Genomic DNA, 54,950 nt, shown 5'->3' with positions numbered 1-54,950 from the left:
CGCCATGCTCCACACGGCCAGGGCGCGGTTGCGCTCGGGCCCGGCCGCATACAAGGTGTTGATCAGCGACAGCGTGGCCGGAAACAGCAGCGCCCCGGCCACGCCCTGCCCTGCGCGGCCCAGCACCAGCTGCCAGGGCTGCGAGGCAAAGCCGCCGATCAGGGAGGCCAGGCCGAACAGCGCCATGCCCGCCACATACATGCGCCGCTTGCCCAGCAGGTCCGCGCAGCGCCCGCCCAGCAGCAGGCAGCCGCCAAAGGCCACGCTGTAGGCACTGACCACCCATTGCAGATGGCGCGCGTCCATCTGCAACTGCTGACCCATGGCGTCGAGCGCAACGAAGACGATGGTGGCATCCAGCGCAATCAGCAGCTGGGACAGGGACAGCAGCGCCAGGGCGGCGCGCGGGTGGCGCAGGGCGCCGGGGGAATCGGTCATTGGCATGGCGCCGATCCTAATTAATGCACTTGTGAAGATAAACAGCAGATTTTCATTTTTCTTATGCAAAACTGCATTAATCGAATCTGGAGACATGCCATGGATCTCAACGCCGTGCACCTGCTCATCAAGGTGGCAGAAAGCCGCAGCTTCACCCAGGCAGCCACGCTGCTGGGCACCAGCCAGCCCCGCATCTCGCGCGCCGTGGCGCAGTTGGAGAAAGACCTGGGCACGCGGCTGCTGCATCGCAATACGCGCAGCGTCTCGCTCACGCCTGATGGCTGCGCGCTGGTAGACCGCTGCGCCCCGCTGATTGCCGGGCTGGAAGAGGCGCGCCAGCTGGTCAGCGACCGGCGCTGCGCGCCCAGCGGCGTGCTGCGCATGACGGCGCCGTCCATGCTGGGCCGCATCGTGCTGGTGCCGCTGCTGGGGCAGTTGCTGCGCGAGCATCCGCAGCTGCAGATCGACACCAGCTTCACCGACCGCATGGTGGACATGGTGGAGGAAGGCTTTGACGCGGCCGTGCGCATAGGCCCGCTGGCAGACAGCCGCATGATTGCCCGCGCCCTGCCGCCGCTGCGCTGGGTGACCGTGGCCTCGCCCGCCTATCTGGCGGCGCGCGGCACGCCGCAGACGCTGCAGGAGCTGGCGCAGCACAGCTGCATGGCCGTCTACAACCACTACCTGGGCCGGCGCGTGCCCTGGCAGTTCCTGGCCGGCAATGGCGAGATGCTGGACTGGCCAGCGCCGCAGACCGTGACCTTCGACAGCGGCGATCCGCTGGTGGAAGGCTCGCTGGGCGGCCTGGGCGTGGCCCAGGTCATGGAGTTCGCGGTGCGCGAGCACCTGCAGGCGGGCCGGCTGGTGCGGCTGCTGCCCCAGCACGAAGGCCGCGCCCGCGAACTGTCCCTGGTCTACCCGCGCACGCGCCAGGCCTCGCCGCGCATCAAGGCACTGGCCCAGCTGCTGCTGGCGCAGACACAGTGGTAGGCAGGCAGGCGGGCCGCAGACGGCGTGGCGCCATGCACACAGTGGGTTCGGATTCAGTTCCGCTTATGTGGGTGAAGGGGGATTAAACTCCTGCCTTTCCACGATGGCAGCGTTCTCGGACAATCACGCCTTTTCGTGGTGCATGCACCTTGATGGGGCCGCGACACAGCGGCTCTTTTGTTTTTCCTGTTTTGCATTCCTGCCCCCGCGCCGGCCAGCGGCCGCGCGGGATCTGATCCACCAATCGACACATCCATGGCAGCAGACAACTCCAAGAATGCCGCTCCCACCGCGCTCAGGCGCGAACTCAAGGCGCGGCATCTGTCCATGATCGCCATCGGCGGCTCCATCGGCACCGGCCTCTTCGTTGCCTCGGGCGCCACCATCTCGCAGGCTGGCCCTGGCGGCGCCCTGCTGGCCTACATGATCGTGGGCCTGATGGTCTACTTCCTCATGACCAGCCTCGGTGAAATGGCCGCCAACCTTCCCGTCTCGGGCTCGTTCGCCACCTACGGCGCGCGCTATGTGGACGAAGGCTTCGGCTTCGCGCTGGGCTGGAACTACTGGTACAACTGGGCCGTCACCATTGCCGTGGACCTGGTGGCCGCCCAGCTGGTCATGGCCTACTGGTTCCCCGACGGCAACGGCATGCTGTGGAGCGCCCTGTTCCTGGCCATCATGTTCGGCCTCAACGCCATCTCGGTCAAAGGCTTCGGCGAGGCCGAGTACTGGTTCGCCGCCATCAAGGTGACCACCGTCATCCTCTTCATCGGCGTGGGCGTGCTCATGATCCTGGGCATCGTGCGGGGTGGCGCGCCTGAAGGCGTCTGGGGCAACTTTGCCCTGTGGAGCCAAGGCGACGCGCCCTTTGCGGGCGGTTTCTCGGCGCTGATCGGCGTGGCCATGATCGTGGGCTTTTCCTTCCAGGGCACGGAGCTCATCGGCATTGCCGCCGGCGAATCCGAGAACCCCGCCAAGAACGTGCCCCGCGCCGTGCGCCAGGTGTTCTGGCGCATTTTGCTGTTCTACGTCTTCGCCATTCTGGTCATCAGCCTGCTGATCCCCTACACCGATCCGCACCTGCTCAAGAATGATCTGGGCGACATCAGCGTGAGCCCCTTCACCCTGGTCTTCGAGCGCGCGGGCCTGCTGTCGGCCGCAGCCGTGATGAACGCCGTGGTGCTGACCTCGGTGCTGTCGGCCGGCAATTCGGGCATGTACGCCTCCACGCGCATGCTCTACACGCTGGCATGCCAGCGCATGGCGCCGCGCATGTTCTCGTACGTCAACAAGCGCGGCGTGCCCACGATGGCCCTGCTGGCCACCACCGTGGTGGCGGCGCTGTGCTTTCTGACCAACATCTTCAGCCCGCAGCTGGTCTACATCTGGCTGCTGAATCTGTCGGGCATGACGGGCTTCATCGCCTGGCTGGGCATTGCCATCAGCCACTACCGCTTTCGCAAGGGCTTCGAGGCCCAGGGCCTGGACCTGAACCAGCTGCCCTACCGCGCATCCTGGTTCCCGTTCGGCCCCATCTTCGCCTTCGTGCTGTGCATGGTGATCACGCTGGGCCAGAACTACGAGGCCTTCATGGCCGACCGCATCGACTGGACCGGCGTGGTCGCCACCTACATCGGCCTGCCGCTGTTCCTGCTGATCTGGGGCGGCTACCGCCTGGTCAAGGGCACGCACATCGTGAAGTACAAGGACATGCAGCTGGGTTCCAACGTCGACTGACGCCCGGCCCAGTCCCCATGAAAAACAGCCCGCAGATGCGGGCTGTTGGCTTTCAGGCCTCTGCCGACCACACGGCCAGCTCGTAGCCGTCCGGATCGGTGAAGTGGAACCTGCGGCCACCCGGGAACGCGAACACCGCGCGGCTGATCACGGCCCCGGCCCCGGCTGCTTCCACGCGGCGCTGCGCTTCGGCCAGATCGTCGGCGTAGAGGATGACCAGCGGGCCGCCGGGCCGCACCTCCTCGCCGGTGGTGAAGCCGCCCGTCAGCCGGCCGTCGCTGAACTCGGTGTAGCTCGGCCCGTAGTCGGTGAAGGTCCAGCCGAAGGCCTCGCCGTAGAACGCCTTGCTGCGCGCAATATCGGCCACGTTGAACTCGATGTTGTCGATCTGGTGGTTGTTGCCCCTGATGCCCATGTGATGCTCCATTGAATGTCGGTAGGCCGCCATCATCGGCCACGCCGTGGCAGCGGTCTTGAACAAAACGGCCAGACGGGCCGCTCAATCCAGCAGTTGCTGCAGGGCAGCGCTGGGCGTGACGCCGCACAGCGCCCTCACCTCGCGCGACAGATGCGCCTGGTCCGCATAGCCGGCGTCCGCCGCCAGCGCCGCAAGACCTGCCTGCCGGTCAGACCGTGCCAGGGCCAGCAGGCGCTGAAAGCGCAGCACGCGCTCCAGCGTCTTGGGGCCGTAGCCAAACTGTGCGTGGCACAAGCGGCGCAGGCTGCGCTCGGGCATGTCCAGCTGCGCGCGCATGGCGGCCAGCACACCGGATTCATCCCGCCCGGCTGCAGCCGCCACATTGAACAGCTCCATGGCCTGCCGGTCCGGCGCCGGGGCGTCGCGGCCCATTTGCACCAGTCCATGGATGAACACGGCCTGCCCTGCGCCCGGCTGCGCATCGTTGATGCGATGCACCCACTCCCGCGCGCGCGGCCCCAGCAGATCGCCCAGTTCCACCGCCTGCCCCACGATCTCGTCCATGGGCAAGCCCAGCCAGGCGCTGGCCGCACCGGGGCCGAAGCGCGCCCCCCATACCTCGGACCCCGGCACCAGCGTGGGCCGCGCAGCCACCCTGTCAGGCCCCACGGCCAGCAGTTGCCCGCCTTTGCAGACGATGTCCACGCAGCCATCGGGCACCACGAGAAAGCCACCGGCATAGTCCGGGGCCACGGTGCTGCTCCACAGGCACTGGAAGTGCGGCTGCAGGGCAGGCGGCGGGGAGTGTTCGCGGTAGGGGGCGGGCAGCGGCGCCTGGCCAGAGGGCATGGACTTCAGACCCCCAGCGGCAGGTCGGCCTTCTTCAGCGTGCGCAGCACAAAGCTGGACTGGCTGTGGCGTATGCCCTTGATCTTGTAGAGCTTCTCGCGCAGCAGGCGCTCGTAGTCGCGCGTGTCCTTGACGACGACGCGCAGCAGGTAGTCATACTCGCCCGAGACCAGATGCGCCTCCACCACCTCGGGAATGGTCGCCAGCATCTCGCCGAATTTCTCCAGCGTGTTGTCCGAATGGCTGTCCAGCGTGACCTGCACCAGCACCGTATCGCCCAGGCCCAGCGCCAGCGGGTTCAGGCGCACGGTATAGCCCTCGATCACCCCCGCCTCTTCCAGCTTCTTGATGCGTGCCCAGCAGGGCGAAGCGCTCAGGCCCACGGCGGCGCCGATTTCCTGCAGGCTGGCGCGCGCGTTGGCCTGCAGGGCGGAAAGAATCTTTCTGTCGAGGATGTCCATGGCCGGCAATCTACTGCAAAACAGGCAGGCGCAGAATAATTTTCTGTAGCAACGCCTGTTTTGAAGAAATAAAGCAGCATTTTCTGAGACCAGACGCGCACACTTGTCTGCATGGGAGCACGCTTACCGGCGCAGCAAAACCATTCACCCAGCCCCGCCGACTACCGCCAGCGCCCGGATGCGTGATCCAGACCAGGAGCCCGTTACAGGCCGCCCCGCTTATCCGCAGCGGGGCGGCCTGTTGCATTGGGGCACCTGGCAGACGACAGACAGCGCTTTCCCGCAATGGCCGCCGGTGCACAATGGCCCCCCCCCCGCAAGCCTTCACGGCGGACATATATGGGCGCTCGCCACATCAACCAATCGGACCCTTGATCCACACCCAAGACAATCCCACCGAAGGCCGCCGGAGGCACTGGCCAACGGGTGCTGCAGCGCAATGGCTGATGCAGGTCCTGGTGCAAGCCCTGGCAGCCGCAGCGCTTCTGGCACTGCTCACCCGCTTGCTGCCCAACCCCCAGGCAGCCCAGGGCATTGCGGTCTTTCCCGGCAGGAGCATGGCGCCGGCCGCCATGCTGCTGTACGCGTACATGGGCTCGGCCCTGGCCATCACGCTGATGAGCCTGATCCTGTGGTGCTGGCTCAGGGAAAGGCTCTACATTCTTTGCGCCGCGCTCCTGGCAGCCGGCTTTGCCTACGCCGCCTTCCGGTACCGGCCCCAAGGACTGTGGCTGCCCGGCGCCGACCAGCCCCAGCATGCGCTGTCCATCGCCTACTGCAGCTTCTGTGTGGTGGCGACGGTGTTTTTCAGCCAATTGTTCGAGTTCCGCCGCCATTGGATCTGGGCTGCGCACCTCTTCAGCGTGGTAGCCTGGCTGAATGCCATCGCACTGGGCATGACACTGTTGGGTGGCTATCCGCAGATCTCGCGTGCCGTGGTGCTCACGGCCCTGGTGTCCACATCGTTCGGTGCGGTCTTCGTGCTGTACCTGCTGGTGGTCCGAAGGCAGTGGCAATACCTGCCGGGCGCGCTGGCGTTTGCGGTGCCTTCCGCCCTGGGCATCCTGAACCTGCTGAGAACCCAGGGCCTGCTGCCGGATGTTGCGCTGCCATCGGCCCAGATGCTGTGGTTTGCCGGGCGTGTTTCCGAGGCCATCCTGCTGGGAATGGCGGTGACCAACCGCACGCGTGTGGCGGAGCGCGCCCTGCGCAGTGAGCGGATGCAGGCCCTGTCACGCGCCCAGGCTGCCGAACGCGAGCTGGAGTCCAAGGTCCTGCAGCGCACCGCACAACTGCAAACGGCCCAGCAGGCCCTGCAGACCGCCTTGCACAGCGAGCGGGAGATGCGGCTGGAACAGCGCCAGTTCTTCAACATGATCAACCACGAGTTCCGCACCCCGCTCACCATCGTGGACGGCGCCGCGACCGAGCTGCAGACGTTCCCGACGACGGACGCGGACTCCCTCATCGAGCAGGCGTCGCAGATACGCAGGGCTTCGCGCCGGCTGATGACCCTGGTGGACACCTGCCTGATCAGCGACCGGCTGGACGCGGGCGCGTTCCGGCTGCAACTGGAGCAGACGCCATTGGATGAACTCCTGGAGGAGTCTGCAGAGCTCGTCGGCTGGTCCCGGCGGCATCGCCTGAAACTGGATCTGGAACACGGCCCGCAGCAATGGCAATGCGACCCTGTCCTGGTGCGCATCGCCATCTCCAACCTTGTCGGCAACGCCATCAAATATGCCAAGGCGGGCGACATCACCCTGGCCGCCCGCTGCGATGCGTCCGGTGACCTGCTGATTTCCGTCAGCGACCAGGGACCGGGCCTTGCGCCCGAAGCGGCAGGACAGGTTTTCGAGCCCTATGAACGCGCAAGCGCCACCCGGCACGTCAACGGGCATGGCCTGGGCCTGTCCGTGGTGAGGCGCATCGCCAGGCTGCACGCAGGCGACGCGTTCTTCCAGCCGGCTGCCGGAGGCGGGGCCTGCTTTGTCATCCGACTGGGCCGGTTCCTGCCCGGCACGGCAGATGTCCGCCAGGAACGTCCACCAGCGGCAAGGCCGGCCGCCGTGCCGCCGGGCATGCCCGCCTGACGCGGGCAAGGCCGGGGCCTTTGCCCCTGAAGCAGGGCGTGCTCGCGGCGCTCATGGGGCCGCCGCTGCACGGGCCGTCCCGCCCTGCACCACCAGCAGCACGCCACCCAGGATCAAGGCCACCCCTGCCAGCCGCGACCAATTGACCGGCCTGGCGCCCAGGCCCATCAGGCCGAAATGGTCCACCAGCACCGAAACCACGATCTGCCCCGCCACCACGCAGACCAGAAAACCGCCCGCGCCCAGCTTGGGTGTCACGGCCGCCGCACTGGCCACATAGATGGCACCCAGCACGCCACCTATCCATAGCCACCACGGCCCCGCGACTGCCTGCGCCACCGCGGGGGTGGGCGCGCGCATGGCCCAGAGCGCGGGCACGACGACCATCACGCTCACGGCCAGCGAAGTCAGCGCGCCCCACAGCGGATGGCCCAGCACCCGCCCGACCATGGCGTTGCTCGCCGCCTGGAACGGCAGGATGGCGCCAGCCAGCAGTGCCATGCCCACGGGGGCCATGGCCAAAATCGTGTTCCGTCCTGTCATGCAAAGCATCCTTTTCCTGTTCGTGAATCCATGCCTGAATGCTCTCGCATCCGCTGGATGAATGGAAATCGTTTGTGTGCACGTTCTATATTCATGGCATGGATGAACTGCGCCGGATCGACCTCAACCTGCTGCTGGCCCTGCACGCCCTGCTGGCCGAAAAACATGTGACGCGTGCGGCCCTGCGTCTGCACAAGAGCCAGCCGGCCATGAGCCATTCGCTGGCGCAGCTGCGCGAGCATCTGGGCGACCCGTTGCTGGTGCGGCGCGGTGGCCGCATGGCGCTGACGGCACGCGCGCAAGGCCTGGTGCAACCGCTGGCGGATGCGCTGGGCAGCCTCAACGGCTTGCTGGCACAGGCGGAGTTCGACCCGGCCCACGCACGCGGACGGCTGCGGCTGGCGCTGTCGGACTACGCATCGCGCATCGTGCTGCCGCCGCTGATGCGGCATCTGCGCCAGCACGCACCCGGGCTGGACCTGGCCATCAGCCAGTCCACGCGCGAGGTGATGCTGGCCCAGCTGGCCGATGGCGAACTGGACCTGGCCCTGGGGCCCTTCCCCGACGCACCCGACCTGCCCGAAGGCATCGAGGTGCAGGATCTGTTCCAGGAACAGTTCGTGAGCGTGGCCGACCAGGCCGTGCTGCCGGCACGCGGAGGGCTGTCACTGCAGGACTGGCTGCAGCGCCCGCACGTCATGCTGGCCATGCGGCCCGACGCCAGCGAGGAAATCGAACGGGCGCTGGCCGCCCAAGGCCTGAGCCGCCGCGTGGTGCTGGCCCTGCCCCACTGGAGCGCGGCGCTGGAGGTGCTGGCAGGCACCGACCTCGTGCTGACCGTGGGCAGCCGCGCCATCGGTGACCTGCGCCGCCACAAAACGCTGCGCCGTTTCGCTCCGCCGCTGGAGCTGCCCCGGTTTGCCTACCAGCAGGCCTGGCATGTGCGCAAGCAGGGGGATGCCATGCACCGGTGGCTGCGGCAGGCGGTGGCCAGGAGTTGTCGTACCGTACAGTAGTCGCTGATGTCTGAGCCGGCTTCTACCGGCACCGAACCAGCCATGAAAAATGCCAGCCTGCATGGGAACAGGCTGGCATTAGGGCGAAAGCTTGAAGGCAGCCCCGTGGCCTCGAACAGCCGCGGCCGGCTTAACGCAGCTTTTCGTTCTTGCGAATTTCACTGCTCAATTGCTGAGCTACTTGCGTGGCTGCACGCTTGGCTGCCAGGCCGAAGTCATCCAGAAACTCGCTGAACTCCGCTTCGCCCCGCGCAGAAGCCTTCACTCTTCCAATTTCGTTGCCGTTGGCATCAGTGACCACACACGCGATCTCTGTAACGAAGTAGGTCGGGGGCCACGTAAGCACCGATGACGATCCCGAATCGGTTTTGATCTCGGGGATGAAAATCAAGGCCGCACGGGCCGCCTCTACGGCCTGCGTATCGCTTGGCGCTGCAATCAGCGTCACATCCTGGTAAACAGAGCGCAATGCATCCCGAATTGTTTTTTCGAGGTCGCGATAAGGGAAGTATCTGACACTGTCCCCCCCTCCCGCAGGTGAAACAAAGGCGGTATTTCGCTGAGTCTCGCTGATGGCGTAGGCAACCTTCTTCTGGATCAACTCCGACTCGATACGCTCAGGTCGTGTATCGCCACCGATGTTGATGGGATGGGCACATCCCACCAACGTTGCCAAAGTGACGGATGCCAGAACCGCTCGAATGATTGCGGAAAAAAAGCGCATGATTTTATCCTCGGCGACTCACTGTGAAGCCGTCAGGGAGCCAACGCGGCAAGGAATTGAGGATCGGCGTACACCTTGCGCAGCAATTCCCGAACAAGCTGAGGATAGGCAGCCTGTCCTGCAGGAATGGCTACAGCGCCCATGAAGCTGGACTCGAAGCTGGTCTCTGCCTTGTAGGTCTTCTTGAGCCGCTGCTCTCCGCTGCGCAAGACCCGAAGCTCAATCTCCATCACACCCGAGCCCGTGCTGAAACCGCGAATATCGATATCGTTGGCAAGAATCTTCGCGTCAATCTGGGTGTGCGACTGGGGATCGTAGGCGGAGATCTCCTTCAGGTCCTGAACCAGCGCCTCTTCCAGATACTTGGAAAAGGTGCCGCTCGCCGAATTAAGAGGCGTTCCACGCAAGGAGAGGTTGTTGACCGGAGCAGCAGGATCTGTCGGCTCCACCTTCAGAACATTGGCGGATCCCGGCTTGGCCGCCTTCAATTGCTCCAGCGCTGCGTAGTCCGCCCCGTAAGGCGGAGCTTTCAGTTGGGCACATCCCGTAGCCAGAACCGTCACCGCGCAGATTGCCAAGGCGCGAACGTAAGACGCGATCATTTCTCTCTCTCCCCGAAGATTATTTGAAGGAAGCAAATGTAATGCAAAGTAACCGCTTCAATTCAAAATTTCCTAAGGAAAGGCTGCTTTCGGATGGGTCCTATGAAAGGGTAAGGCCGGACCGCGCATCGTCATGCAGTCAGCATGCTGGATCGAAGCCTTCTCAGTCCACCACCCGCAGCAACTGCTTCTGTATCTTCCCGCTGGCCGTCTTGGGCAGGGCCTGGCGGAAGTGGTAGCGGCGCGGGCGCTTGTAGGCGGCCAGGCGGTCGCCGTGGACCAGGAAGGCGTCCAGCGCCTCGGCCGTGGGCGTGGCGCCAGGCTTGGCGACCACGTGGGCGGCGACGATCTGGCCCCAGCGCTCGTCGGCCTCGCCGATGACGGCGACCTCGAGCACATCGGCATGCTCGACCAGCGCGTCTTCCACTTCGCGGGGATAGACGTTCTCGGCACCCGAATTAATCATGTAGTCGATGCGGTCACGGATCCAGAGGTAGCCGTCGTCGTCGATGTGGCCCAGGTCGCCCGTGTGGTACCAGCCGTGCGCCAGCGCGCGGGTGTTGGCGTCGGGGCGGTTGAGGTAGCCGGCCATCATGCAGGGGCCGCGCACCAGGATCTCGCCCACCTCGCCGGGCAGGCAGGCCTCGGCCGGATCGGTGGGGGCGTTGTCTTCGCGCAGGCGCGCCACGATGAGGTCATGGCCCATGGAGGGCAGCCCCGCCGAGCCCGCGTGCGAGAGTTGCTCGCGCGGCAGGAGGATGGACATGCAGGGCCCCATCTCGGTGGTGCCGTAGACCTGGACCAGGTCGCTGCCGACCTTGCGTGTCCATTCGCGGATCAGGTGCGGCGCCATGGAGGCGCCGCCGTACTCCACCAGCCGCAGCGCGGGCGCCTGCTCAGGCGAGGCAATGGGGTCGGCCAGCAGCATGGTGACCATGGTGGGCGCCGCGAAGAAGAAGCTCACGCGCTCTTCGCGGATCAGGCGCCAGGCCTCGGTCACGTCGAAGCGGCGCAGCAGCACCTGGGTGGCACCGGCCTGCAGGCGCGGCAAAAAGCTGGTGTGCAGCTCGGCCGTGTGGTTGAGCGGCGCCATGGCCAGGCCCACGTCGTCGCGCGTGAACTGCATGGTCTGGTGCATGAGGGCGTTGTGCGCCAGCTTGCTGCGGTGCGTATGCAGCACGCCCTTGGGCCGGCCCGTGGTGCCGCTGGTGTACATGAGGATGCAGGGATCGCTCTCGCGCACATGGGCCTGGGGCGGCGCGCTGCTGCGGCCCCTGGCCAGGGCGGACAGGCGCTGCGTGGCCCAGACCGGCAGCGGGTCGGCCGGGGCATCGTCGGCAAAGATCCAGTGCTCGATGCCTGCGCCAGTGCCGCCGCCTTCGGCCTTGAGCAGGGCCTGGGCGCGTGCGGCCACCTCGCCGCCCTCGTGCTCGAACACCAGGGCGCGCGCTGCGCCGTCCTTGAGGATGAAGGCCAGCTCCTGCGCCGCCAGCCGGTAGTTGATGGGGTTGAAGATGGCGCCCAGGCGCGCGGCCGCCAGCATGGTGAAGACAAAGGCCGGCGTGTTGTAGAGAAAGGCCGCGACCACGTCGCCATGGCCTATGCCCAGCTCGGCCAGGCCGTGGGCGTGGCGGTTGACTTCGGCATCGAGCTGGGCGTAGGTCCAGGCGCGGCGCTCGCCGCCCTCCCACGCGACCAGGGCTTCCTTGTTCGGCAGGTAACGTGCCGGCCAAGCCAATGTGTCTCCCAGCGTCTGCTGCATGTGCGCTTCTTCCTTCTCGCTCACGAGATTTCATATATCGATGCATCTCAATGTAGGAGATTTTTTAGACAGTTATGCAATTTGCAAATGCATCCATGCAGGCAAGCGCATGGAGCTGCGGCCGGCCCGCGGAAATCCCGAAGCCGCGCGGACGCTGGCCGCAGCTAGAATGCGCCGGTCAGGAGAGAGTGCCCGCCCGGCCGCAATGGTCACAGGCAGCGGCACCGCCGAAGGCGCAGGGTTCGCCCCGAACGCTCAGGCAAAAGGACTGGCACCGCCTGCCGCCACGGCCGCAGGCGTTCCTAGCTGGAGAGAGATGCAGGGCACGGCGGTGTGCCCCATCCACCGAAGGAGCAAGCCCCACGCATGGAAGGTGCGGGTGAATCTCTCAGGTAAAGCGGACAGCAGGGCAGGACATCCCGGGATTCCGGGATGGCGTTGTGCCTTGCCCCTTGCCGAAAAGAGAGTCCCTCCTTGACCGCCGCCTCCACCACCGATCTGCTCAAGACCCCGCTGTTCGACCTGCACCAGGAACTGGGCGCGCGCATGGTGCCGTTTGCCGGCTACTCCATGCCCGTGCAATACCCGCAGGGGCTGATGGCCGAGCATCTGCACACGCGCGAGGCGGCAGGCCTGTTCGATGTCTCGCACATGGGCCAGATCAGCCTGCGCGGCCCGGATGCCGGCGCGGCGCTGGAATCGCTGCTGCCCATGGACGTGCTGGGCCTGGGCGAACACCGCCAGCGCTACGGCCTGCTGCTCAACGACGCGGGCGGCATTCTGGACGACCTGATGTTCGTGCGCCGCGAGGACGACCTGTTCCTGATCGTCAACGGCGCCTGCAAGCACGAAGACCTGGCGCACATCCAGGCCCGCATCGGTCAGCGCTGTGAAATCGAGCCCCAGTTCGACCGGGGCCTGCTGGCACTGCAGGGCCCGCAGGCAGCAGCCGCCATGGAGCGCCTGCTGCCCGACACGGCCGGGCTGGTGTTCATGACGGGCGGCTACTTCGACTGGGAAGGCGCCGAGCTGTACATCACGCGCAGCGGCTATACCGGCGAGGACGGCTTCGAGATCTCCCTGCCCGCCAGCCACGCCGAGGCCTTTGCCCGTGCCCTGCTGGCCCAGCCCGAAGTCAGGCCCGTGGGCCTGGGCGCGCGCAATTCGCTGCGCCTGGAAGGCGGCCTGTGCCTGTACGGCAACGATCTGGACACGACCACCACCCCGGCCGAGGCCGCCCTGAACTGGGCCGTGCAGAAGGTCCGCCGCATTGGTGGCGAACGCGAAGGCGGCTTTCCCGGCGCGGCCACCGTGCTGGCCCAGCTGCAGTCGCCCGAGCTGCTCACGCGCAAGCGCGTGGGCCTGGTGGCCCTGGAGCGCGTACCCGTGCGCGAAGGCACGGAACTGCTGGATGCCAGCGGCCGCAAGGTCGGCCAGGTCACCAGCGGCCTGCTGTCGCCCACGCTGAACCAGCCCGTGGCACTGGCCTATGTGGAGCCGGGCAGCGCCGCCATCGGCACCACGCTGCAGGCCATGGTGCGCGGCAAGGCCGTGCCCATGCAGGTGCAGGCCACGCCCTTCGTGGCGCCCCGCTATCACCGCGGTTGAGGACAGCCTGCGCGCTTGGCGTGGATCGAGTTCGGCGGATTCGTTTTTCCTGCCATCGCATGCCGCTACAGTGCGCACTGACCTTTCTCAAACCGCCTTTCACAGGTTTCTTTTTCAGTTTCTATCGGAGCAAGCCATGAGCATCCAGTATTCCAAGGACCACGAATGGATCAACGCCGCCAACCCTGACGCGGCCATCGTCGGCATCACCCTCCACGCGCAGGATGCGCTGGGCGACGTGGTGTTCGTCGACCTGCCCGCCGTGGGCACCAGCTTCAACCAGGGCGATGTGGCCGGCGTGGTCGAGTCCGTCAAGGCCGCCGCCGATGTCTACATGCCCGTCAGCGGCGAGATCGTCGAAGTCAACGAAGCCCTGCGCGACGACCCCTCCCTGGCCAACAGCGACCCGCTGGGCGAAGGCTGGTTCTTCAAGGTCAAGCTCAGCGACGCAGGCCAGCTGGCCGCGCTGCTCGACGAAGCCGCCTACACGGCCTTCGCACAGAGCAACTGACGCCACTTTCCGGCCAGGACGGGCGCCAGGGCCCGCCCTGGCGCTTTTCAGCTTTTGAGACAGGTCCCTCCATGCTGATGTCCTCCACCCAGCCCCTTGCCGCCCTCGAGAACGCCACCGAATTCGTGGCCCGCCATATCGGCATCGCGCCCGAAGACGAGGCCCACATGCTCAGCGCCATTGGCGCGGCATCGCGCGATGCGCTGATCGACGCCATCGTCCCGCCCGCCATCCGGCGCCACCAGCCCATGGCGCTGCCGCCAGCGGCCACCGAGGCCCAGGCGCTGGCCGAGCTCAAGGCGCTGGCAGGCCGCAACCAGCTGCTCAAAAGCTTCATCGGCCAGGGCTACTACGGCACGCACACGCCCGGCGTTATCCTGCGCAACATTCTGGAGAACCCCGCCTGGTACACGGCCTACACGCCCTACCAGGCCGAGATCTCGCAAGGCCGCATGGAGGCCCTGGTCAACTTCCAGACCATGGTCTGCGACCTGACGGCCATGCCGATTGCCAACGCCTCCATGCTGGACGAGGCCACGGCGGCCGCCGAGGCCATGACGCTGGCCAAGCGCTCCGTCAAAAGCAAGAGCAACCGCTTCGTGGTGGCCGGCGATGCCCACCCCCAGACCATCGAGGTCATCCAGACGCGCGCCGCGCCGCTGGGCATCGAGGTGCTGCTGGCCAACTCGCTGGACGAATGGAACCAGCTGATGGACGGCGACTACTTCGCCGTGCTGGCCCAGTACCCCGCCACCAGCGGCCGCATCGACGATCTGCGCGCCGACGTGGACAAGGCCCATGGCAAGCAGGCCGCCTTCATCGTGGCCACCGACCTGCTGGCGCTGACCCTGATCACGCCGCCCGGCGAATGGGGTGCCGACATCGTGGTGGGCACCACCCAGCGCTTTGGAATGCCCATGGGCGCAGGCGGCCCGCACGCCGCCTTCATGGCCTGCCGCGACGAGTTCAAGCGCTCCCTGCCCGGCCGCCTGGTCGGCGTGAGCGTGGACGTGCATGGCAAGCCCGCCTACCGCCTGGCACTGCAGACGCGCGAGCAGCACATCCGCCGCGAAAAGGCCACCTCCAACATCTGCACGGCCCAGGTGCTGCCCGCCGTGGTGGCCAGCATGTACGCCGTCTACCACGGCCCCGAGGGCCTGGAGCGCATCGCCCGCCGCGTGGCCTCGTACACGGCCATCCTGGCGCGCGGCCTGGCCGAGCTGGGCGCGCCGCTGCGCGAGGTGCCCAGCTTCGACACGCTGAGCCTGCACACGGGTGAGGCCACGCAGGCCATCGTGGAGCGTGCCGTGTCCCTGGGCGCCAACCTGCGCGTGTATTTCAAGGAATACCTGTGCATCTCGCTGGACGAGACCACCACGCGCGCCGATGTCGAGCTGCTGTGGAAGATCTTCGCCCGGGACGGCCAGGCCCTGCCCAGCTTCGCCGCCTTCGAAAAGGGCGTGGAGCCGCTGATCCCTGACAGCCTGCGCCGCAGCAGCGACTTCCTCACGCATCCGGTGTTCAACACCCACCGCTCCGAGACCGCCATGCTGCGCTACATCCGCCAGCTGTCGGACAAGGACCTGGCGCTGGACCGCAGCATGATCCCGCTGGGCTCCTGCACCATGAAGCTCAACGCCACCAGCGAGATGATTCCCATCACCTGGCCCGAGTTCGCCCAGGTGCACCCCTTTGCCCCGGCCGACCAGCAGCAAGGCTATGCGGAACTGGACAAGCAGCTGCGCGACTGGCTGTGCCAGGCCACGGGCTACGCCGGCATCAGCCTGCAGCCCAATGCCGGCAGCCAGGGCGAGTACGCGGGCCTGCTGGCCATCAAGGGCTGGCATGCGAGCCGGGGCCAGTCGCACCGCAACGTCTGCCTGATTCCCAGCAGCGCCCATGGCACCAACCCCGCCAGCGCGCAGATGGTGGGCATGCAGGTGGTGGTCACCGCCTGCGATGCCAACGGCAACGTCGACATGGCGGACCTGGCGGCCAAGTGCGAGCAGCACAGTGCCAACCTGGCCTGCATCATGATCACCTACCCCAGCACGCACGGCGTGTTCGAGACCCAGGTCAAGGAGCTGTGCAAGCTGGTGCATGACCACGGCGGGCGCGTCTACGTGGACGGCGCCAACATGAACGCCCTGGTGGGCCTGGCCGCGCCGGGCAGCTTCGGCGGCGATGTCAGCCACCTGAACCTGCACAAGACCTTCTGCATTCCGCACGGCGGCGGCGGCCCGGGCGTGGGCCCGGTCTGCGTGGTCGAGGACCTCGTACCCTTCCTGCCCGGCCATGCCACGGCGGGCCTTGCGGGCGGCACGGGTGCCATCAGCGCCGCGCCGCTGGGCAATGCGGCCGTGCTGCCCATCAGCTGGATGTACATCCGCATGATGGGTGCCCAGGGCCTGACCCTGGCCACCGAGACCGCCATCCTCAGCGCCAACTACATCAGCGCCCGGCTGCGCGACCACTACCCCACGCTGTACGCGGGCGAGCACGGCCATGTGGCGCACGAGTGCATCCTGGACCTGCGCCAGTTCAAGGAAAGCACGGGCGTCATGGCCGAGGACGTGGCCAAGCGCCTGATCGACTACGGCTTCCATGCGCCCACGCTGTCCTTCCCCGTGCCCAACACGCTGATGGTGGAGCCCACCGAAAGCGAAAGCCTGTACGAGCTGGACCGCTTCGTGGACGCGATGATCGCCATCCGCGAGGAAATCCGCGCCATCGAACAGGGCCGCCTGCCCCAGGACGACAACCCGCTCAAGAACGCGCCGCACACGGCCGAGACGCTGCTGGCCTCGGAATGGGCCCACCCCTACAGCCGCGAGGCCGCCGCCTACCCGGTGGCCGCCCTGCGCCAGTCCAAGTACTGGTGCCCGGTGGGCCGCGTGGACAACGTCTACGGCGACCGCAACCTGTACTGCAGCTGCATCCCCGTGGACGCTTACCTGAGCTGAAGCACCTGCCACCGAAAGGGGCGCTTGTGGCGCCCCGCCTGGCGCGCGTACACTGCGGCCCTGCCCGCGCCGGGCTTCGGTAATCTGCCGGACGCCGGGCGCGGGCCACCAGGATTTGTGCGGCATGTGCCGCTTTCCCCAGCGCCAGCCCGCGATGAGCAGCCCAGACCATTCCGATCCGCCTCGCGACGACGAGCATCTGCCCCTGCATGCGCTGCTGGCGCCCGGCGCCGACCTGCCCCCCGTCGAACGCTTCCCCCCCTTCCAGCCCGAAGACGACCCGCTGCAGGCCCTGGTGGCCGAGCTGCGCAACTACCAGCGCGAACTGGAAATCCAGAACCGCGTGCTGGACTACAGCCAGGCCGTGGCCGAAAGCGCCTCCGAGCGCTTCGAGGCCCTGTTCGCCAGCATTCCCCTGCCCCTGCTGGTTGTGGACGAGCACGACATGGTGGTGCAGGCCAACGCCATGGCGCACAGCGCCTTCCAGCCCTCCGAGCATGACCGGCTGCTGGTGAACTTCGCGCCCTTCGTGCACCCGGACGACGCCGAGCGCGTGCGCGAGACCTTCTCCGCCGCACGCGAGCTGGGCCGCACCGAGGCCCACGAGGTCTGCTTCGAGATCACCGAGCAGCACCAGCTGCGCGCCGACCTGCACGTGGCCTGCATCGCCATCCCCCAGCAAAGCGGCCCGCCCATTGCCCAGTACCTGTGCGCCGTGGTGGACCAGGGCCCTCTGCTGGCCGAGCGCCTGGCGCTGCAGCAGCGCAACCACCAGCTGTTCCTGAGCGAGCGGCGGCTGGAATCGGTCATCAACTCGGCGCTGGACGCCATCATCTGCCTGGACTCTGACCAGCGCATCACCGTCTTCAATCCCACGGCCGCCGCCCTGTTCCTGTGCCCGCCGCACGACGCGCTGGGCAGTCCGCTGGAGCGTTTCCTGCCCGATGCGGCACAGGCCCTGTCCTTTGCACCTCTGACCACGCAGGCCGTGCTGGGCGAGATGACGGCGCGCACGGCCAGCGGCCGCGAGATTCCGGTCGAGGTCAGTGTCTCCTTCGAGCACCACAGCGGCGGCGAGACCACCACCGTGTTCGCGCGCGACCTCACCAGCCGCAAGAAGGCCGAGGCCCAGCGCAACGAACTGGAAGACCAGCTGCGCGAATCGCACAAGATGCAGGCCCTGGGCACCATGGCCGGCGGCATTGCGCACGACTTCAACAACATCGTGGGCGCCATCCTGGGCAACGTGGAACTGGCCAAGGCCGACTGCGGCGGCAATGCCGCAGCCATCGAAAGCCTGCAGGAGATCGAAAAGGCCGGCCGCCGCGCGCGCGACCTGGTGCGCCAGATCCTGACCTTCAGCCGCAACGAGCCGCCCCAGCGCAAGCCCGTGCAGGCGCGCGAAGTCATGGGCGACACGGCGCGGCTGCTGCGCGTGACCCTGCCGCCCGCCGTGGAGCTGCAGGTGCACGTGCCGCCGCAGCTGCCCCCCATGCTGGCCGACGCCATGCAGGTGGAGCAGGCCCTGTTCAACCTGTGCACCAACGCCATGCACGCCCTGGGTGAGCGGCGCGGCCTGATCCAGATGGACGCCGACCTGGTGCGCCCCGACCAGCGCCTGTGCGAGCGCCTGGGCCTGCCACCCGTCAGCTACGTGGCGCTGTCGGTGCAGGACAACGGCCCCGGCATGGATGCGCGCACGCTGCAGCGCATCTTCGAGCCCTTCTTCACCACCAAGCCCGTGGGCCAGGGAACGGGCCTGGGCCTGCCCGTGGTGCACGGCGTCATGCGCAACCACGGCGGCGCCGTGGACGTGTACAGCATCCCAGGACAAGGCAGCCGCTTCACGCTGTACTTTCCCCCGGCCGACGCCCTGGCGCCCGCCGAGTACGCGCCTGCCCAGGCGTCCGTGGCCGAAACGCCGCCCAGCCTGCCGGAGCCGCTGGCAGCCGCAGAAACCCCGACCGGCCCGCAGTTCGCCCTGCTGCCCGACCCGCAGGCCGCACAGCAGCATGTGATGTACGTGGACGACGACCAGGCCCTGGTCTTCCTCGTGCAGCGCCTGCTGCGCCGTCGCGGCTACCAGGTCAGCGGCTTCACCGATCCTCACGAGGCCACCGAGGCGCTGCGCGCTGCCCCCCAGGACTACGACCTGCTGGTCACCGACTACAACATGCCCGGCTACAGCGGCATCGACCTGGTGTATGAGGCGCTGTCCATCCAGCCCCTGCTGCCCATCGCCCTGGCCTCGGGCTACATCACCGCCGAGATCGAGCAGGCCGCCATGGCCGCTGGCGCCCGGGCCCTGGTGCACAAGCCCAATGACGTGGAGGAGCTGTGCGCCACCGTGCACAGGCTCCTCAATGAACGGTGAACGGCTTGAACACTGAAACGCCGCAGGAGTGCATCGGTGCTGGTGCTGGTGCTGGTGCTGGTGCTGCTGCCGATGCCGATATCGATGCAGGTGTCTCCTGCCTGTACGAGGACGCCGAGCTGCTGGTGCTGGACAAGCCCTCCGGCCTGCTGTGCGTGCCCGGGCGCGGCCCCGACAAGCAGGACTGCCTGAGCGGCCGCGCCTTGCAGCGCTGGCCCGATGCGCTGGTCGTGCACCGGCTGGACCAGGCCACCTCGGGCCTGGTGGTCATGGCGCGCAGCCTGGCCAGCCAGCGCCTCCTGAGCGAAGCCTTTGCGCAGCGCCGCGTGCACAAGCGCTATGTGGCCGTGGTCGCCGGCCGCCCTGCCGCGCAGCAGGCCGACGCCTGGCAAAGCATCGACCTGCCGATAGCCGCCGACTGGGAGCGGCGCCCCTTGCGCATCATCGACGCCCTGCAGGGCAAGCCCAGCCAGACCCTGTGGCGCGCCATGCCCGCAGCCACCGAAGGCCAGGGCACACCCACCACGCGGGTGCAGCTGCAGCCCGTGACGGGCCGCACCCACCAGTTGCGCGTGCACATGGCGGCGCTGGGCCATGCCATCCTGGGCGATACGCTCTACGCCGATGCCGCCGTGCAGGCCCTGTCGCCGCGCCTGCTGCTGCATGCGCACCAGTTGGAGCTGGCCCATCCCCTGTCGGGCCAAACGCTGCGTTTCGAATCCGCCGTGCCGTTTTGATCCACCGCAGAAACACGCAAACCGGCGCCCTCTGGCGCGTTGCTGCAATGCAACATTCCGTGTACGTGTTTCCCCTTCTTGCAGTCGGTCATATTGGTTTCATGCAGCACCGTCCGGGTGCACCGTCGGCATCAGGCGTTTTCGTCGCCCAAAACCGGCGTTGACAAGCGGCCTGCGATGGCATCCAGCCCTTAGCGAAAAGCCTGCATGCGCGCCAGCCCCGGGATACCCTGTTGCCATTGGTAACCAGGAGATTAATCTGTGCTTCTTTGCGCGGATCGCCCCTACAGGAGCCACCGCGTTTTTCAGAACGCTTTACCCAAAGTTGAAGGAAGTACTCATGAGCATTCCGTTCCGCATGCACACCGTCGTCGCCGCCCTGGGTTTGGCTGGTGCCGCCTTGTTCTCCACAGCGCATGCGCAAATCAAGATCGCCATGGTGGTTCCCACCACCGGCCCGCTGACGCAGTACGGCGACATGGTCAAGGAAGGCGTGAACACCGCCGTGGAAATGGCCAATGCGGCTGGCGGCGTCAATGGCAAGAAGATCGAGCTGGTGTCCGTCGATGACGCCTGCGAACCCAAGCAAGGCCCCGTGGCCGCCAACCGCGTGGTCAACGCCAAGATCGGCTACGTGATCGGCCCCGTCTGCTCGGGCGCATCGATTGCCGCCGCCCCGATCTACAACAACGAAGGCGTGGTCGTCGTGACCCCCTCGGCCACCTCCCCGGCCCTGACCGACGGCAAGAACTACCACTTCATCTTCCGCACCATCGGCCGCGATGACCAGCAGGGCCCGGCCGCCGCCAAGTTCATCCTGGACAAGGCCAAGCCCAAGAAGGTTGCCGTGCTGCACGACAAGCAGTCGTATGGCCAGGGCATTGCCTCCTCCGTGCGCGACGACCTGAAGAAGGCCGGCGTGGAAGTGGCCCTGTTCGAAGGCATCAACGCCGGCGACAGCGACTACTCCGCCGTCATCACCAAGCTCAAGAGCGCCGGTGTGGACTTCGTCTACTACGGCGGCTACCACCCTGAAATGGGCCTGCTGCTGCGCCAGGCTTCCGAGCAGGGTCTGAAGGTCCGCATGATGGGTCCCGAAGGCGTGGGCAACCCCGAAGTCAACGCCATCGCCGGCAACGCCGTCGAAGGCATGCTGGTGACCCTGCCTGCAGACTTCTCGGCCAACCCCAAGAACGCCGCCGTGGTCAAGGCCTTCAAGGACAAGAAGCGCAATCCCTCTGGCGCCTTCCAGCTGACCGCCTTTGCCGCCACGCAAGTGCTGCTGGACAGCATCAAGGCCGTCGGCGACAGCCCCGCCAAGGTGGCTGACCACCTGCACAAGTCCAACTTCGAGACCGTTCTGGGATCGGTGGGCTGGAACAAGCAGGGCGACCTGAAGTCCTTCGACTTCCAGGTGTTCGAATGGCACAAGGACGGCAGCAAGTCGGTCGCTGCCAAGTAATCCCCCTCGTTGACTGGCCGGGGCACGCTTGCGCGTGTCCCGGTTGTCTGCATCCTGGCCTTTTAGGCCTTTTCCTGTTTTGGGGCGGCATTACACCATGTCAGAACTCTTACCTCAGCTGATACAGCAGCTGTTCAACGGACTGTCCCTGGGCGCCATCTATGCCCTGATCGCCATCGGCTACACAATGGTCTACGGCATCATCGGGATGATCAACTTCGCCCACGGCGACATCTACATGATCGGCGCCTACATCGGCCTGGTCACGCTGTCGGCCATCGGCACGACAAGCGGCCTGCCCGTGTGGGCCATCATCGGCCTGATGCTGGTGGTGTCGGTCTTCGTCACCGGCGTCTACGGCCTGGTGGTGGAACAGGTGGCCTACAAGCCGCTGCGCCGCAGCCCCCGCCTGGTGGCCCTGATCTCGGCCATCGGCATGTCCATCTTCCTGCAGAACTGGGTGGCCCTGGGCCAGGGCGCGCGCGACATGGCCGTGCCCTCGCTGCTGCCGGGCGCGCTGCGCTTCGGCGCCGAAGGTGGCTTCGAGATCTATGTGCCCTACTCGCGCATCCTGATCATCGTGGTCGCCATCGTGCTCATGGTGCTGCTGACGCTGTACATCCGCCATTCCCGCATGGGCCGCGCCTCGCGCGCCTGCGCCCAGGACATGCACATGGCCAGCCTGCTGGGCATCGACACCAACCGCGTGATCTCGTTCACCTTCGTGCTGGGCGCCATGCTGGCGGCCGTGGGCGGCGTGCTGATCGCGCTGGCCGTGGGCAAGCTCAACCCGTTCATCGGCTTTCTGGCCGGCATCAAGGCCTTCACGGCGGCGGTGCTGGGCGGCATCGGCTCCATCCCCGGCGCCATGCTGGGCGGCGTGCTGCTGGGCGTGGCCGAGACCTTTGCTGCGGCCTACATCTCGTCCGAGTACAAGGACATCGTGGCCTTCGGCCTGCTGGTGCTGATCCTGCTGTTCCGCCCCACGGGCCTGCTGGGCAAGCCTGAAGTGGAGAAGGTCTGATGAAAGCCAAACCCACCTTGAACCTGCGCGACGCCCTGATCGCCACGGTGATGACGGCCGTGGTCGTCACGCCCATCTTCGGCCTGCACCTGGAGCGCGCCGGCACCCGCACCATCATCAACCCCGACTGGACGGTGGTGGCCTGGGCCTGCGCCCTGGTCTTCCTGGTGCAGCTGCTGCGCCCGCTGATCGCGGCGAAGATGCCCAAGGTCTCGCTGCCCTCGCTGCCGCACGCACGCCCCAGCCACCGCAACGGTCTGATCCTGGCCGCCCTGCTGATCGCCGTGTCCTGGCCCTTCTTCGCGGGCCGCAACGCGGTGGACATCGCCACGCTGGCCATGATCTACGTGATGCTGGGCCTGGGCCTGAACATCGTCGTGGGCTTTGCCGGCCTGCTGGACCTGGGCTTCGTGGGCTTCTACGCCGTGGGCGCCTACACCTATGCGCTGCTGTTCCACTGGGCCGGCTGGTCCTTCTGGGAAGCGCTGCCGCTGGCTGGCGCCGCTGCCGCGATGTTCGGCTTCGTGCTCGGCTTTCCGGTGCTGCGGCTGCGCGGTGACTACCTGGCCATCGTGACACTGGGCTTCGGCGAAATCATCCGCCTGATGCTGGTCAACCTGACCAGCATCACGGGCGGGCCGGACGGCATCTCCAGCATCCCCAAGCCCACGGTGCTGGGCCTGGAGATGACGCGCACCCCCTCCACCGAGGGCGGCACGACCTTCCACCAGTTCCTGGGGCTGGAGTTCAGCTCGCTGCACATGGTGATCTTCCTGTACCTGATGGCGCTGCTGCTGGCCGTGATCACGCTGTGCATCTCCAACCGCCTGGTGCGCATGCCCATAGGCCGCGCCTGGGAGGCGCTGCGCGAGGACGAGATCGCCTGCCGCTCCCTGGGCCTGAACCCCATGAAGATCAAGCTGTCCGCCTTCACGCTGGGCGCCATGTTCGCCGGCCTGGGCGGCGCCTTCTTCGCGGCGCGCCAGGGCATCGTCAACCCCGAATCGTTCACCTTCATCGAATCGGCGCTGATCCTGTCCATCGTGGTGCTGGGCGGCATGGGCTCGCAGCTGGGGGTGATCATCGCGGCCATCTTGCTGACGGTGCTGCCCGAGCTGGCGCGCGAGTTCTCCGAGTACCGCATGCTGATCTTCGGCCTGGTGATGGTGCTGATGATGATCTGGCGCCCGCAGGGCCTGCTGCCCATGCGCCGCCACCATGTGGAGGTGCGCTCATGAGGCATGCCGACACCATGATTTTTGGGACAACAGAAAGCAGCAAGGGCCGGCAATGAGCGAGTATTTGCTAGAAGTCAAAGACCTGTGCATGCGCTTCGGCGGCCTGCTGGCCGTGGACCATGTGGGTTTCAACGTGCGCCCGCAGGAAGTGTTTGCCATCATCGGCCCCAACGGCGCCGGCAAGACCACGGTGTTCAACTGCATCAGCGGTTTCTACCAGCCCAGCAGCGGCTCCGTCACGCTGGACGGCAGCGCCATCGAGGGCCGCAGCAGCCACCACGTGGCCAACCACGGCGTGGTGCGCACCTTCCAGAACGTGCGGCTGTTCAAGTCCATGACGGTGCTGGAAAACCTGCTGGTGGCACAGCACCGCCGCTCGGGCGTCAACCTGCTGTCGGGCCTGTTCAACACGGCAAGCTACCGCCGCAGCGAAGAGGAAAAGATCGAGAGCGCCCTGCACTGGCTGGACGTCATGGGCCTGCGCGAGTTCGTCAACCGCGAGGCCGGCAACCTGGCCTACGGCCACCAGCGCCGCCTGGAGATCGCGCGCTGCATGATCACCAAGCCGCGCGTGCTCATGCTCGACGAACCGGCCGCCGGCCTGAACCCGCAGGAGAAGAAGGACCTGCAGGGCCTGATCGACCAGTTGCGGCGCCAGTACGGCATTGCCGTGCTGCTGATCGAGCACGACATGGGCCTGGTCATGGGCGTGTCCGAGCGCATCCTCGTCATGGAGTACGGCAAGCCCATCGCCATGGGCCTGCCGGACGCCATCCGCAACGATGAACGGGTCATCAAGGCCTACCTGGGAGAAGCCTGATGCCTGCCATGCTGCAACTGGAGAACATCTCCACCCACTACGGTGCCATCTGCGCGGTCGACAGCGTGAGCCTGCACGTCAACCAGGGCGAAATCGTCTCGCTGATCGGCTCCAACGGCGCCGGCAAGACCTCGCTGCTGATGACGGTGTGCGGCAACCCGCGCGCCAGCTCGGGCCGCATCTCGTTCGAGGGCGAGGACATCACCCAGCTGCCCTCGCACCACATCATGCGCAAGGGCATCGCGGTCTCGCCCGAGGGGCGGCGCATCTTCTCGGACCTCACGGTCACGGACAACCTGAAGATGGGCGGATTCTTCCTGGACAAGCCGCAGATCGAGGCCGGCATCGAACATGTGTTCGGCCTCTTCCCGCGCCTGCGTGAGCGCGCCCACCAGCGCGCCGGCACCATGTCGGGCGGCGAGCAGCAGATGCTGGCCATCGGCCGCGCGCTGATGAGCAAGCCCCGCCTGCTGCTGCTGGACGAGCCCACGCTGGGCCTGGCGCCGCTGATCATTGCGCAGATCTTCGAGATCATCCAGACCATCCGCACGGCCGGCGTCACGGTCTTCCTGGTCGAGCAGAACGCCAACCGCGCCCTGCAGATCGCCGACCGCGGCTATGTGCTGGAAACCGGCAAGGTGGTGCTGGAAGACACCGGCGCCAACCTGCTGACCAACGACGCCGTGCGCCGCGCCTACCTGGGCGCCTGACAACGCACAGGCGCCCAGCGCTCCATGGGCCCGCCCTTTGGCGGGCCTTTTTCTTTTCACGCGCAGATCGCCCAGTGGTCTGGTCATGCGCGGCCGATTGTGGGGTCTGCGGCCTGGGCGCAGGCGTTATAAAACACGTCCCTGCCTCTCATTGCTCCCCCACGCCCATGAACGCCTGCGCTCCCCAAGACATGCTGCACCCCCTGGCCATCGACGTGGTGTCCGTGCAGTCCCAGGTCGTCTACGGCCGCGTTGGCAACAACGTGGCCATGCCCACGCTGCAGGCGCTGGGGCTGGCGGCGGCGGCCGTGCCCACGGTGGTGTTCAGCAACACGCCGCACTATCCCAGCATCCACGGCGGGGCGATTGCCGCCGAGTGGTTTGCGGGCTATCTGCAGGACCTGGGCGCGCGCGGCGGATTGCGGCAGTTGCAGGCCGTGCTGGCCGGCTACCTGGGCGGGCCGGCCCAGGCCACGCTGCTGGCGGACTGGGTTGCCGGCCTGCTGGCGCAGCGGCCCGGCCTGCGCGTGGTGGTGGACCCGGTGATCGGCGACCACGACAGCGGCATCTATGTGGACCCCGCCATGGTCGAGGCCTACCAGCGCCACCTGCTGCCGCTGGCCGACGGGCTGACACCCAACCATTTCGAGCTGGAGCGGCTGACCGCGCGCCCTGTGCGCGGCATGGACGATGTGGTCCAGGCCGCGCGCAGCCTGCTCAAGGGACGCACGCAGTGGGTGGCCGTGACCAGCGCATCGCCCGAGCTGGACGGCGAGCCCGCCCAGCGCATGCGCGTGGCCCTGGTCACGCGCGATGACGTGCATGTGATCACCCACGCGCGGGTGGATGCGGTGCCCAAGGGAACGGGCGATCTGTTCAGTGCCGCGCTCACCGGCCACTGGCTGCAGGGCGCCAGCCTGCACGAGGCGGCCGAGCGTGCCTGCGAACGCATCGTGCAGGCGCTGGAGCGCACCCGGCAGGCGCACAGCGCCGAGCTGCTGCTGCCATCGGACCCTGTCGCCGCCCAGGCAGCGGCCGGGCCGGCAGCACGGGCACAAGCGATACCATCGCCCGCATGAACAATGCATCGCCTCTTCTTTCCCTGACGATTCTTACCGGCGCCTCGCGCGGCATGGGCCTGGCCATGGCCCGGCAACTGCTGGATGCCGGCCATGAACTGGTCACGCTGTCGCGCTCCACCAGCGAAGACCTGGCCCAGGCGGCCGCCACGGCGGGCGCGCCGCTTCAGCAGTGGAGCGTGGACCTGGGCGAGCCCGAGGCCGCGGCCCGCAGGCTGGGCGACTGGCTGGCCGGCCTGGACGCCACGCGCTACGCCAGCGTCACCCTGATCAACAACGCGGGCGTGATTCCGCAGATTGCGCCGCTGTCTCAGCTGCAGCCCGCCGACATTGCCCAGGCCATGCGCGTGGGGCTGGAGGCGCCCATGCTGCTGACGGCCACCTTCCTGGCCGCCACCGAGGGCTGGACAGCCGTGCCGCGCAAGGTGCTCAACATTTCTTCGGGCCTGGGCCGGCGCGCCATTGCCTCGCAGGCCTCCTACTGCGCGGCCAAGGCCGGCATGGACCATTTCAGCCGCAGCGTGGCGCTGGACGAGGCGCTCAAGCCCCACGGCGCGCGCATCTGCTCGCTGGCGCCCGGCGTCATCGACACCGACATGCAGGTGCAGCTGCGCAGCGCCGATGCCGCCGCCTTCCCCGATGCAGGCAACTTCGCCCAGCTCAAGGAGGGCGGCAAGCTGTCCACGCCCGAGCAGGCGGCAGCCCAGGTGCTGGGCTGGCTGCAGCGTGCCGATTTTGGCGAGCAGGTGGTGGCCGACGTGCGCCAGCCCTGAGCATTTTCCGGATGGCAGCTTCAATGCGGCGATGAATATCCGGCAATGAAAAAATCATTGCCGCACTGACCTGAATAATCCGAATACCCGCCCTGGAAAATGTTCTGCAAGAATTACCGATTGCAGGCAGCATTTTCCATATCCGGCCTGAGCATTCGATTGAAAATCGTCATCTGGCAAAGGATGACGTTTTTCATCTGCGTTTGTCAGTCCTGCATTTCCAATCCTCCTACAGCGGCGGCTATTGCGACTGGCAAGAATGGGGCACTCAACTCCAAGAAAGTCGGCCATGTCCATTGCCTATTCCGAATCCGCGCCCCTGGCTGAAGCGCCAGTGGTCAACACGGTCGCCACCGTAGATACCTCACGCAGCGGCGTTTCATGGGCCGCGATATTTGCCGGCGCCATGGCGGCGGCATCGCTGTCGCTGCTGCTGTTCATTCTGGGCACGGGCCTGGGCCTGTCGTCGGTGTCGGTATGGTCCGGTGAAGGCCTGGATGCCGGCGCCCTGGGCCTGACGGCCGTGGCCTGGATCGCCTTCACCCAGCTGGCCTCGGCCGGCGTGGGCGGCTATCTGGCCGGGCGGCTGCGCACACGCTGGCAAGGCGTGCACACGGACGAGGTCTACTTCCGCGACACGGCCCACGGCTTTCTGTCCTGGGCACTGGCCACGCTGGCCATGGTGGCCCTGATGGGCGCCGCTGCAGGCGGTGCCGTCTCCGGCGCCTTCAAGGCCGCGCAGACCGTGGCCACCAGCGCCTCCAACGTGGTGGGCGGCGCGATCGGCGCCGCCGGCGGTGCGGCTGCAGGCGGTGCCGCAGCCATGGCCGGCGCCTCGGGCGCCGATGCCTCGCCCCAGGGCCTGGCCTACTGGACCGGCAGCCTGTTCCGCAATTCCGGCGCCGCAACCACCACCAGCAATGCCACCCCCGCCGACCTGGCCAGCGCCACCCGCGAGGCCGGCGTGATCTTTGCCCAGTCGCTGCGCACCGGCCAGCTGTCTCCCGCCGACGAGCAATACCTGGCCCAGCTGATTGCGCGCAATTCCGATATGTCCGTGGAAGATGCGCAAAAGAAAGTGCGTAGCACCTTTGATTCCGTGCAAATGCAGATAAAGCAGGCCGAGCAAAAGGCTGAAGAAGCCAAGCAAAAGGCCAAGCAGGCAGCCGAAGAGGCACGCAAGGCCACGGCCCATTCCATGCTCTGGCTGTTTGTTTCGCTGATGCTGGGCGCTTTTGTGGGCAGCCTGTGCGCCACCTGGGGTGGTCGTCAACGCGATGCCTTTTGATAATCCCCGGCACTGAAACCCAATCAATCCAATTCAATCCATTCAACGGAGGCTTGCCATGCGATCCATACTGCTTTTTCTCCTGGGCGTTCCCATTCCCATCATCATCCTGATTGCGCTCATCCACTGACGGATGCCGCCATGCCGGCCACGCGCAGCAAGTCCCAGGCATCCCGCCCGGCCCGCCCCACCAATGGGGCGGCCAAGGCGGCGACACCCCAGGCCTCGCTCGCGCTGTACCGGCAAAAGCGCGACTTCACGCGTACACCGGAACCTTCGGCAGAACCTTCCAGTGAGACGATTGCAGGGCAGCCCGGCGCGGGCGCTCTGCAATTCGTCATTCAAAAGCACTGGGCCAGCCACCTTCACTACGACTTTCGGCTGGAGCTGGACGGCAGCATGAAGAGCTGGGCCGTGCCCAAGGGTCCCAGCTACGACCCGGCCGACAAGCGCATGGCCGTCCAGGTGGAAGACCACCCCATGGCCTACAACCGCTTCGAGGGCCAGATTCCACCGGGACAATACGGCGCCGGCAAGGTCATCATCTGGGACCGTGGCACCTGGCTGCCCGAGGGCGATGCGGCCGAAGGCTATCGCAAGGGCAAGCTCAAGTTCGAACTGCGCGGCCACAAGCTGCAGGGCCGCTGGACCCTGGTGCGCATGCGCGGCAAGGACGACGCCAAAAAGCCCGCCTGGCTGCTGATCAAGGAGCACGACGGCCTGGAACGTGCTGCCAGCGAATTCAACGTGGTCGAGGACATGCGCGACAGCGTGGCAGGCCTTCCCCTGCCCACCGCCACAGCGCCCATCACCACACCCGTCACCACACCCGTCACCACGCCCGTCGCTACGCCCGTCGCCGCGCCCATGCCGCAGAGCATCGCCCCGCAGCTGGCAACCTTGGTGGACCATGCACCTGCAGATGCAGGGCAATGGATCTTCGAGAGCAAGTTCGACGGCTACCGGCTGCTGGCGCGCATCGAGGATGGCGCCGTTCGCCTTTTCACGCGCAACGGCAAGGACTGGACCACCAAAATGCCCGCCCTGGCCCGCGCCTTTGCCGCACTGCCCCTGCAATCGGGCTGGGTGGATGGCGAGGTGCTGATGCTGGACAGCGACAGCCGCCCTGACTTCCAGGCCCTGCAAAACGCCTTTGACGGCGAGCGCACCGACCACCTGGTGTTCTTCGCGTTTGACCTGCTGTGGCATGACGGCCAGGACCTGCGGCCCCAGCCCGTGGAGCAGCGCCGCCAGCAGTTGCAGGCCCTGCTGCACAAGGCGCCTTCGGACCGCCTTCGTTTCAGCGAGGCCTTTGACGCCCCGCCCGCCGACCTGGTGGCCGCCGCCTGCCAGCTGGGCCTGGAGGGCGTGATCGGCAAGCGGCGCGGCAGCGCCTATGCCTCACGGCGCAGTGCGGACTGGATCAAGCTCAAGTGCGGCCTGCGCCAGGAATTCGTGATCGCGGGCTACACCGATCCCCAGGGCACGCGCACGGGCCTGGGCGCCCTGGTCCTGGCCGTGCATGGCGAGGACGGGCAGCTGCGCGCGGCAGGCAAGGTGGGCACGGGGTTCAACAGGCGCACCCTGGCCGACCTGCGCCAGCGCCTGGAGCGCCTTGCCACGGGCACCTCGCCGCTGGCGGACAGCCGGGGCCTTGGCAGTGGGGTGCACTGGGTGCGCCCCACGCTGCTGGCCGAGGTCTCGTTCGCGCAGTGGACCGAGGACGGCCAGGTCCGCCATGCCGTATTCCAGGGCCTGCGTGCGGACAAGCCTGCACGCAGCATTGTCAAAGAGGAGCCACAGCACGTGCCATCGACCGCATCTTCCGCCAGCGCTGCAGCCACGCCTGGCGCCGCACGAACGCAAACCCGCAATGCCAGGGCGGCGCGACTGCCCGCCTCGATGACCATCACCCATCCCGAGCGGGTCATCGATCCCTCCACCGGCATCACCAAGATGGATCTGGCGCGCTACTACGCCACGGTGGCGCCCTTCATGATCACCCACCTCAAGTCCCGGCCCGTGGCCATGGTGCGGGCGCCGGACGGCATCGAGGGCGAGCTGTTCTTCCAGAAGCACCTCGACCAGGCGCCGCTGCAGGGCATCGCCGCCCTGTCGCCGGAACTGGACCCCGGCCATGCCCCGCTGATGGAGGTGTCCCGGCGCGAAGGCCTGGTGGCGGCGGCGCAGATGAACACCATCGAATGGCACACCTGGAACGCGCGCAAGGACCGCATCGACCGGCCCGACCGCATGACCTTCGACCTGGACCCGGGCGAAGGCGTGCCCTGGCAGCAGGTGCAGGAGGCCGCCAGCCTGCTGCATGTGCTGCTGCAGGAGCTGGAGCTGCCGGCCTTCCTCAAGACCAGCGGCGGCAAGGGCCTGCATGTGGTCGTGCCCATCAAGCGGCTGCTGGACTGGGACACCGTCAAGGCCTTCTCGCAGGCCGTGGTCCAGCACCTGGCCCATGCCGTGCCCCAGCGTTTCGTGGCCAAAAGCGGGCCGCGCAACCGCGTGGGAAAGATTTTTGTGGACTATCTGCGCAACGGCTTCGGCGCCACCACGGCCTGCGCGTGGACAGCCCGGGCGCGGCCGGGCATGGGCATCTCCGTGCCCGTGGCCTGGAACGAGCTGGACAGGCTCACCGGCGGCGCGCATTGGACCATTCGCTCGGTAGACCAGCGCCTGCGCCTGGGCAACTCCCCCTGGGAGCACTACGGCACGGCCGCCGTGGGCCTGGGCCGCGCCATGAAGGCGCTGGGCTTCGAGGCGCAGCGCTGAGCACCGTCCTGCAGGAATCGAAGAAAGCACCGCCATGAAGAAAGCCGCCTCCCCCAAATCCAGCCCGTCCACCTCCGCGCGCAGCATGTGGAAGGGTGCCATCAGCTTTGGCCTGGTGCACATTCCCATCGGCCTGTACGCAGCCACGGCCAGCTCGGACATCGACTTCGACTGGCTGGACAAGCGCAACATGCAGCCCGTGGGCTACAAGCGCATCAACAAGGTCACGGGCAAGGAAGTGGCCACGGCCGACATCGTCAAGGGCGTGGAATTCGAGGAGGGCCGCTACGTGGTGCTGAGCGCTGAAGAGATTGCCGCCGCCTTTCCCAAGACCACGCAGACCATCGAGATCGAGGCCTTTGTCGATGCCCAGGACATCCCCTTCATCTACCTGGAACGCCCCTACTACACCGCCCCCCTGCACCGTGGCGAGAAGGTCTACGCCCTGCTGCGCGAGGCCCTGCGCAAAAGCAACAAGGTGGGTGTGGCCAAGGTGGTCATCCAGACCAAGCAGCACCTGGCCATCCTGATCCCCTGCGGCCGGGCGCTGGTGCTCAACCTGCTGCGCTGGGGCGGCGAGATCCGCTCCTTCGAGCAGCTGGACCTGCCGCCGCTGGACGCCAAGGCCGCCGGCATCAAGAGCGCCGAGATGACCATGGCCATGGCCCTCATCAAGGACATGAGCCAGGCCTGGGACGCCGACCAGTTCCGCAACTCCTTCAGCGAGGAAATCCACCAGCTCGTGCAGGCCAAGGCGCATGCGGGCGATGTCCAAAACGTGGAAAAACAGGAGACCGCACCCGCCGCGCCGGCCAACGCGGCCGTGCTGGACCTGACGGCCCTGCTCAAGAACAGCCTGGGCAAGGGCGCAGGCGGACCATCCGCCACCGCAGCCAAGGAAAAAAATACCGCGTCAACGGTAAAAAATGCAAAGACCCCAGCGTCCAGAAAATCCACAAAATCCACAAAAACCCCGGCCAGGGCCCCTGCAAAACGCCCTGGCGCCAAATAACCCTATATTTAACCTGGCTGCATTTTTTACAAAAGCAATTTCATTATAAGAAATACATCCATTTGTACCGACAAAATGGAGCCAAGCCACTCCATAGCAAATTCCAATGATTTACCAAAAGTAATCTTCCAAATATCCTACAAGCCGGCCATTTTCACGGTCGCACAATGAAATTGCAGTGATGACGGCATCGCTGTTTACTTAAGGAGTACGGAAATGACGCAACAGACCAACAACCCTCAAGGCAACACGGCCAGCAACCAGCAAAACGACAAGAACAAGCAGCAGCAACAGAACAATCCGGGGCAGCAGCAGCAAAGCAATCCCAACAACCCGAACAATCCCAACCAACAGCAGCAACAGAGCAATCCCCAGCGCAACCAACCAGGGGAACAGCAAAAGCAGGGCAGCCATCAGCAGCGTTAAGCTGCCGATAGCGTGAACTGGCAAAGGGCCCCCTGGGCCCTTTTTTTATCTCCAGAGCTTTGCTGACGATGCCCTTTGGCTCAGCCAATCGCCTCTTCCAATAATTATTGCCTCATACAACAGGCCAGCCTCTTTCTTTCAAGGAGTAAATCGTGGCTAAGAAATCCCCTGGTGAAAAGAAATCGTCCAAGCAATCCCCCACGGGCCATGGCGGAGAATTACAGCAACAGGCCGACGGACAGCACCCCGGATTGACCACGCAGCAAGGCATTCCGGTTCCTGACAATCAGAACTCTCTCACCGCCTGGGAAAAAGGCCCTACGCTGCTGGAAGATTTCATCCTGCGCGAGAAAATCACGCATTTCGACCATGAGCGCATTCCAGAGCGAATCGTCCATGCACGCGGCACAGGCGCCCACGGTTATTTCCAGCTGACAGATTCGCTGGAGCAATACACCACCGCCAAGGTCCTGACCGAAACCGGCAAGCAAGTGCCGATCTTTGTGCGCTTCTCCACCGTGGCCGGTGGAGCAGGCTCGGTGGACACCCCGCGCGATGTGCGCGGCTTTGCCATCAAGTTCTATACCGAAGAGGGCAACTGGGACCTGGTGGGCAACAACATACCGGTCTTCTTCATCCAGGACGCCATGAAATTCCCCGACCTGGTCCATGCCGTGAAGATGGAACCCGACCGGGGCTTTCCGCAGGCCGCCACGGCGCACGACACGTTCTGGGACTTCATCTCCCTCATGCCCGAGTCCATGCACATGGTGATGTGGATCATGAGCGACCGCACCATCGCGCGCAGCCTGCGCATGATCGAGGGCTTTGGCGTGCACAGCTTCCGGCTGGTCAATGCCCAGGGTGAAAGCACATTCGTGAAATTCCACTGGCGGCCCGAACTGGGCATCCAGTCCACGGTCTGGGACGAGGCCCTCAAGCTGCAGGCCGCAGACAACGACTACCACCGCCGCGACCTGTTCGAGGCCATCGAGGCGGGCGACTACCCGGCCTGGGAGCTGTGCGTGCAGCTGTTCTCGCAGGAGCAGGCAGACGCCCTGCCCTACGACCACCTGGACCCCACCAAGCTCATTCCCGAAGAGGAAATTCCGCTGCGCAAGATCGGCCGCTTCGTGCTGGACCGCTGGCCCGACAACTTCTTCGCCGAGACCGAGCAGGTGGCCTTCTGCCCGGCCAATATCCCGCCCGGCATCGATTTCAGCAACGACCCGCTGCTGCAGGGCCGCCTGTTCTCGTACCTGGACACCCAGCTGTCGCGCCTGGGCGGGCCCAACTTCACGCAGCTGCCCATCAACGCGCCCAAATGCCCGTTCGCCCACCACCAGCGCGACGGCCATATGCAGACCGAGGTGCCCAAGGGCCGCGTGGCCTACGAGCCCTCCAGCCTGCAGGCCGACAGCCCGCGCGCCTCGGCCGCCCGCGGCTTGCGGCACTTTGCCCAGCCCGCGCAGGAGGGCGCCAAGGGCCGCATCCGCCCCGAGAGCTTTGCCGACCACTACAGCCAGGCGCGCATGTTCTACCAAAGCCAGAGCGCGCAGGAGCAGGCCCACATCGCCAGCGCCCTGGTGTTCGAGCTGTCCAAGGTACAGACGCCGCATGTGCGCCTGGCCGTGGTCGGCCACCTGCAGGTGATAGACGCCGACCTGGCAAAGCGCGTGGCCGACGGCCTGGGCCTGCCCCAGTTGCCGCCTGCCGCCAAGCCTGCCGTGCCCCCGCAAAAGCTGCCGCCCAGCCCGGCCACGCGCATCATCGACCGCATGAAGCCCACCTTGCAGGGCCGCTGCGTTGCCATCCTGGTGGACGAAGGCTCCAGCGCCCGGCACGTTGCCGCCTTCCACCAGGCGCTGGTGGCGCAAAAGGCCAGCGTGAAGATCATTGCGCCCAAGATCGGCGGCGCCACGCTGGACGACGGCAGCCACCTGCCCGCCGACGGCCAGCTGGCCGGATCGCCATCCGCGCAGTTCGATGCCGTGGTGTCCATCATCACGCTGGAGCGCGGCCAGGCGCTGGCCCATGAGGCAGCCGCGCAGGACTGGTTCCGCGACGCATTCGGCCACCTCAAGGCCATTGCCGCCTGCAAGGCCACGCAGCACATCATGAAGACGGCCGGCATCACGCCGGACGAGGGCGTGTTCCCCATCGACAAGCCCGAACCCTTCATCGAAGGCGCCAAGAAGCGCTTCTGGGCCCGCGAAGCGAAGCTGAGAACGCTGGCCTGACCCCCCGCCCCGGCGTGCGCCACATCATTGCCACCAGATGGCACCGCGCCGGACTTCAACCAGCCTTGTACCCGGGCCATTTCCCTCGGGTCCAGGCATGGCGCTTGCCACGGCAACGCCAAGGCCGGCCCGGCCTGCCACCCCTACAGGAGCAACTTCCCATGATCACTTCGGTACCTGCACCCCCTGTCACCCCGCCTGTCACCCCGCCTGTCACCCCGCCTGTCGCGCCCCCCGTCAACCCGCCGCCAACCGAGCCGCTGGTTCCCCCCGTGGGCGACCCGCCACCGGCCCCGGCACCTTCGCCCTATTCCGACCCGCCCATTGCCCCGCCGCCACCGCCGCCGCAGGGGGTGCACTGAGCTCCGCGCCAGCCAGGGGCAGGGCAGCGAACGCAGACGGCCCCGGCCCTGCCCTGACCTATGTGAACGACCGCATGCCCGGCTGGCGCCGCGTGCGGCGCGGCAAGGGCTTTTCCTATGTGGCACAGGACGGCAAGCCCGTGCGCGATGCCCAGGCGCTGGCGCGCATCCGCAAACTCGCCATTCCACCGGCCTATGTGGATGTCTGGATCTGCCCCGATCCCCAGGGCCACCTGCAGGCCACGGGCCGCGATGCCCGGGGCCGCAAGCAGTACCGCTACCACCCGCAGTGGCAGGAACAGCGCAAGCAGGTCAAGTTCGACCGCATGCGCGCCTTTGGCCGCCACCTGCCCGCCATCCGTCGGGCGGTGGCGCGCGACCTCAAGCCTGGCCGGCCGCAGCTGGACACCGTGGTGGCCGCCATCGTCTGGCTGCTGGACTGCACGGCCCTGCGCATAGGCAATGACGAGTATTCCGAGAGCAATGGCTCCTACGGCCTCACCACGCTCAGGAACCGCCATGCCCAGGTGCACGCGGGTGAGCTGACGCTGAGCTTCAAGGGCAAGAGTGGCGTGCTGCAGCAGGCCCGCGTGTCCGACCGGGCCGTGGCCCGCATCGTCAAGCGCTGCCAGGAGCTGCCGGGCCAGCGGCTGTTCCAGTTCATCGACGATGAAGGCGAAGTCCACCATGTGCGATCCGAGCATGTGAACGACTACATCCGCAGGATTTGCGGCAAGGCTGCGGCCCATGGGGCTGATGCCGGAGATACCTCAGACGGCCCGGATTTCAGCGCCAAGGATTTCCGCACCTGGCATGCCAGCGTGTACGCGCTGGAACTTGCGCTGGAACTGGCGCTGACCGCAGGCAAGGCAGCGTCGCAAGAAGGCGCAGGCACCAGTGCGGCGGCGCTGAACGCTCTGGTCACGCAGGTCGCCCGGCGCCTGGGCAATACCTGTGCGGTTTGCCGCAAGTTCTACATCCATCCCCAGGTGCTGGCCCTGTGCGAGCAACCTGGACAGGACATTCCCACCGCACCGGACAGGCGCCCGCGCGGACTGAGCGCCAAGGAATGCCTGTTCCTGGGGCTGCTGCAGCCCCGCAGCGGCCGGCGCGCCAGTCGCCAGCCGCCTCCCTGATGCCGCCTCCCGCACGCCCGGCAAACACTGTGCCTGTGGACTGACAAGACGCCCGCATGCTCGCCCTTAAACTGGCAGATCATGAAATTTTGTCAAAACGCGTTGCGGCGAGGACCCCTGGAGGCCATGCAATGAACCACGTGCTGATCGTCGATGACGATGCGGATTCCGCAGCGACCATGCGCGAACTCGTGGGCGTGGACCGCTTCTCGGTCGCCGTGGCCCACACCCTGCGCGACGCGCGCCGGCAGATGGCCATGCAGCCGCCCAGCCTGGTGCTGCTGGACCTGCAACTGCCCGATGGCAACGGCATGGACCTTTTTGGCGACCAGCAGGTGCCGCAGGACTCGCAGATCGTGCTGGTGACCGGCCACGCCAGCCTGGACTCCTCCATCGAGGCCCTGCGCCGCGGCGCCATGGACTATCTGGTCAAGCCCGTGGGCATCGGGCGGCTGGAGGACATTCTTTCGCGCTTTCTGATCCCCACGGCCGGCCTGCCGGAGACGGGCACCAGCACCGTCACGGGCGCGGCCTTCGACCAGATCACCCCGCAAGACAGGACAGGCGCCGGCTACTGCGCGCAGGAAGGGCGCTTTGGCCGGCTGTGGGGCGGCTCGGCCCCCATGCAGCGGCTGTACCAGCAGATGGAGCGCGTGGCGGGCACCTCGGTCACGGTCTTTCTGACGGGCGAAAGCGGCACCGGCAAGGAAGTCGTGGCACAGACCCTGCATGAGCTGAGCCAGCGGCGCAGCCGGCCCTTCCTGGCGGTCAACTGCGGCGCCATTTCTCCGCACCTGATCGAAAGCGAGATTTTTGGCCACGAAAAGGGCAGCTTCACCGGCGCCGACCGCCAGCACCAGGGCTTTTTCGAGCGCGCGGCCACGGGCACGCTGTTTCTGGACGAAATCACGGAAATGTCGATGGAGCTGCAGGTCAAGCTGCTGCGCGTGCTGGAGACCGGGCGCTTCATGCGCGTGGGCTCCACCCAGACGCTGCAGACCGATGTGCGCGTGATCGCCGCCACCAACCGCTGCCCCTACGAGGCCGTGGCCAGCGGCAAGCTGCGCGAAGACCTGCTGTACCGCCTGAACGTCTTCCCCATCGAGCTGCCGCCGCTGCGCGAGCGCCTGACCGACGTTCCGCTGCTTGCGCAGCATTTCGTGGAGGCCATCTCCCAGCGCGAGGGCCAGGCCAAGCAATTCACGGCATCGGCCCTCAAGCAGCTTGCGCAATACAGCTGGCCCGGCAATGTGCGCGAGTTGCGCAATGCCGTGCAGCGCGCCTATGTGATGGAGCCCGGCCCGCTGGTGGGCCAGGAATGGCTGCCCCGGCCGCCCGTGGCCATTGCCCAGCAGCCGGTCCCGGTGCATCGGGCCGCCCACGCACTGCACCTGCAGCAAGTGCCTCAAATGCCGCAAATGCCACATATGCCGCAGGCGGGGTCCATGCCAATGAGCGTGCCAATGAACGCGCCAGTGAGCGCGCCACTGACCGCCCCCATCACCCCCACCATCACAGCGCATGCGCCCGCCGACCATGCCCATGCGGCCGCCACCTACGACCTGCCCGACACGGAGCCGGCCACCATACAGCTGCCCATCGGCATGACCATGGCGCAGGCCGAGCGGCTGCTCATCCAGGCCACGCTCAAGCAGTGCAAGTACCAGAAGGAACGCACGGCGGCCGTGCTCGGCATCAGCCTCAAGACCCTGTACAACCGGCTCAGGGACTATGCGGGCGGCAAAAAGGGCGAGACGGACGCCGAGCACGGCTGACACCCAAACTTGCAGGCACGCTGCTTGCCGCTTTGCTTGCACCTTCGTTGCAACCAAGGACAAGCCCATGGACTCCTCTCCTCCCCGCGCCTACGGTGTCTTCAAGCCCGTGGGCCACATGGTGGTCTCGTTTCCCACGGCTGCGCAGGCCGACGACGGCGTGGCCGCGCTGCAGGCGCTTGAGCTGCCCGCCCAGGACATCCAGCGCTATTCCGACCGGGAAATGCTGGCCCAGATCGATGAAGACCTGCGCCAGGCCAGCCCCGTTGCCGCCGTGGGCCAGGAGCTCAACCTGGTCAAGGCCCACCAGGCCCTGGCCGAACGCGGCTACCACTGGCTGGTGGTGCGCGTGGACAACGACGAGGCCGCACGCACGGCCGCCGATGCCCTGAAGGCCGCCGGCGCCGAGCGCGCCCAACTGTATGGCCGCTTCATCATCGAGGAATTGATAGAGCACGCCGCCGACCTGCCCCAGGTCAGCGAGTCGCCCGACCGGGGCCTGGATGCCCAGACGCCTTCGGGCCATGAGGCGGAGCGTGCAGAGCTGCGCCCCGCTTCGGACCAGGACACCGCCCCTGCCAAGCCGAGGCTCTGAACAGCCTGCAGGAGCCAGGCACGCCGATTGCCCTTGACAACCAACCGTAACTTTTTTTCAAGGGCAATGGCATGGACTTCCTCATCTGGCTGATGGTGGGTGGCCTGGTCGGCTGGATTACCAGCATGGTCACGAACACCCAGGCCGAGCAAGGCATTTTGCTCAACGTGGTCATAGGCGCCATTGGCGCACTGCTGGGCGGCTGGCTGCTGGCGCCGCTGCTGGGGCCTTCGGCCATGAATGCGCAGACGGAGGCGCCGGCCACCTCCATGTCCATCTTCGTCTCTCTGGCCTGCGCCGTTGCGCTGCTGGCCATCTTCAACCTGTGCAAGCCGAGCGTGCCGCGCTGAAAGCGGCCAGGCAGCCTGTCAGTCCAGCCTTTGCGCCAGGCAGTCCTGCGCCGCCATGGCCACGCGCGGCAGCACCAGTGAGACCGCCAGGCAGCGGCCATGCTCGCCCTCGGCCCGCACCACGCCGCCGCGCTCCAGGCACAGGCGGCGCGCCAGGCTCAGGCCGCAGGTGGCGTCCGCATCGGAATCGTTCAAGGGAGTGAAGACAGGCGGCGGGTCCTGCCTTTCCACACTGTCCAGCCGTGGCGCGCCCGCCTCGCCGGTACCGGAGCCGGTGCTGGCCGCACCCGACCTGTGGGCCAGGGCCTCGATGCGGATCTCCACCAGCGCATCCCCGCGAGAAGCTGCGGCCTGCTCCTGGTCCTGGTCCTCGGACAGGGGCCGGGCGGCCATGTGCACCTGCGCGCCATCGGTCAAAGCTTCGCGGATGGCGAGAAAAATGCTGATCAGCGCCAGTTCCAGCTCGTCCGGGTCCACGTGCACGCCCAATCGCGGCGCCGGCTGGCCGGGCTGACTGGCCTCGGCAGGCTCCGCCACCTCCAGCGCCATGCGCTTGCCCAGCACCACGGCCAGCGTGCCCTGCAGGCCGGGCAGCCAGCGGTACAGGTCCACCACCAGCGCATGCGTGCAATGGTGCGCCCCAAAACGCAGCAGTTGCTGCGTGAGGCGGCTGGCCGTGTCCACCGAGCGCAGCATGGCCTGGGCAGGCAGGCTCAGTGCCGGGTCCTCGGAGCGCCGCTCTATCAGATAGGCGCTGTTGCTCAGAATGCCCAGCTGGTTGTTGAACTCATGGGAAAACCGGCCTGCCAGCCGCCCCACCACCTGCAGACGTTCGCTCTGGAGACGGGCAGCGGCCTCTTCGAGGCCGGCAGCGTCCACCGCAGCGCCTTCTGACAGGCCGGCACCGCCGCCGCCCTGGCCCTGGTCTTGCGCATTGCCGCCCGTTGCCGGCAACACCAGGGAAGCGCTGCCCCGCAGCGCCAGCCGCGCCAATCCCAGGCCCGCCACCGCAAACAAAACGATGGCCACCCAGATCACCCCCTTCAGGGGCCGGGAGCATGCGGGGTCCAGCGCAGAACAGGGAGCCCAGCTCACCCAGGTCCAGCCCTGGGCGGACTTGCTGAAGAAGGCCCGCAGCGGCCCGCCCTGCGCATCTGGCAGATCCAGCCAGCCCTGCGAAGCTCCCTGCCCTGCGCCCTGACCTGCGCTTTGCTCTGCGCCTTGCCCCGCACTTCTCACGCCGGGCGCCGCCTGCGCCAGGCTGGCCGCCAGCCGCTCGCTGAAATCGGCGGGCAAGGCAGGCAGGTCGGCTGCCGCGCCGGGCCCGGCCGGCAGGGCGCGGCCTGTGCTGTCCACCAGAAAGCCGGGCCAGCCGGAGTCAAGCAAGGGACCCAGGGCCGCCAGCACCTGGTCGACGCCGGCCGCGCCCGGCTCCTTGTCCAGCAGACGGGCCACGGCCATGCTGCTGACGCGCGCGGCCTGCTCCTGCGCCGCATGCTCGGATTGGTAGGCGCGCAACAGCAGCCAGGACGAGGCCGCCAGCACAAAGACCAGCAAGGCCAGCAGCAGCAGGACCAACCTCAGGCGTATGGACATGGGATCTTCGGGCAGGGCATCACGCGGCGCCTCCCGTGGAACGGAATTCTGGGCCCCCGGGGGCGGGACCGTGTGGAAGCTGGTGGACTGGTACATGGCAAAGTTTGCAGAAAACCTTGCGCCCAAACGGCAATTTCTGCCGTGGACGCCATGACCGGCCCCGCTGTTCCAGAACCGATCTCCCGCAGCGGCGGCAAAACCCTGGGCCCCGTGCCGCCTGCGCAGGGAGACCACAGCAGGTTTCGTGCCCAAAGTGTATCCAGACGATTCGCCGCCCGCATGGCGGCATGGAGCTTGCGTCTTCGTGTCATTGCACCAAGGAGATGAAATGGGTTCCATGCACCTCAGGGCGGACATACGCCAGTCCCAGACGCTTTCTCCCCGCCTGCAGCTTGCGGTGCGGATGCTGCAGATGTCCTCGCTGGACTTTGCCGCCGTGGTGCGCAGCAAGCTGGAGGACAACCCGTTCCTGGAAGACCCGCAGGATGCGCAGTACGGCGAGTACGAACAGGGGCTGCTCGACGGCAAGGAGCTGGGTGAAGAGGGCCGGGAAGGCGGCATGGGCAGGCTGGCTCCGGAGGCAGGCCTGGCCCCGGACACCGGCATGGATGACGGCATCGGCATGGGCATCGGTATGGACATGGACCGCGACCTCCCCGGCATGCAGCACCCGCCCGACCCGGCCGACCACCTGCCCGGCCCCGCCACCGAACCCGCCGACGACCGCGACCTGTGGCTGGCCGACATGCATACGGGCGCGCGCCAGGGGGTGGATGGAGAAGGCACGGCCATGGATCTGGCCGCCTGCGAGACCACGCTGGCCATGCACCTGCACGGCCAGCTCAATGTGATGGCGATGACGCCACGCGACCTGTGCATGGCCCGGGCCATCGTGGAGTCGCTGGACGACGACGGCTATCTGCGCACCGACCTGCAGGAGTTGGCCGGCCTGCTGGCCCTCAGCCCCGCACCTGACGCGCAGGAAATGCTCATTGCCCTGCGCCTGGTGCAATCGCTGGACCCGGCCGGCGTGGCCGCCCGCAGCGTGGGCGAATGCCTGTTGCTGCAATGCCCGCAGATCGGCGATGCCCACCTGCGCCAGCTGGCCCAGGCCATGGTGCAGGACCACATGGATGCGCTGGCCGCCCGCGACGTGCCCCGGCTGGCCCGGGCGCTGCAGGTGCCGCCCGCGCAGATCACGCAGGCGCTGGACTGCATACGTCGGCTGAACCCCAGGCCGGGCTGGAACTTCGGCTCCTCCCACGTGTACTACATCGTTCCCGACGTGATCGTGCGCCGGGGCCAGAACGGCTGGAACGTGCACCTCAACCCCGCGGTCGTGCCGCGCGTGCGCCTGAACCGCGTCTACGAGCAGCTGTTTCAGCGCCACCGCCGCAGCGGCCAGAACCAACTGGCCGACCACCTGCAGGATGCGCGCTGGACGGTGCGCAACGTGGAGCAGCGCTTTTCCACCATCCTCGACGTGGCGCAGGCCATCGTGCGCAAGCAGCAGCTGTTCCTGGAGTTCGGCGCCATGGCCATGAAGCCGCTGGTGCTGCGCGAGATTGCCGAGGAAGTGGGCGTGCACGAGTCCACCGTCTCGCGCGTGACCAACAACAAATACATGGCCACGCCCACGGGCGTGTTCGAACTCAAGCATTTCTTCTCGCGCCCCATGCTCAGCGCCAGCGGCAATGCCTGCTCGGCCACGGCCATCCGCGAGTTGATCGTCGACATCATCGCGGCCGAGTCCGATGCCCGGCCGCTGTCGGATGTCGAAATCGCACGCCAGCTGAGTGCCCAGGGCCTGGTCGTGGCGCGCCGCACCGTCACCAAATACCGCCAGCTGCTGCGCATAGAACCGGCCGACCGGCGCAGGCGCCACGGCTGAAACCTGGCTTGGTGGCAAGCGGCGTGCCTGTCCAAAAGCCTGTCCGGCCCGTCCTGCCAAGCCCCACCGCCGTGCAGCGGCTTGTCGCTCCCGCAGGGCATGCCTTGTCCGACAGTTGCAGGCCGCCGCCCGGCCTAAGGTGAAAGCTCATGGACTGAAGGAGCCCGCCATGGACAACTCACCCCGCCGAATGCATGCCCCCCTCGAACGCCAGCGCAGCGAGAACAACCACATCCGCGACGGACGCTGGCCACTGCGCATAGGCGCACTCACCGCCGCCGTCGCACTGATCCTGGTGCTGATGTTCAACTTCATGGCCCCCAAGGGCCGGCTGGATGCGCCCAGTGCCACTGGAGCGACTGGAACGCCTTCGTCCTCACCGTTGCCCTCACCTTCGCCCTCACCCTCTCCCGCGACACAGCCCGCGTCGCCGCCCGCGCCTTCCGCCGCGCCGCAGCAGGCTGATCCGGCCACGACGCCTGCCCCCACCTCCACGCCTGCGCGCTGAGCGGGCATGCACTCCTCATCACCACACACCCGCCAAAGGACACGCACCATGAACCACCCCCTGCCCCACGCACCCAATATTCCCCAGGTGCCGACCACGCCCAACGACCCCGTGGCCCCCGATGATCCCAACCGCCAGCCCGGCCGCCCGCGCGGGCCCGAGCCCATCGACCCGCCCACCACGGCGCCGCCCATCGAGCTGCCACCGTCCCCGGAGCAGGAACAGACGCGCAAGGGAGAGTGACATGCCACAAGGTGACAAATCGGCCTATACCGATAAGCAAAAGCGCCAGGCCCGACATATCGAAGACAGCTACGAGTCGGGCGGCGTGGGCCACGAAGAAGCTGAAAAGCGCGCCTGGGCCACCGTGAACAGGCAAAGCGGCGGCGGCAAGCTGTCGGGCTCGGGCCGGGGCAGGCAAGCGGGCCAGTCCAATTCAAAATAACCGCGACTGCGGCCAAGCCCGAGACCCGCAATTGCCGTGGGAGAAAGTGTGAACTCAGAAGACAGTTTTCGATTCCTGCCGCAGCGCGGCGAAATGCCGGCACGCGTGCGCTCCCACGACTGGGCGGCCACGCCCCTGGGATCGCCGGACGGCTGGCCGCAGAACCTGCGCAACGCCGTTAGCCTGGCGCTGGGTTCGCGCTTTCCCATCACCATCTGGTGGGGCGAAGACTTCCGCCTGATCTACAACGATGGCTATATCCCCTTCCTGGGAACCAGCAAGCACCCCCAGGCGCTGGGCCAGGCCGGCGCGCACTGCTGGAGCGAGATCTGGAGCGATATCGGCCCCATGCTGGAAGGCGTGATGCGTACCGGCGAGGCCACCTGGTCCACCGACGCCCGCTACTTCTTCGACCGCGACCTGCCGCAGGAAGAAGTCTTCGTGACCTTCACCTACGGCCCCATCCTGGCCGATGACGGCGTCACCGTGCAGGGCGTGTTCTGCCCCTGCACCGAGACCACGGAAAAAATCGTCAGCCGCAGGCGCCTGGAGACGCTGCACCGCCTGGGCATACGCACGCTGGACATGCACAACGCCAGGGACGCCGCCCAGAAAGTCTGCGCCGTGCTGGACGAGAACCCCTACGACGTGCCCTTCGCCATCATCTACGAATGCGTGGACACCCCTGCCGCGGGCAGCGCAGGCGCCAGCGGCCCGGCCTTCAGGATGCTCTGCGCCACGGGCATGGATCTGGACATGGACCTGGCGGCCGACCCCTCGCGCTGGCCGCTGGACCGGGCCGTGCAATCCGATCCATCTGACCGAGCGGACCTAACGGACCAGGCGCATCAGGCGGATCAGGCGGCCCAGCCGGGCCAGCCCGTCAATGTGGAACTGGCGCCCCTGGGCCTGTACCTGCCCGGCGGCCCCTGGCCCGAGGCCTCGCGTCTGGCGCGCATCGTGCCTGTGCGCTGGTCGGGCGACGGCCAGGTCTCGGGCGTGATGGTGCTGGGCGTCAGCCCGCGCCGCCCGCTGGATGTGGACTATTGCGCCTTCCTCGACATGGTGGCAAGCCACACGGGCAGCGTGGTCGCGCACGCCCAGGCCTACGAGCAGGAAGCACGGCGCGCCAAGGCCCTGGCCGAGGTGGACCACGCCAAGACCGTGTTCTTCTCCAACATCAGCCACGAGCTGCGCACCCCGCTGACGCTGATGCTGGGCCCGCTGGAAGATGCCCTGCGCGAGCACGGCGGCCAGGTGCCGGCCGGGCAGACGCAGATGATCCACCGCAACGCGCTGCGCCTGCAAAAACTGGTCAACGCCCTGCTGGACTTCTCGCGCATCGAGGCCGGGCGCATGCAGGCCAGCTACGAGCCCACGGACCTGGCCCGCACCACGGCCGAGCTGGCCAGCATGTTCCGCTCGGCCGTGGAGCAAGCCGGCCTGCGGCTGCGCGTGGATTGCCCGCCGCTGGACGGACCGGTCCATGTGGACCGCGACATGTACGAAAAAATCGTGCTCAACCTGCTGTCCAACGCCTTCAAGTTCACGCTGCAAGGCGAAATCGCCGTGGCGTTGCGCGATGTGCCCGATGTGCACGATGCGCACGGCGCGGGCGGGGCCAATGGTGCGGTGGAGCTGTCCGTCACCGACACCGGATCGGGCATTGCGCCCCAGCACCTGCCCCATCTCTTCCAGCGTTTTCACCGCATTCCCGGCAAGCCGGCCCGCACGCACGAGGGCACGGGCATCGGCCTGGCCATGGTGCAGGAGCTGGCTCGGCTGCATGGCGGCACCGTCACGGTCAGCAGCACGGAGGGCGAAGGCAGCCGCTTCACCGTGCGCCTGCCCAGGGGGCATGCGCACCTTCCGGCCGAGCACCGGCCCGCGCGCCCGCCTGCCGCGCACCCGCAGGTGGATGAGGCCCTGCGCTGGCTGCCCGGCGAGCCCGCCCCGGCCGCCAGCGATGAAGCCAGGCCCATGCAGCGGGACATGCACGGTGGTGCCCTGACCCCGCGTGCCCGCATCGTCTGCGCCGATGACAACGCCGACATGCGCAGCTACATCGGCCAGTTGCTGGAGCCGCTGTATGAAGTGGAGATCGTGGGCGATGGCCGCGCCGCGCTGGCCAGCATCCACCGCCAGCGGCCCGACCTGGTGCTGGCCGACGTGATGATGCCCGTGCTCGACGGCTTCGAGCTGCTGCATGCGCTGCGCAGTGACGAGACCACGCGCGCCATTCCCGTCATCATGCTGTCCGCGCGGGCCGGCCAGGAGGCCCAGGTCGAAGGCCTGCGCGCGGGCGCGGACGACTACCTGGTCAAGCCCTTTTCGGCGCGCGAGCTGCTGGCGCGCATCGCATCGCTGCTGCAGCTGGTGCGTGTGCGCGAACAGGCCCACGCCGCCGTTCAGGCCAACGAGAAAAAGCTGCGCGCCATCATCGACCAGATGCCCGCGGGCGTGGGCGTCTCCGACATGAGCGGCACCATGGTATTGAGCAATGCGATCATGGACCGCTTCGTGCCGCGCGCCATTCCTTCCACCCTGGCGGACCGCATGCCGCGCTGGAAGGGATGGGATGACAAGGGCCAGCCCATTGCCCCCGAGAACTGGCCAGGCAAGCGCGCGCTGCGCGGCGAAGTGGTCATGCCGGGGCTGGAGATGCTGCACACCGACGACGATGGGCGCGAATGGTGGATGCGCGTCAGCTGCGCGCCGCTGCGCGATGACGACGGCCAGCTCATAGGCACCTGCTCCGTCATCCAGGACATCACCGAACTCAAACAGGCCGAGCACCACCTCAAGGAAGCCGACCGACGCAAGGACGAATTCCTGGCCACGCTGGCGCATGAGCTGCGCAATCCACTGGCGCCCATCAGCCACGGCCTGCAAATCCTCAAGCGCACCGCCAGCGGCGACGACAGCGTGCGCCACAGCCACGAGATGCTGGAGCGCCAGGTCAACCACATGATCCGCATGGTGGACGACTTGCTGGAGGTCTCGCGCATCACCACGGGCAAGGTCCAGTTGCGCAAGGAACTGGTGGACCTGAACGATGTGCTGCAAGGCGTGGTGGCGGCCAGCGGCGCGGTCATGGAAGCAGGCGGCCACCAGTTGCGCCTGGAACTGCCCGCCGCGCCCGTGTCGCTGCTGGCCGACCCGATGCGGCTGGCGCAGATGGTCTCCAACCTGCTCAACAATGCCGCCAAGTACTCGCACTCCGGCGGCCACATCGTTCTGGCCGCCTGGACCGATGGCGCGCAGGCCGTGGTCTCGGTACGCGACAACGGCATCGGCATCCCGCCCGCCCTGCTGGGCAAGGTGTTCGATCTGTTCATGCAGGTGGACCGCAACGGCCGCCGTGGGCAGGGCGGCCTGGGCATCGGGCTGACCCTGGTGCGCAGCCTGGTCGAGATGCACGGCGGCAGCGTGCAGGCGCTCAGCGAAGGCAAGGGCCAGGGCAGCGAATTCAGGCTGCACCTGCCCCTGCCCACGCAGGCGCAGCCCCTGGCAGGACAGCCACCGCATGCCCAGCCCGAGGATGCAACGGCCTTCGGCCGCATCCTGGTGGTCGATGACAACATAGACGCCGCCGACACCCTGGCCATGCTGCTCAGGCTGCTGGGCGCCGAAGTCGAGATTGCCCGCGACGGCCCCGGCGCCCTGGCCATGCACGCGGCGTTCAGGCCCGAAGTGGTGCTGCTGGACATCGGCCTGCCCGGCATGGACGGCCTGGAGGTCGCCCGCCGCATCCGTGCCGAGCACGGCCGCGACCAGGTCGTGCTGATCGCGCTCACGGGCTGGGGGCAGGAGGAGGACCTGAGACGATCGCGGGAAGCCGGCATGGACCACCACCTGGTCAAACCCGTGAGCTTCGACACGCTCGAGCGTCTGCTGGCGGGCCTGCGCCCCCTGCCCTGAGGGCTGCTTTTTCGCGCGAGAATTCGGGCTGCCCGATCCAGCTGCTCCAGACGCCACCGAGACCGATGACCGCCCTGCCCGCTTCCTCCGCCCCCAACCTTCCTCCCATCAACGCCGAGCGCCTGTGGCGCCGCGTGGAGACCCTGTCCGCCTTCACCCTGCCCGACGTGCCGTGGACGCGCCGCGCCTTCTCCCCTGAATTCGACCAGGCCCGCGCCTGGCTGCGCGGGCAGTTCGAGGCTGCGGGCATGCAGGTCCATCTGGATGAAGGCGGCAACCTGGTGGGCCGCCTGCCGGCTGCCCCAGGCCCGGTACAACGCGCCCCCATCTCCACCGGATCGCACTGCGACACCGTGATGATGGGCGGGCGCTTCGACGGCATCATCGGCGTGCTGGCCGGCATCGAGGTCGCGCACTGCCTGCACGAAAACGGCATCGCCCTGCAGCACCCGTTCGAGGTGATCGACTTCCTGTCCGAAGAACCCAGCGACTACGGCATCTCCTGCATAGGCAGCCGCGCGCTGTCGGGCAAGCTGGACGCCGCCATGCTGGCCGCCCGCAACCCGCAAGGCGAAACCCTGGCCGAAGGCATGCGCCGCATCGGCGCGCGGCCCGAGGTGCTGGACCGCCCGCTGCGCAGCGCCGGCGGCACGGCCGCCTTTGTGGAACTGCACATAGAGCAGGGCCCGGTGCTGGAGCAGCGCGGCCTGCCCATCGGCGTGGTGACGAACATCGTGGGCATACGCCGCGTGAGCTTCACCGTGCGCGGCCAGGCCGACCACGCAGGCACCACGCCCATGGACATACGCCAGGACGCGCTGGTGGGCGCGGCGCGCATCATCGATGCGGCCAACCGCAAGGCCGCTGCGCTCAGTGGCCAACCTCACTATGTGGTGGCCACCGTGGGCCGGCTATCGCTCACGCCCAATGCCTCCAATGCCGTGCCGGGCCTGGTCGAGATGATGATGGAAGTGCGCAGCGACCACGCCGGCGTGCTGGAGCGCTTCCCCGAGGAACTGCTGGCCGAAGTCCTGCCCGGCCTGGCCGCCTTGCGCGTGCGCGCCGAGATGGCCGACGTGAGCCGCTCCCGGCCCACGGACTGCGCCGCGCCCGTCATGCAGGGCGTGGAGCAGGCCTGCGACAACCTGGGCTACGCCCACATGCGCATGCCCAGCGGCGCCGGCCATGACGCCGTCTACATGGCGCCCACCGGACCCATGGGCATGATCTTCATCCCCTGCCTCCACGGCCGCAGCCATGCGCCCGAGGAGTGGATAGAACCCGCCCAGTTGCTGGACGGCACCCGGGTGCTGTACGAGACAGTGCGCGTGCTGGACAGGCAGTTGGCGCAGGGCTGAGCGCCTGGCCTGCGGCCAGGCACCAAGGCGGCATAAAATAGCCCGCTTCCCTCTGGAGCAGGCACAAGCTGCTCCTTGGTGGAAGCCCCTGTGGCACAGATTGCGGAAATCCGCCCAAATAGCGGGTTTCCCAATGCAAGATGGCGGAACCACCCTCCCCGATCATCGACAACCCACCGCATGGGCGGCCCGGCGCTGCCGGTCCGCTGCGAGAAGGTTGCACCGCCCCATCAGACCCTGGAGTTTCTTCTTTCATGTTCCGCCAACTGATCACCTGCACCGCCGTGGCCGCCGCCATGGGCATGAGCTTTTCCGCAGCCGCCCAAGGTGCGGCTGCCGACTATCCGAACAAGCCCGTGCGCATGATCGTGCCCTTCCCGCCCGGCGGCGGCACCGACATCCTCGCGCGTGTGGTGTCCAACAAGCTCACCGAAGTCAGCAAGTGGACCGTGGTGCCCGACAACCGCGCGGGCGCAGGCGGCACCATCGGCATCACCGAGGCCGCCAAGGCAGCGCCCACGGGCTACGACATGGTCATGGGCCAGAAGGACAACGTGGTCCTGGGCCCCTACCTCTACAAGAACCTGCCCTGGAACCCGGTCAAGGACCTGGTGCCCGTGGCCCACGTGGCCTACACGCCCATCGTGATCGCCACCAGCGTGAACTCGCCCTACAAGACCCTGGCCGACATCGTGGCCGCTGCCAAGCAGCACCCGGGCAAGGTGACCTACGGCTCGCCGGGCAATGGCACCAGCATCCACATCTCGGGCGTGCTGCTGGAGAAGGCGGCGGGCATCCAGCTGGTGCATGTGCCCTACAAGGGCTCCAACCCGGCCCTGATGGACGCGCTGGCCGGCAACGTGGACCTGCTGGTGTCCTCCGTGCCCTCGGCCATAGCCCAGATCAAGGCCGGCAAGCTGCGCGCCATCGCCGTCACATCGGCCAAGCGCTCGTCCTCGCTGCCCGACACGCCCACGCTGGCCGAAGCGGGCCTCAAGGGCTTTGACGTGAGCACCTGGTACGGCCTGTTCATGCCCAAGGGCACGCCAACGGCCATCGTGACCAAGGTCAACGCCGAAGTGAACAAGCTGCTGGCCATGCCCGAAGTGCGCGACGCCATCCAGACCCAGGGCGCCGAACCCCAGTCCATGAGCGTGGCCGACTTCGACAAGATGTTCCAGGCCGACTTCAAGCAGTCCAAGCAGATCGTCGAGTCCTCGGGCGCCAAGATCGAGTGACATGCCTGCGGTGCCAGGGCTGCATGCCCGGCACCGCCTGCATTGGCCAACGCCGCATTTCATTGATGCAGATCAGCCTGATCTGCATCAAGGAGCTATGTGACAGTCCCGTGAATACTTCTCTGGAAATCACCGAATTCCTGGAGAACGTCATGGCATTGCTGGTCTGGGTCCCCGAGCTGGACACCGGGATTGCAGAAATCGACCGGCAGCACCGCCGCATCGTCGATTACATCAACAAGCTCTACGAGCTGCGCTCGTCGCCCGACCGTGAGGCCCTGGGCGATGTCATCGGCGAGATGATCGACTACACCGTCTCGCACTTCGTGTTCGAGGAAAGCCTGATCGAGAGCGCCGGCTACATGTTCGCCGGTCCGCACAAGAAGGTGCACGAGCTGTTCACGCGCCGCGTGATCGAGATGCAGACCCGCTTCGATGCGGGCGAGGACGTGGCCGCCGAGCTGCACGGCATGCTCTCGCGCTGGCTGTTCAACCACATCCGCAACGAAGACACCGGCTACGTGGACTCGGCCAAGGCCTATCTGCGCATGGCGCGCGAGTCCAGTCCTGCCGCCGAGAAGGAAAGGCTCAAGAACGAAGTGCTGCAGGAGCTGGAACTGCAGCGCAAGAAAAAGGGCTGGCTGGCACGGCTGCTCAATCGCTGATCGCCCTCTCCCCTTGCAGCGCACCAACAAAAACGGCTCCCGAGGGAGCCGTTGACGTTTCACACGGCGAAGGGCCGAGCGGCCCGGTGATTACTCGCGCACCACCAGCACCGGCACGCGCACGGCGCCCAGCACGCGCTGGGTCACGCTGCCCAGCATCAGCTTTTCCAGGCCACGGCGGCCTTGCGAGCCCATGATGATCAGGTCGGCGCCCGTGCTCTCGAGCACGCGCACGATGCCTTCGTGCACCGCATGGCCTTCGCCCACCACGGTGGTGGCGGTGATGCCGGCCTCGTCGGTGATCTTCTTGACGGCGTCCAGCGTGGTGTTGGCCTCGGCCGTGGCCGCGCTCAGGTACTGCGACTGGCCGTAGGCGAAGTCGGCGCCCACGCCCGTGAACGGATAGGGGTCCACCACGTAGACCGCCGTCAGCGTGCTGCCAAAGGCCTTGGCCAGCTCCACGCCCTTGTGAACCGCCAGCATCGAGCTGTTGGAGCCGTCCACGGGAACCAGGATGTGCTTGAACATGCGTTTTCTCCTTTGTGCTTGGCCGCCGTCAACAATCGGGGGCGGCCGGGTCGATGAACCAAAGTGTGCGCCCATCATGCGCCAGCATCTTGAGCTGCATCAATCCTTGCGGCGACGCGTCAGCTCCGAGCCCTGGAAACCCTGACGGCGATAGGTCAGCACCAGGGTATCGCGCACGCCGCCCGGCTGCTCTGGCTGGATGGGCGTGGTCTCGTGGATCATGCGGGCATCGTCCAGCAGCATCACCGACCAGGGCTCGGTCAGCGTGAAGCGCTGGCCGCTGGGGCCCGTGGCCTCGAAGATGCGCGTCTCGCCGCCCTTCACGCCCTCGCGCCCGACCAGGATCACGGCCACCAGATCCACGCCGTCGCGGTGCGCGCCTTCGGGCGTGGGCCGGCCAATGCCGTCCGTGGTGTCGATGCGGAACTGGTGGGACTCGATGAACCAGCGCTCGTGCTGCACATCATTGCCCTGGGCGCAGAACACCTGGTCGGACAGGCCCGCCAGCGCCAGCAGCAGCCGGCTCCAGGTGGCGCTTTGCGCCGTGGCGTCACGCATGGGATCGAACATGCGCAGCATGCCGCCATGCAGGGCGTTGTATTCCACAGGCTGCCAGTGCGCGCGGTGCTCCACCTGCTGCAGCCCGTCCTGCCCGGCAATGAAGCAGGAATGGCGGCGGCGCCGGTAGCGCCCGCCGTCCTTCAGAAAGGCATCGGGCGGCAGTTGGGCCCAGTCGGCATCGAGCGCATGCAGCTCGGTCAATGACACGCCTGCCCAGGCCGCGAATTCATCGGGGCGCAGCACCGCATAGCCTGCGTCGCGCAGCGACTGCGCTGCATTCTGGGGGGCGATATAGGGAGGGGGAAACGTGATGTGCGCCATAACCCGACAAGCTTACTCCTCGCCCGCACCCGTCCGGGCGAGGCGGGCTGCAAATTTGCGCAATGCTGTGGCGACAGGCGCGCATCAATGCGGGCGCAGCCCCTCGCTATTGCCCTGGGCTCACACCAGCGGCAACCCCACATAGTTCTCCGCCAGCGAGGTCGAGCCTGCACGGGAGTTGACGATGTAGTCCAGCTCAGCCTCCTGCACCTTGGTGTCGAAGCCGCCTGCATCGGGGAAGCGGTGCATGAGCGAGGTCATCCACCACGAAAAACGCTCGGCCTTCCAGACGCGGCGCAGGCATTGCTCGGAGTAGCCGTCGATGCCTTCGGGCGCCTTGTCGCGGTAGTACTGCGCGAAGGCGCTGGACAGGTAGCCCACGTCCGAGGCGGCCAGGTTCAGGCCCTTGGCGCCCGTGGGCGGCACGATGTGGGCCGCGTCGCCGGCCAGGAACAGGCGGCCGAAGCGCATGGGCTCGGTCACGAAGCTGCGCAGCGGGGCAATGCTCTTTTCCAGCGAGGGGCCGGTCACCAGGCGCTCGCGTGCCTCGGGGTCCAGGCGCAGGCGCAGTTCGCTCCAGAAGGCTTCGTCGCTCCAGTCCTCGACCTTTTCGGTCAGCGGCACCTGCAGGTAGTAGCGGCTGCGCGTGGCGCTGCGCTGGCTGCACAGTGCGAAGCCGCGCTCGGTCTGGGCGTAGATCAGTTCGTGCGAGACGGGCGGCGTGTCCGACAGCAGGCCCAGCCAGCCGAAGGGGTAGACCTTCTCGAAGGTGCGCACCTTGTCCTGGGGCACGCTGGCGCGGCAGATGCCGTGAAAGCCGTCGCAGCCGGCGATGAAGTCGCATTGCAGCTCATGGACCTGGCCGTCCTTCTCATAGCGCACGACGGGGCTGTCGCCATCGAAGCCCATGGGCTGCACGTTGCCGGCCTCGTAGACCGTGGTCAGGCCCTCGGCGGCGCGCACTTCCATCAGGTCGCGCGTGACCTCGGTCTGGCCGTAGACCATGACGCGCTTGCCGCCGGTCAGGCCGTGCAGGTCGATGCGGTGGCGCTGGCCGCCGAACAGCAGCTCGATACCGTCGTGCGGCAGGCCTTCTGCGCGCATGCGGGCGTCGGCACCGGCCTGCTCCAGAAGGTCCACCGTGACCTGTTCGAGCACGCCGGCACGGATGCGGCCCAGCACGTAGTCGGCGCTGCGCTGCTCGATGATGACGTTGTCTATGCCCGCGCGGTACAGCAGCTGGCCGAGAAGCAGGCCGGCAGGGCCTGCACCGATGATGGCGACTTGGGTGCGCATTGATTTGTCTCCGTTGCGTTGTTCGATGTCATGGCCGGTTCATGCCATGGCCTGCGCCCGAGATTAGTTTTGAGGCAGCGCAAAGACGAGGGGCTGCAGCACGCGTTGCGCGGTGATCGCGCAATCTGCGCGACAATCGCGCACTACCTGCATGCCCGCCCTCCCCGCCCATGAACCAGCCCTTTCCCATCGACCCGGATGACTTCATCGCCGGACTGGCCAAGGGCCTGGCCGTGCTGGAGAGCTTCGACACCGAGCGCCAGCGCCTGAACGCCACCATGGCGGCCGAGCGCTCTGGCATCACGCGCACGGCCGCGCGCCGCCATCTGCTGACCTTGACGCACCTGGGTTACCTGGAGACGGACGGCAGCCATTTCTGGCTGGCGCCCAAGGTGCTGCGGCTGTCGGGCAGCTACCTGGCCTCGGCGCGGCTGCCGCGCATCGTCCAGCCCGTGCTCTACCGGCTGGCGGCGCAGACCCAGCTGTCGTTTTCCTGCGTGGTGCGCGATGGCCACGAGGTGGTCATCGTCGCGCGCAGCGCCCTGCACGAGCGCGGCCAGCGCCTCATGGCCCATGGCCTGCACCTGGGCAGCCGCCTGCCCGCCCACGCCACCTCCACGGGCCGTGTGCTGCTGGCCGCCCTGCCTGCGGCCGAGCTCAGGCAATGGCTGGCCTCGCACGATCTGCGGCGCCTGACCGCCCACACGGTGACGGACAGCGCAGCGCTGGAAGGCGTGCTGGACGAAGTGCGCCGACAGGACTTCTGCCTGGCCCTGGAAGAGCATGAGCTGGCCGTGCAGGCCCTGGCCGTGCCGCTGCGCAACATGGAGGGCCGCACGGTGGCCGCGCTCAACATCGTGACCTCGCCCCAGCGCATGGCGCCGGCCGACATGGCGGCCGAGCTGCTGCCGCTGCTGCAGGAGGCGGCGCGGGAGCTGCGGCCGCTGCTCTGAGGCCTGGCTGAACTGCCGCCGTCGCTGCAGCCGCTCAGAGCGGCGCGCACACCTGCTGGCTCAGTTCGCGCAGGGCCAGCGAGGTCTTGCGGATCAGCGGCGTGGCCTTTTTCTTGGCCGACTGCGCCAGGCACAGCGTACTCACCACATGGGGCGATTCGATGGGAATGCCCACCAGCTCGGCATCGGTCAAGTGGCTGCGCATGGCGCTGTCGGTCAGCGCGGCGTAGCCGTAGCCGCCGCGCACCAGGTCCAGGATGGCCGGCACGCTGGACACTTCCCAGACCACGTTGAGCTTGACCTGGGACAGCGTGGCCTGCGCTTCCATCAGCTTGCGGAAGATCTGGCCGTGCTGCGGCATGATCAACGGAAACTGCGACAGCTCGTCAAAGCGCACGCCGCTGCGCCCACCCAGGGTGCGCGCCGGGCCGATCAGGCACAGGCGCTCTTCCAGCACGGGCGTGACCTCGATGTGCGGATGCGGCTCGGGCGTATAGACCAGGCCCAGGTCCATGCGGCCCGAGGTCAGCCATTCGGCGATGTTCATGGAAAAGCCCTCGACCACGGCCAGGCGGGCCTTGGGCATGTCCTTGCTGAACAGGTCGATCAGCGGCAGCGTCAGGCGCCGCGCCAGGCTGGGCGGCAGGCCCACCACGATGCGGCCCACGGGCTCGTCGCGCTGGCTGCCCAGATCCTCCTTGGCCAGCGCCACGCGCTGCATGATGGCGTGGCCGTGCTCCAGCAGGCGGCGGCCCGCGTCGGTCAGCGTCAC

47 protein-coding genes and 2 riboswitches are annotated in these 54,950 nt (G+C 67.2%); of the genes, 34 read left to right on the top strand and 13 right to left on the bottom strand.

What is annotated here, in order from left to right; translation table 11 throughout:
- On the bottom strand, positions 1 to 444 hold a 444-nt coding region (locus JHD82_RS15340), incomplete at its 3' end, for an MFS transporter (RefSeq protein ID WP_199137275.1).
- Between the two features lie 93 nt (positions 445 to 537).
- On the opposite strand from JHD82_RS15340, the gene JHD82_RS15335 reads away from it, so the two are divergent.
- Both JHD82_RS15335 and JHD82_RS15330 read left to right on the top strand, forming a co-directional pair.
- Positions 538 to 1,428 (top strand): LysR family transcriptional regulator, encoded by an 891-nt coding sequence (locus JHD82_RS15335; protein WP_012206120.1) that lies wholly within the window; start codon positions 538 to 540, stop codon positions 1,426 to 1,428.
- 255 nt (positions 1,429 to 1,683) lie between these two features.
- The gene (locus tag JHD82_RS15330) at positions 1,684 to 3,165 is read left to right on the top strand and encodes an amino acid permease (RefSeq protein WP_012206121.1); all 1,482 of its coding nucleotides are present in this window, start codon (positions 1,684 to 1,686) and stop codon (positions 3,163 to 3,165) included.
- A 52-nt stretch (positions 3,166 to 3,217) separates the two neighbouring features.
- On the opposite strand, the gene JHD82_RS15325 is transcribed toward JHD82_RS15330, so the two are convergent.
- From JHD82_RS15325 to JHD82_RS15315, 3 genes are all read right to left on the bottom strand, one after another.
- Positions 3,218 to 3,580, bottom strand: coding sequence for a VOC family protein (locus JHD82_RS15325; RefSeq protein ID WP_199137273.1), 363 nt, complete (start codon positions 3,578 to 3,580; stop codon positions 3,218 to 3,220).
- Between the two features lie 84 nt (positions 3,581 to 3,664).
- A complete protein-coding gene (locus JHD82_RS15320) occupies positions 3,665 to 4,432 on the bottom strand; it encodes a DUF6597 domain-containing transcriptional factor (protein ID WP_199137271.1) in 768 nt (255 codons plus the stop codon).
- Between the two features lie 5 nt (positions 4,433 to 4,437).
- Complete coding sequence (locus tag JHD82_RS15315; RefSeq protein ID WP_012206124.1) at positions 4,438 to 4,893, bottom strand: Lrp/AsnC family transcriptional regulator; 456 nt, start codon at positions 4,891 to 4,893, stop codon at positions 4,438 to 4,440.
- Positions 4,894 to 5,264: 371 nt separating this feature from the next.
- Here JHD82_RS15315 and JHD82_RS15310 point away from each other — a divergent pair, with 371 nt between their 5' ends.
- Positions 5,265 to 6,986 carry a sensor histidine kinase gene (locus JHD82_RS15310; RefSeq protein ID WP_233174751.1) on the top strand — a complete coding sequence of 574 codons (1,722 nt, stop codon included), beginning with the start codon at positions 5,265 to 5,267 and terminating at the stop codon, positions 6,984 to 6,986.
- A 51-nt stretch (positions 6,987 to 7,037) separates the two neighbouring features.
- Here the strand turns inward: JHD82_RS15310 and JHD82_RS15305 are convergent, their stop codons facing one another.
- On the bottom strand, positions 7,038 to 7,529 hold the full coding sequence (locus JHD82_RS15305; protein WP_199137269.1) for a DMT family transporter: 492 nt from the start codon (positions 7,527 to 7,529) through the stop codon (positions 7,038 to 7,040).
- Between the two features lie 98 nt (positions 7,530 to 7,627).
- On the opposite strand from JHD82_RS15305, the gene JHD82_RS15300 reads away from it, so the two are divergent.
- Positions 7,628 to 8,545, top strand: coding sequence for a LysR family transcriptional regulator (locus JHD82_RS15300; RefSeq protein ID WP_097205119.1), 918 nt, complete (start codon positions 7,628 to 7,630; stop codon positions 8,543 to 8,545).
- 130 nt (positions 8,546 to 8,675) lie between these two features.
- Here the strand turns inward: JHD82_RS15300 and JHD82_RS15295 are convergent, their stop codons facing one another.
- The 3 genes from JHD82_RS15295 to JHD82_RS15285 form a co-directional block, all read right to left on the bottom strand.
- Positions 8,676 to 9,269 carry a hypothetical protein gene (locus JHD82_RS15295; RefSeq protein WP_199137267.1) on the bottom strand — a complete coding sequence of 198 codons (594 nt, stop codon included), beginning with the start codon at positions 9,267 to 9,269 and terminating at the stop codon, positions 8,676 to 8,678.
- A gap of 32 nt (positions 9,270 to 9,301) precedes the next feature.
- Positions 9,302 to 9,871 (bottom strand): hypothetical protein, encoded by a 570-nt coding sequence (locus tag JHD82_RS15290; RefSeq protein WP_097202085.1) that lies wholly within the window; start codon positions 9,869 to 9,871, stop codon positions 9,302 to 9,304.
- A gap of 163 nt (positions 9,872 to 10,034) precedes the next feature.
- On the bottom strand, positions 10,035 to 11,633 hold the full coding sequence (locus JHD82_RS15285; RefSeq protein WP_097202084.1) for a fatty acid--CoA ligase: 1,599 nt from the start codon (positions 11,631 to 11,633) through the stop codon (positions 10,035 to 10,037).
- A 169-nt stretch (positions 11,634 to 11,802) separates the two neighbouring features.
- A riboswitch (glycine riboswitch) is annotated at positions 11,803 to 11,914 on the top strand.
- Between the two features lie 15 nt (positions 11,915 to 11,929).
- Positions 11,930 to 12,048: riboswitch (glycine riboswitch) on the top strand.
- Positions 12,049 to 12,065: 17 nt separating this feature from the next.
- Between JHD82_RS15285 and gcvT the strand changes: the two genes are divergently transcribed.
- The 21 genes from gcvT (at position 12,066) to JHD82_RS15180 (ending at position 38,897) form a co-directional block, all read left to right on the top strand.
- Complete coding sequence (gcvT, locus tag JHD82_RS15280; protein WP_199137265.1) at positions 12,066 to 13,241, top strand: glycine cleavage system aminomethyltransferase GcvT; 1,176 nt, start codon at positions 12,066 to 12,068, stop codon at positions 13,239 to 13,241.
- Positions 13,242 to 13,377: 136 nt separating this feature from the next.
- The gene (gcvH, locus tag JHD82_RS15275; protein ID WP_012206130.1) at positions 13,378 to 13,752 is read left to right on the top strand and encodes a glycine cleavage system protein GcvH; all 375 of its coding nucleotides are present in this window, start codon (positions 13,378 to 13,380) and stop codon (positions 13,750 to 13,752) included.
- A 71-nt stretch (positions 13,753 to 13,823) separates the two neighbouring features.
- A complete protein-coding gene (gcvP, locus tag JHD82_RS15270) occupies positions 13,824 to 16,715 on the top strand; it encodes an aminomethyl-transferring glycine dehydrogenase (RefSeq protein WP_199137263.1) in 2,892 nt (963 codons plus the stop codon).
- Between the two features lie 154 nt (positions 16,716 to 16,869).
- Positions 16,870 to 19,089, top strand: a complete 2,220-nt coding sequence (locus tag JHD82_RS15265; protein ID WP_199137277.1) for a PAS domain-containing sensor histidine kinase — start codon at positions 16,870 to 16,872, stop codon at positions 19,087 to 19,089.
- Positions 19,090 to 19,094: 5 nt separating this feature from the next.
- Positions 19,095 to 19,826, top strand: a complete 732-nt coding sequence (locus JHD82_RS15260; RefSeq protein WP_233174750.1) for an RluA family pseudouridine synthase — start codon at positions 19,095 to 19,097, stop codon at positions 19,824 to 19,826.
- Between the two features lie 340 nt (positions 19,827 to 20,166).
- Positions 20,167 to 21,288 (top strand): branched-chain amino acid ABC transporter substrate-binding protein, encoded by a 1,122-nt coding sequence (locus JHD82_RS15255; protein WP_012206134.1) that lies wholly within the window; start codon positions 20,167 to 20,169, stop codon positions 21,286 to 21,288.
- A gap of 97 nt (positions 21,289 to 21,385) precedes the next feature.
- Complete coding sequence (livH, locus tag JHD82_RS15250) at positions 21,386 to 22,312, top strand: high-affinity branched-chain amino acid ABC transporter permease LivH (protein ID WP_012206135.1); 927 nt, start codon at positions 21,386 to 21,388, stop codon at positions 22,310 to 22,312.
- Positions 22,312 to 23,550: a high-affinity branched-chain amino acid ABC transporter permease LivM gene (locus JHD82_RS15245; RefSeq protein ID WP_012206136.1), complete on the top strand. Its 1,239-nt coding sequence runs from the start codon at positions 22,312 to 22,314 to the stop codon at positions 23,548 to 23,550. The genes livH and JHD82_RS15245 overlap by 1 nt, the downstream gene beginning before the upstream one ends.
- A 52-nt stretch (positions 23,551 to 23,602) precedes the next feature.
- The gene (gene livG / locus JHD82_RS15240; protein ID WP_012206137.1) at positions 23,603 to 24,370 is read left to right on the top strand and encodes a high-affinity branched-chain amino acid ABC transporter ATP-binding protein LivG; all 768 of its coding nucleotides are present in this window, start codon (positions 23,603 to 23,605) and stop codon (positions 24,368 to 24,370) included.
- A gap of 8 nt (positions 24,371 to 24,378) precedes the next feature.
- On the top strand, positions 24,379 to 25,080 hold the full coding sequence (locus JHD82_RS15235; RefSeq protein WP_034398706.1) for an ABC transporter ATP-binding protein: 702 nt from the start codon (positions 24,379 to 24,381) through the stop codon (positions 25,078 to 25,080).
- A gap of 167 nt (positions 25,081 to 25,247) precedes the next feature.
- A complete protein-coding gene (gene pdxK, locus JHD82_RS15230) occupies positions 25,248 to 26,159 on the top strand; it encodes a pyridoxine/pyridoxal/pyridoxamine kinase (protein WP_199137261.1) in 912 nt (303 codons plus the stop codon).
- On the top strand, positions 26,156 to 26,932 hold the full coding sequence (locus JHD82_RS15225; RefSeq protein WP_199137259.1) for an SDR family NAD(P)-dependent oxidoreductase: 777 nt from the start codon (positions 26,156 to 26,158) through the stop codon (positions 26,930 to 26,932). Before pdxK ends, JHD82_RS15225 begins: the two co-directional genes overlap by 4 nt.
- Positions 26,933 to 27,221: 289 nt before the next feature.
- Positions 27,222 to 28,220 carry a hypothetical protein gene (locus JHD82_RS15220; RefSeq protein ID WP_013801930.1) on the top strand — a complete coding sequence of 333 codons (999 nt, stop codon included), beginning with the start codon at positions 27,222 to 27,224 and terminating at the stop codon, positions 28,218 to 28,220.
- Positions 28,221 to 28,361: 141 nt separating this feature from the next.
- A complete protein-coding gene (gene ligD / locus JHD82_RS15215; protein WP_199137257.1) occupies positions 28,362 to 31,001 on the top strand; it encodes a DNA ligase D in 2,640 nt (879 codons plus the stop codon).
- Positions 31,002 to 31,035: 34 nt separating this feature from the next.
- Entirely contained in the window at positions 31,036 to 32,013 is a 978-nt protein-coding gene (locus JHD82_RS15210) for a Ku protein (protein ID WP_199137255.1), read from the top strand.
- A 216-nt stretch (positions 32,014 to 32,229) separates the two neighbouring features.
- Positions 32,230 to 32,439: a hypothetical protein gene (locus tag JHD82_RS15205; RefSeq protein WP_043824693.1), complete on the top strand. Its 210-nt coding sequence runs from the start codon at positions 32,230 to 32,232 to the stop codon at positions 32,437 to 32,439.
- Between the two features lie 152 nt (positions 32,440 to 32,591).
- A complete protein-coding gene (locus tag JHD82_RS15200; protein WP_199137253.1) occupies positions 32,592 to 34,679 on the top strand; it encodes a catalase in 2,088 nt (695 codons plus the stop codon).
- A 436-nt stretch (positions 34,680 to 35,115) separates the two neighbouring features.
- Entirely contained in the window at positions 35,116 to 36,177 is a 1,062-nt protein-coding gene (locus tag JHD82_RS15195) for a DNA topoisomerase IB (protein WP_063325601.1), read from the top strand.
- 131 nt (positions 36,178 to 36,308) lie between these two features.
- Complete coding sequence (locus JHD82_RS15190; RefSeq protein ID WP_199137251.1) at positions 36,309 to 37,952, top strand: sigma-54 dependent transcriptional regulator; 1,644 nt, start codon at positions 36,309 to 36,311, stop codon at positions 37,950 to 37,952.
- 67 nt (positions 37,953 to 38,019) lie between these two features.
- The gene (locus JHD82_RS15185; RefSeq protein ID WP_012206148.1) at positions 38,020 to 38,547 is read left to right on the top strand and encodes a hypothetical protein; all 528 of its coding nucleotides are present in this window, start codon (positions 38,020 to 38,022) and stop codon (positions 38,545 to 38,547) included.
- A gap of 71 nt (positions 38,548 to 38,618) precedes the next feature.
- On the top strand, positions 38,619 to 38,897 hold the full coding sequence (locus JHD82_RS15180; RefSeq protein ID WP_012206149.1) for a GlsB/YeaQ/YmgE family stress response membrane protein: 279 nt from the start codon (positions 38,619 to 38,621) through the stop codon (positions 38,895 to 38,897).
- 18 nt (positions 38,898 to 38,915) lie between these two features.
- On the opposite strand, the gene JHD82_RS15175 is transcribed toward JHD82_RS15180, so the two are convergent.
- Positions 38,916 to 40,493, bottom strand: a complete 1,578-nt coding sequence (locus tag JHD82_RS15175) for a hypothetical protein (protein ID WP_233174749.1) — start codon at positions 40,491 to 40,493, stop codon at positions 38,916 to 38,918.
- 328 nt (positions 40,494 to 40,821) lie between these two features.
- On the opposite strand from JHD82_RS15175, the gene rpoN reads away from it, so the two are divergent.
- The 8 genes from rpoN (at position 40,822) to JHD82_RS15135 (ending at position 50,519) form a co-directional block, all read left to right on the top strand.
- Positions 40,822 to 42,384, top strand: a complete 1,563-nt coding sequence (gene rpoN, locus JHD82_RS15170) for an RNA polymerase factor sigma-54 (protein WP_199137247.1) — start codon at positions 40,822 to 40,824, stop codon at positions 42,382 to 42,384.
- A gap of 169 nt (positions 42,385 to 42,553) precedes the next feature.
- A complete protein-coding gene (locus tag JHD82_RS15165; RefSeq protein WP_199137245.1) occupies positions 42,554 to 42,892 on the top strand; it encodes a hypothetical protein in 339 nt (112 codons plus the stop codon).
- A 48-nt stretch (positions 42,893 to 42,940) separates the two neighbouring features.
- Positions 42,941 to 43,135 (top strand): hypothetical protein, encoded by a 195-nt coding sequence (locus JHD82_RS15160; RefSeq protein WP_012206153.1) that lies wholly within the window; start codon positions 42,941 to 42,943, stop codon positions 43,133 to 43,135.
- A 1-nt stretch (position 43,136) separates the two neighbouring features.
- Complete coding sequence (locus JHD82_RS15155) at positions 43,137 to 43,337, top strand: hypothetical protein (RefSeq protein WP_199137243.1); 201 nt, start codon at positions 43,137 to 43,139, stop codon at positions 43,335 to 43,337.
- Between the two features lie 48 nt (positions 43,338 to 43,385).
- Positions 43,386 to 47,258: an ATP-binding protein gene (locus JHD82_RS15150; RefSeq protein WP_199137241.1), complete on the top strand. Its 3,873-nt coding sequence runs from the start codon at positions 43,386 to 43,388 to the stop codon at positions 47,256 to 47,258.
- Between the two features lie 65 nt (positions 47,259 to 47,323).
- Entirely contained in the window at positions 47,324 to 48,616 is a 1,293-nt protein-coding gene (locus tag JHD82_RS15145) for a Zn-dependent hydrolase (protein WP_199137239.1), read from the top strand.
- A gap of 254 nt (positions 48,617 to 48,870) precedes the next feature.
- Complete coding sequence (locus tag JHD82_RS15140) at positions 48,871 to 49,854, top strand: tripartite tricarboxylate transporter substrate binding protein (RefSeq protein WP_199137238.1); 984 nt, start codon at positions 48,871 to 48,873, stop codon at positions 49,852 to 49,854.
- A 110-nt stretch (positions 49,855 to 49,964) separates the two neighbouring features.
- Positions 49,965 to 50,519 (top strand): bacteriohemerythrin, encoded by a 555-nt coding sequence (locus tag JHD82_RS15135; RefSeq protein ID WP_224986183.1) that lies wholly within the window; start codon positions 49,965 to 49,967, stop codon positions 50,517 to 50,519.
- A gap of 90 nt (positions 50,520 to 50,609) precedes the next feature.
- On the opposite strand, the gene JHD82_RS15130 is transcribed toward JHD82_RS15135, so the two are convergent.
- From JHD82_RS15130 to pobA, 3 genes are all read right to left on the bottom strand, one after another.
- Positions 50,610 to 51,047, bottom strand: a complete 438-nt coding sequence (locus JHD82_RS15130; protein ID WP_012206159.1) for a universal stress protein — start codon at positions 51,045 to 51,047, stop codon at positions 50,610 to 50,612.
- A 99-nt stretch (positions 51,048 to 51,146) separates the two neighbouring features.
- Positions 51,147 to 51,929 carry a 2OG-Fe dioxygenase family protein gene (locus JHD82_RS15125; RefSeq protein WP_013801915.1) on the bottom strand — a complete coding sequence of 261 codons (783 nt, stop codon included), beginning with the start codon at positions 51,927 to 51,929 and terminating at the stop codon, positions 51,147 to 51,149.
- 120 nt (positions 51,930 to 52,049) lie between these two features.
- Positions 52,050 to 53,225 (bottom strand): 4-hydroxybenzoate 3-monooxygenase, encoded by a 1,176-nt coding sequence (pobA, locus tag JHD82_RS15120; protein WP_199137236.1) that lies wholly within the window; start codon positions 53,223 to 53,225, stop codon positions 52,050 to 52,052.
- A gap of 170 nt (positions 53,226 to 53,395) precedes the next feature.
- On the opposite strand from pobA, the gene JHD82_RS15115 reads away from it, so the two are divergent.
- Positions 53,396 to 54,178 (top strand): IclR family transcriptional regulator C-terminal domain-containing protein, encoded by a 783-nt coding sequence (locus tag JHD82_RS15115; RefSeq protein WP_012206162.1) that lies wholly within the window; start codon positions 53,396 to 53,398, stop codon positions 54,176 to 54,178.
- Between the two features lie 34 nt (positions 54,179 to 54,212).
- On the opposite strand, the gene JHD82_RS15110 is transcribed toward JHD82_RS15115, so the two are convergent.
- A partial coding sequence (locus tag JHD82_RS15110; protein WP_199137234.1) for a LysR substrate-binding domain-containing protein occupies positions 54,213 to 54,950 on the bottom strand: 738 nt, incomplete at its 5' end.

Source organism: Delftia sp. ASV31 (assembly GCF_016428765.1).
In the GTDB taxonomy this organism is placed as follows: domain Bacteria; phylum Pseudomonadota; class Gammaproteobacteria; order Burkholderiales; family Burkholderiaceae_C; genus Comamonas; species Comamonas acidovorans.
This window is presented reverse-complemented; position numbering and strand designations above follow the sequence as displayed.

Excerpts from the sequence above, each read along its gene's own strand:
- gcvT (WP_199137265.1), top strand. The coding sequence starts at position 12,066 with ATGGCGTTGTGCCTTGCCCCTTGCCGAAAAGAGAGTCCCTCCTTGACC.
- JHD82_RS15255 (WP_012206134.1), top strand. The coding sequence starts at position 20,167 with ATGAGCATTCCGTTCCGCATGCACACCGTCGTCGCCGCCCTGGGTTTG.
- livH (WP_012206135.1), top strand. The coding sequence starts at position 21,386 with ATGTCAGAACTCTTACCTCAGCTGATACAGCAGCTGTTCAACGGACTG.
- JHD82_RS15320 (WP_199137271.1), bottom strand. The coding sequence starts at position 4,432 with ATGCCCTCTGGCCAGGCGCCGCTGCCCGCCCCCTACCGCGAACACTCC.
- JHD82_RS15225 (WP_199137259.1), top strand. The coding sequence starts at position 26,156 with ATGAACAATGCATCGCCTCTTCTTTCCCTGACGATTCTTACCGGCGCC.
- JHD82_RS15300 (WP_097205119.1), top strand. The coding sequence starts at position 7,628 with ATGGATGAACTGCGCCGGATCGACCTCAACCTGCTGCTGGCCCTGCAC.
- JHD82_RS15220 (WP_013801930.1), top strand. The coding sequence starts at position 27,222 with ATGTCCATTGCCTATTCCGAATCCGCGCCCCTGGCTGAAGCGCCAGTG.
- JHD82_RS15305 (WP_199137269.1), bottom strand. The coding sequence starts at position 7,529 with ATGACAGGACGGAACACGATTTTGGCCATGGCCCCCGTGGGCATGGCA.
- JHD82_RS15245 (WP_012206136.1), top strand. The coding sequence starts at position 22,312 with ATGAAAGCCAAACCCACCTTGAACCTGCGCGACGCCCTGATCGCCACG.
- JHD82_RS15290 (WP_097202085.1), bottom strand. The coding sequence starts at position 9,871 with ATGATCGCGTCTTACGTTCGCGCCTTGGCAATCTGCGCGGTGACGGTT.
- JHD82_RS15195 (WP_063325601.1), top strand. The coding sequence starts at position 35,116 with ATGCCCGGCTGGCGCCGCGTGCGGCGCGGCAAGGGCTTTTCCTATGTG.
- JHD82_RS15285 (WP_097202084.1), bottom strand. The coding sequence starts at position 11,633 with ATGCAGCAGACGCTGGGAGACACATTGGCTTGGCCGGCACGTTACCTG.
- JHD82_RS15210 (WP_199137255.1), top strand. The coding sequence starts at position 31,036 with ATGAAGAAAGCCGCCTCCCCCAAATCCAGCCCGTCCACCTCCGCGCGC.
- JHD82_RS15315 (WP_012206124.1), bottom strand. The coding sequence starts at position 4,893 with ATGGACATCCTCGACAGAAAGATTCTTTCCGCCCTGCAGGCCAACGCG.
- JHD82_RS15325 (WP_199137273.1), bottom strand. The coding sequence starts at position 3,580 with ATGGGCATCAGGGGCAACAACCACCAGATCGACAACATCGAGTTCAAC.
- JHD82_RS15160 (WP_012206153.1), top strand. The coding sequence starts at position 42,941 with ATGAACCACCCCCTGCCCCACGCACCCAATATTCCCCAGGTGCCGACC.
- ligD (WP_199137257.1), top strand. The coding sequence starts at position 28,362 with ATGCCGGCCACGCGCAGCAAGTCCCAGGCATCCCGCCCGGCCCGCCCC.
- JHD82_RS15295 (WP_199137267.1), bottom strand. The coding sequence starts at position 9,269 with ATGCGCTTTTTTTCCGCAATCATTCGAGCGGTTCTGGCATCCGTCACT.
- JHD82_RS15335 (WP_012206120.1), top strand. The coding sequence starts at position 538 with ATGGATCTCAACGCCGTGCACCTGCTCATCAAGGTGGCAGAAAGCCGC.
- JHD82_RS15190 (WP_199137251.1), top strand. The coding sequence starts at position 36,309 with ATGAACCACGTGCTGATCGTCGATGACGATGCGGATTCCGCAGCGACC.
- JHD82_RS15265 (WP_199137277.1), top strand. The coding sequence starts at position 16,870 with ATGAGCAGCCCAGACCATTCCGATCCGCCTCGCGACGACGAGCATCTG.
- JHD82_RS15155 (WP_199137243.1), top strand. The coding sequence starts at position 43,137 with ATGCCACAAGGTGACAAATCGGCCTATACCGATAAGCAAAAGCGCCAG.
- rpoN (WP_199137247.1), top strand. The coding sequence starts at position 40,822 with ATGGGTTCCATGCACCTCAGGGCGGACATACGCCAGTCCCAGACGCTT.
- pdxK (WP_199137261.1), top strand. The coding sequence starts at position 25,248 with ATGAACGCCTGCGCTCCCCAAGACATGCTGCACCCCCTGGCCATCGAC.
- livG (WP_012206137.1), top strand. The coding sequence starts at position 23,603 with ATGAGCGAGTATTTGCTAGAAGTCAAAGACCTGTGCATGCGCTTCGGC.
- JHD82_RS15130 (WP_012206159.1), bottom strand. The coding sequence starts at position 51,047 with ATGTTCAAGCACATCCTGGTTCCCGTGGACGGCTCCAACAGCTCGATG.
- gcvH (WP_012206130.1), top strand. The coding sequence starts at position 13,378 with ATGAGCATCCAGTATTCCAAGGACCACGAATGGATCAACGCCGCCAAC.
- gcvP (WP_199137263.1), top strand. The coding sequence starts at position 13,824 with ATGCTGATGTCCTCCACCCAGCCCCTTGCCGCCCTCGAGAACGCCACC.
- JHD82_RS15175 (WP_233174749.1), bottom strand. The coding sequence starts at position 40,493 with ATGTCCATACGCCTGAGGTTGGTCCTGCTGCTGCTGGCCTTGCTGGTC.
- JHD82_RS15165 (WP_199137245.1), top strand. The coding sequence starts at position 42,554 with ATGGACAACTCACCCCGCCGAATGCATGCCCCCCTCGAACGCCAGCGC.
- JHD82_RS15140 (WP_199137238.1), top strand. The coding sequence starts at position 48,871 with ATGTTCCGCCAACTGATCACCTGCACCGCCGTGGCCGCCGCCATGGGC.
- JHD82_RS15125 (WP_013801915.1), bottom strand. The coding sequence starts at position 51,929 with ATGGCGCACATCACGTTTCCCCCTCCCTATATCGCCCCCCAGAATGCA.
- JHD82_RS15205 (WP_043824693.1), top strand. The coding sequence starts at position 32,230 with ATGACGCAACAGACCAACAACCCTCAAGGCAACACGGCCAGCAACCAG.
- JHD82_RS15145 (WP_199137239.1), top strand. The coding sequence starts at position 47,324 with ATGACCGCCCTGCCCGCTTCCTCCGCCCCCAACCTTCCTCCCATCAAC.
- JHD82_RS15185 (WP_012206148.1), top strand. The coding sequence starts at position 38,020 with ATGGACTCCTCTCCTCCCCGCGCCTACGGTGTCTTCAAGCCCGTGGGC.
- JHD82_RS15180 (WP_012206149.1), top strand. The coding sequence starts at position 38,619 with ATGGACTTCCTCATCTGGCTGATGGTGGGTGGCCTGGTCGGCTGGATT.
- JHD82_RS15115 (WP_012206162.1), top strand. The coding sequence starts at position 53,396 with ATGAACCAGCCCTTTCCCATCGACCCGGATGACTTCATCGCCGGACTG.
- pobA (WP_199137236.1), bottom strand. The coding sequence starts at position 53,225 with ATGCGCACCCAAGTCGCCATCATCGGTGCAGGCCCTGCCGGCCTGCTT.
- JHD82_RS15330 (WP_012206121.1), top strand. The coding sequence starts at position 1,684 with ATGGCAGCAGACAACTCCAAGAATGCCGCTCCCACCGCGCTCAGGCGC.
- JHD82_RS15235 (WP_034398706.1), top strand. The coding sequence starts at position 24,379 with ATGCTGCAACTGGAGAACATCTCCACCCACTACGGTGCCATCTGCGCG.